At 48.6% G+C, this 57,671-nt stretch carries 39 protein-coding genes and 1 pseudogene (2 of these 40 running past the window's edge); 15 read left to right on the top strand and 25 right to left on the bottom strand.

The annotated features are described in order from the left end of the window. From BLU97_RS13465 to BLU97_RS13450, 4 genes and pseudogenes are all read right to left on the bottom strand, one after another. On the bottom strand, nt 1–671 hold the beginning of the coding sequence (locus BLU97_RS13465; protein ID WP_074762003.1) for a type ISP restriction/modification enzyme. 2,503 nt of this gene lie to the left of the window's left edge; only the first 671 of its 3,174 coding nucleotides appear in the window; its start codon is at nt 669–671; its stop codon lies beyond the left edge, outside the window. A 602-nt stretch (nt 672–1,273) separates the two neighbouring features. Next, nucleotides 1,274–1,720: a hypothetical protein gene (locus BLU97_RS13460; RefSeq protein ID WP_074762002.1), complete on the bottom strand. Its 447-nt coding sequence runs from the start codon at nt 1,718–1,720 to the stop codon at nt 1,274–1,276. A 73-nt stretch (nt 1,721–1,793) separates the two neighbouring features. Beyond that, nucleotides 1,794–1,949: pseudogene (locus BLU97_RS16295) on the bottom strand (nucleotidyl transferase AbiEii/AbiGii toxin family protein); the annotation flags it as partial. Nucleotides 1,950–1,983: 34 nt separating this feature from the next. Further along, nucleotides 1,984–2,559: a type IV toxin-antitoxin system AbiEi family antitoxin domain-containing protein gene (locus BLU97_RS13450; RefSeq protein WP_139209036.1), complete on the bottom strand. Its 576-nt coding sequence runs from the start codon at nt 2,557–2,559 to the stop codon at nt 1,984–1,986. Between the two features lie 490 nt (nt 2,560–3,049). Here BLU97_RS13450 and BLU97_RS13445 point away from each other — a divergent pair, with 490 nt between their 5' ends. From BLU97_RS13445 to BLU97_RS13435, 4 genes are all read left to right on the top strand, one after another. After that, nucleotides 3,050–3,598, top strand: a complete 549-nt coding sequence (locus BLU97_RS13445) for a DNA-binding protein (protein WP_074761999.1) — start codon at nt 3,050–3,052, stop codon at nt 3,596–3,598. Nucleotides 3,599–3,742: 144 nt separating this feature from the next. Further along, entirely contained in the window at nt 3,743–3,844 is a 102-nt protein-coding gene (locus BLU97_RS16130) for a smalltalk protein (protein WP_157054454.1), read from the top strand. A gap of 630 nt (nt 3,845–4,474) precedes the next feature. Then, nucleotides 4,475–5,221: an MBL fold metallo-hydrolase gene (locus BLU97_RS13440; protein WP_074761998.1), complete on the top strand. Its 747-nt coding sequence runs from the start codon at nt 4,475–4,477 to the stop codon at nt 5,219–5,221. Nucleotides 5,222–5,323: 102 nt separating this feature from the next. Next, nucleotides 5,324–6,163: a transporter substrate-binding domain-containing protein gene (locus BLU97_RS13435; protein ID WP_254771728.1), complete on the top strand. Its 840-nt coding sequence runs from the start codon at nt 5,324–5,326 to the stop codon at nt 6,161–6,163. Between the two features lie 12 nt (nt 6,164–6,175). Here the strand turns inward: BLU97_RS13435 and BLU97_RS13430 are convergent, their stop codons facing one another. Continuing rightward, nucleotides 6,176–6,787: a class I SAM-dependent methyltransferase gene (locus BLU97_RS13430; protein WP_074761997.1), complete on the bottom strand. Its 612-nt coding sequence runs from the start codon at nt 6,785–6,787 to the stop codon at nt 6,176–6,178. Nucleotides 6,788–6,968: 181 nt separating this feature from the next. On the opposite strand from BLU97_RS13430, the gene BLU97_RS13425 reads away from it, so the two are divergent. Beyond that, nucleotides 6,969–7,307, top strand: a complete 339-nt coding sequence (locus BLU97_RS13425) for a hypothetical protein (RefSeq protein ID WP_074761996.1) — start codon at nt 6,969–6,971, stop codon at nt 7,305–7,307. A gap of 74 nt (nt 7,308–7,381) precedes the next feature. Beyond that, on the top strand, nt 7,382–8,164 hold the full coding sequence (locus BLU97_RS13420) for a ZIP family metal transporter (protein ID WP_074761995.1): 783 nt from the start codon (nt 7,382–7,384) through the stop codon (nt 8,162–8,164). Here the strand turns inward: BLU97_RS13420 and BLU97_RS13415 are convergent, their stop codons facing one another. From BLU97_RS13415 to BLU97_RS13380, 9 genes are read right to left on the bottom strand one after another with little or no spacing between them, the layout of a single operon-like run. Beyond that, nucleotides 8,165–12,073, bottom strand: a complete 3,909-nt coding sequence (locus tag BLU97_RS13415) for a hybrid sensor histidine kinase/response regulator transcription factor (protein WP_074761994.1) — start codon at nt 12,071–12,073, stop codon at nt 8,165–8,167. After that, nucleotides 12,070–13,320, bottom strand: a complete 1,251-nt coding sequence (locus BLU97_RS13410; protein ID WP_074761993.1) for a DUF6055 domain-containing protein — start codon at nt 13,318–13,320, stop codon at nt 12,070–12,072. Before BLU97_RS13410 ends, BLU97_RS13415 begins: the two co-directional genes overlap by 4 nt. 1 nt (nt 13,321) lies before the next feature. Continuing rightward, entirely contained in the window at nt 13,322–14,683 is a 1,362-nt protein-coding gene (locus BLU97_RS13405) for a CotH kinase family protein (protein ID WP_074761992.1), read from the bottom strand. 18 nt (nt 14,684–14,701) lie between these two features. Continuing rightward, entirely contained in the window at nt 14,702–17,020 is a 2,319-nt protein-coding gene (locus BLU97_RS13400) for a DUF6055 domain-containing protein (protein ID WP_074761991.1), read from the bottom strand. A gap of 6 nt (nt 17,021–17,026) precedes the next feature. Continuing rightward, nucleotides 17,027–17,437, bottom strand: a complete 411-nt coding sequence (locus tag BLU97_RS15870) for a hypothetical protein (protein WP_139209035.1) — start codon at nt 17,435–17,437, stop codon at nt 17,027–17,029. Between the two features lie 51 nt (nt 17,438–17,488). Further along, nucleotides 17,489–18,481 carry a DUF4859 domain-containing protein gene (locus BLU97_RS13395; RefSeq protein WP_074761990.1) on the bottom strand — a complete coding sequence of 331 codons (993 nt, stop codon included), beginning with the start codon at nt 18,479–18,481 and terminating at the stop codon, nt 17,489–17,491. 41 nt (nt 18,482–18,522) lie between these two features. Further along, nucleotides 18,523–20,193 (bottom strand): RagB/SusD family nutrient uptake outer membrane protein, encoded by a 1,671-nt coding sequence (locus BLU97_RS13390; protein ID WP_074761989.1) that lies wholly within the window; start codon nt 20,191–20,193, stop codon nt 18,523–18,525. A gap of 13 nt (nt 20,194–20,206) precedes the next feature. Next, nucleotides 20,207–23,215, bottom strand: coding sequence for a SusC/RagA family TonB-linked outer membrane protein (locus tag BLU97_RS13385; protein ID WP_081353037.1), 3,009 nt, complete (start codon nt 23,213–23,215; stop codon nt 20,207–20,209). 40 nt (nt 23,216–23,255) lie between these two features. Further along, the gene (locus tag BLU97_RS13380; protein WP_074761988.1) at nt 23,256–25,661 is read right to left on the bottom strand and encodes a glycoside hydrolase family 127 protein; all 2,406 of its coding nucleotides are present in this window, start codon (nt 25,659–25,661) and stop codon (nt 23,256–23,258) included. Nucleotides 25,662–25,886: 225 nt separating this feature from the next. Between BLU97_RS13380 and BLU97_RS13375 the strand changes: the two genes are divergently transcribed. The 3 genes from BLU97_RS13375 to BLU97_RS13365 are packed head-to-tail and all read left to right on the top strand — an operon-like array spanning nt 25,887 to nt 32,595. After that, the gene (locus BLU97_RS13375) at nt 25,887–27,824 is read left to right on the top strand and encodes a glycoside hydrolase family 97 protein (RefSeq protein ID WP_254771727.1); all 1,938 of its coding nucleotides are present in this window, start codon (nt 25,887–25,889) and stop codon (nt 27,822–27,824) included. A 57-nt stretch (nt 27,825–27,881) separates the two neighbouring features. After that, nucleotides 27,882–30,146 carry a family 43 glycosylhydrolase gene (locus BLU97_RS13370; protein WP_074761987.1) on the top strand — a complete coding sequence of 755 codons (2,265 nt, stop codon included), beginning with the start codon at nt 27,882–27,884 and terminating at the stop codon, nt 30,144–30,146. Nucleotides 30,147–30,159: 13 nt separating this feature from the next. Next, nucleotides 30,160–32,595, top strand: a complete 2,436-nt coding sequence (locus BLU97_RS13365) for a glycoside hydrolase family 127 protein (protein ID WP_074761986.1) — start codon at nt 30,160–30,162, stop codon at nt 32,593–32,595. 52 nt (nt 32,596–32,647) lie between these two features. Here BLU97_RS13365 and BLU97_RS13360 read toward each other — a convergent pair whose 3' ends face one another. The 3 genes from BLU97_RS13360 to BLU97_RS13350 form a co-directional block, all read right to left on the bottom strand. Beyond that, on the bottom strand, nt 32,648–34,033 hold the full coding sequence (locus BLU97_RS13360; RefSeq protein ID WP_074761985.1) for a TolC family protein: 1,386 nt from the start codon (nt 34,031–34,033) through the stop codon (nt 32,648–32,650). 72 nt (nt 34,034–34,105) lie between these two features. Beyond that, nucleotides 34,106–37,216 (bottom strand): efflux RND transporter permease subunit, encoded by a 3,111-nt coding sequence (locus tag BLU97_RS13355; protein ID WP_074761984.1) that lies wholly within the window; start codon nt 37,214–37,216, stop codon nt 34,106–34,108. A 26-nt stretch (nt 37,217–37,242) separates the two neighbouring features. After that, nucleotides 37,243–38,262: an efflux RND transporter periplasmic adaptor subunit gene (locus BLU97_RS13350; protein WP_081353035.1), complete on the bottom strand. Its 1,020-nt coding sequence runs from the start codon at nt 38,260–38,262 to the stop codon at nt 37,243–37,245. A 159-nt stretch (nt 38,263–38,421) separates the two neighbouring features. Here BLU97_RS13350 and BLU97_RS13345 point away from each other — a divergent pair, with 159 nt between their 5' ends. The 5 genes from BLU97_RS13345 (at nt 38,422) to BLU97_RS13325 (ending at nt 42,756) form a co-directional block, all read left to right on the top strand. Beyond that, nucleotides 38,422–39,330 (top strand): helix-turn-helix domain-containing protein, encoded by a 909-nt coding sequence (locus tag BLU97_RS13345; RefSeq protein WP_074761983.1) that lies wholly within the window; start codon nt 38,422–38,424, stop codon nt 39,328–39,330. A gap of 219 nt (nt 39,331–39,549) precedes the next feature. Further along, nucleotides 39,550–40,521: a Gfo/Idh/MocA family protein gene (locus BLU97_RS13340; RefSeq protein ID WP_074761982.1), complete on the top strand. Its 972-nt coding sequence runs from the start codon at nt 39,550–39,552 to the stop codon at nt 40,519–40,521. An 88-nt stretch (nt 40,522–40,609) separates the two neighbouring features. Then, nucleotides 40,610–41,365, top strand: a complete 756-nt coding sequence (locus BLU97_RS13335; RefSeq protein ID WP_013064521.1) for a polyphosphate polymerase domain-containing protein — start codon at nt 40,610–40,612, stop codon at nt 41,363–41,365. A 1-nt stretch (nt 41,366) separates the two neighbouring features. Beyond that, nucleotides 41,367–42,044 (top strand): DUF4956 domain-containing protein, encoded by a 678-nt coding sequence (locus BLU97_RS13330; protein ID WP_074761981.1) that lies wholly within the window; start codon nt 41,367–41,369, stop codon nt 42,042–42,044. Next, entirely contained in the window at nt 42,037–42,756 is a 720-nt protein-coding gene (locus tag BLU97_RS13325; protein ID WP_175456388.1) for a DUF2490 domain-containing protein, read from the top strand. The genes BLU97_RS13330 and BLU97_RS13325 overlap by 8 nt, the downstream gene beginning before the upstream one ends. Here BLU97_RS13325 and BLU97_RS13320 read toward each other — a convergent pair. The 4 genes from BLU97_RS13320 to BLU97_RS13305 all read right to left on the bottom strand — a co-directional run bounded on the left by BLU97_RS13320 (nt 42,753) and on the right by BLU97_RS13305 (nt 49,153). Continuing rightward, complete coding sequence (locus BLU97_RS13320) at nt 42,753–44,717, bottom strand: heavy metal translocating P-type ATPase (RefSeq protein WP_254771726.1); 1,965 nt, start codon at nt 44,715–44,717, stop codon at nt 42,753–42,755. The genes BLU97_RS13325 and BLU97_RS13320 overlap by 4 nt on opposite strands. Nucleotides 44,718–44,823: 106 nt before the next feature. Beyond that, nucleotides 44,824–46,212, bottom strand: coding sequence for a PepSY domain-containing protein (locus BLU97_RS13315; protein WP_074761979.1), 1,389 nt, complete (start codon nt 46,210–46,212; stop codon nt 44,824–44,826). 3 nt (nt 46,213–46,215) lie between these two features. Further along, nucleotides 46,216–48,306, bottom strand: coding sequence for a TonB-dependent receptor plug domain-containing protein (locus tag BLU97_RS13310; protein WP_074761978.1), 2,091 nt, complete (start codon nt 48,304–48,306; stop codon nt 46,216–46,218). 28 nt (nt 48,307–48,334) lie between these two features. Continuing rightward, on the bottom strand, nt 48,335–49,153 hold the full coding sequence (locus BLU97_RS13305; protein WP_074761977.1) for a sirohydrochlorin cobaltochelatase: 819 nt from the start codon (nt 49,151–49,153) through the stop codon (nt 48,335–48,337). Nucleotides 49,154–49,459: 306 nt separating this feature from the next. Between BLU97_RS13305 and pepT the strand changes: the two genes are divergently transcribed. Further along, nucleotides 49,460–50,683: a peptidase T gene (gene pepT / locus BLU97_RS13300; protein ID WP_074761976.1), complete on the top strand. Its 1,224-nt coding sequence runs from the start codon at nt 49,460–49,462 to the stop codon at nt 50,681–50,683. 3 nt (nt 50,684–50,686) lie between these two features. On the opposite strand, the gene BLU97_RS13295 is transcribed toward pepT, so the two are convergent. The 4 genes from BLU97_RS13295 to BLU97_RS13280 all read right to left on the bottom strand — a co-directional run. Further along, nucleotides 50,687–52,951: a cation:proton antiporter gene (locus BLU97_RS13295; RefSeq protein WP_074761975.1), complete on the bottom strand. Its 2,265-nt coding sequence runs from the start codon at nt 52,949–52,951 to the stop codon at nt 50,687–50,689. Nucleotides 52,952–52,990: 39 nt separating this feature from the next. Then, nucleotides 52,991–55,858, bottom strand: a complete 2,868-nt coding sequence (locus BLU97_RS13290; RefSeq protein ID WP_074761974.1) for a putative LPS assembly protein LptD — start codon at nt 55,856–55,858, stop codon at nt 52,991–52,993. Nucleotides 55,859–55,928: 70 nt separating this feature from the next. Then, on the bottom strand, nt 55,929–56,468 hold the full coding sequence (locus tag BLU97_RS13285; RefSeq protein WP_074761973.1) for an HD domain-containing protein: 540 nt from the start codon (nt 56,466–56,468) through the stop codon (nt 55,929–55,931). Continuing rightward, nucleotides 56,468–57,671, bottom strand: partial view of an oxaloacetate decarboxylase gene (locus BLU97_RS13280; RefSeq protein ID WP_074761972.1) — the 3' portion only. Its footprint extends 578 nt past the window's final position; 1,204 of the gene's 1,782 nt are visible here — the last part of the coding sequence; its start codon lies off the right edge, out of view; the stop codon is at nt 56,468–56,470. The genes BLU97_RS13285 and BLU97_RS13280 overlap by 1 nt, the downstream gene beginning before the upstream one ends.

Below are 57,671 nucleotides of genomic sequence, written 5' to 3'. Positions count from 1 at the left end.
ACGGTCTGAGAATATATCTTTGCAAAACCTTTTATATCTATCCCCTGTATCAGCCCATCCTTTATCTCATTATATGTGCTAATCAACAAGCCTTTGGCATCGTCATTGATTGTGTTGTCATTCAACACTTGGGTTATAGTCTCACACATCAGTTTGGCCTTTCTCGCCATAAGATCAGCAAGCAGTTTCGTGGAACGTATTTCCGGAGCGCCATTAGGAACAAACTTACGTATAGAAGCTATGAGTTCTTCTATTTTAATCTGATCAAATTCAATTTTATCCTTTTTCTGGCTGCCTATACAAATAGTCTCCTTAAGTTCTCCATTCTCATAGAAATGAAAGTCGATGTAGTCTGTGAAAACAATATGATTAATGGCCTGTTTATATCTATCGAATTGTTCCTGATTTTTTCCTTTGCCATCAAGGTCTCCCTTACCGATATCCTTGGTTTCAAACACCGCAATGGTAACCCTATCTTTAACAATAGCAATGTCCGGTTTACCACATAGCATCAACTTCTTCTCACCCATGATGTCATATTTGCCATCAAAGATGTCATAGAGAAAATTCTCCAGTGGAGTTCTATAGGTCAGCTCGCTGGCTTCACCAGACGAATACTTCTTGTTAACAGCTTTCGTGTATGACTTTATTATCTCTTCGTCAGACTTCATATCGGTTAGTGACCAAATTCCCCAACTGATACCCTGAAGTCAGGATGATTTCTCTTATATCCAGCAACATACAAAAAGCGGGGTATCCTCATCTGCCGTTCCCCGTTTCGGCCTACCACAGCCTTCCCAATAGAACGAACAGAGTCTGAATACCCACGCCGAAGTATATGTACACCCGAAAAGTGTGCGTGAGGGCATAATACGCCCTCTGCACACTCCGGGTAGTATATACTACACCCGTAGCATTCACCTCCGCATTTGTCTTTGATTGGGATTTGATTGTGGTAGTTCAAACGGTCAAAAACAAAGCATCAATGACGCTTCTCAATATGTCGTTGTCCTCACCCATTTGCACGAGGGCAAAGGTGTGGACGTTGCAAAAGTACAAATAAAAAGTGAAATCGGTAAGGTTTTTCGGCATTTTATTTAAAAAATGTACAAAATAGTTTGGATTATCAGAAAAAGTTCTTATCTTTGCGGCGTGAAAGGAACCTATTTAGGATGAGAGCCCCGTTTGGATCGGCAAGCGACTCATGAAAATAGAAGCACTTTTAAACTCCGCTTAAGATGGATAGCCCCGGTTGGTCCGGCAAGCAAGGCCATTAAAGCGGAGTTCCTTTTTTTAATACACCAACATTATTCTCAAAGGTATACTGGTCAATAATCGCGTATGGTTTGTATGGACCGCCATTTTTCATCTTGCGCATAGCAAGAATTGTTTTAATTCCTATCTCGCGATCAAAATAAGTAAAGTAAGCACTCTCTTCATGTTTACCTTCAACCACCCTACGCCAACCAAGATATTTTCCTTTCTTCAAATATGACGGTATATCCTTAGCCAATGCGTTCTTGATGGCATTAAACTTATTGTCACGTGAGGCCTTACTAACAATAGTTTTGAGATCAGATTTTGTAATCTCAACATCCATCGTTATGCCATTGGTGATAGTAAAACGCAAGGGTTCTGTTTTTAAGGCTTCGGCCATAGTCAATACCTCGTTTCGTATCCTCTTGCTTTCTATATAATAATCGTCTTTAGTTCTTACCATAATTGCTTGCAAAGATACAAAAACTTTCGCAAAAAAAGTAACATCAAGGCTAAAAAATCAATTTGCTGCAAAAAAAATTCTCAGCCACTACAGTTTCTAGCGAATAAGCCTTGATGTGTATCGCAGGGATATCGTCAAGCAATAGCGGAAAGTCAACCAATGCTGGCTTTGGCGTAACCACATCGCCAAAACCTATATCAACCGACATCTGATAAATAATTGTGCCCATTTTACAGACTCAGCGTGATTCTTAATCTCTTTATTCATTCTATGGCTATTTCAATATAGTTTTTCAATACTTTTTCTACTCGCAATTTCTTGGCATATTCCATCAGCCTTCCAAGGCTACGACCATCCTTGCGCAGATAGGTACGCAGAACTTCTGCAAAGATATCCAGACCTATCTTATTACGATATTTAGCTGCATCACAAACACTACGTTCCAAGTCGGTGATACGTACCGAATGTCCCGAAATCTCGCGCTGTTCAATGCCGAAATCCAGATTCTCCTTCTTCCAATAATACAACGTGATAGGTAGTTCGGCAGATATCTTCAGTTTTCTTTTCTCATCAATGGCTATACAGAAAGCAGGTGGCACTGTAGTACATAGCTGATGGTACGCCCACGCATTATACAGACAAACTACACCACCTGGCACCATACGCTCTACATCAATCATGGTGTTGAAAAGTGCTGTAGGTTCAGCATAAACACCACGACGCAACTTTACTACTTCGCCACGCTTTACGGCTCGCTGCAGGCGCTTATACTCTGCGCTATCCAGTTCAGAGGCCATAACCATGCCACCCTGCTGTTTTATTTTCTCGTTAATATCCATAATGATGATATATGAAATACCGCTGCAAAGATAAAAATATTTTTTGAATAACGAGCAAAACTTACGGGGTTTTTAATTTTTTCCCGTAGTTTTTACCCGATTTAACAACCTTAACGTCGTGGTCATTTGGTCAAGGTCATTTTGGTCATTTTCGATTTCGGAAACGCGGTTATTTGCTCACTATATATAAATATAAATATTTATATTATAGTGACGGATTTTGACAGTTGATTTTTCGATTTTGACCATTTTGACCTTGACCATTTTGACCAGCACCAAAAATATCTCGAAAAACACGCGATTTTATTCCGAAAGAATTCGAGGACCGCAACCATAATGCCGTACCTTTGCATTGTCAATTTGAGAGAAGAAATATACGCGCCCACGAGAAAAATTTTACGGGCCCACGGGGGAGGCGGATTTTTCGATTGAAATGCGACAGCGAGAGAGATTAAACATTAAAAGATTAAACATTAAACATTTAAAGATTATGGCATTGAAAGTAAAAGCTAAGGAACAGTTGCAGAACATCGGCAAGTATGCTGGTAAGTATCGTTACGTGATGATGCCGGAGCTCTACACGGCTCTGACTCAGGACAAGGTGATTAAGGAGGCGGCTCTGCGCAGCGGCGTGAGCAAGGGAGTGATGCAGGCGTGTTGGGATGCTGCCGGCGAGGTTATCAAGGCGTGGGCCACCGAAGGTCACTCGGTTGCGCTGCCCGGACTGGGAACCATGCGATTCGGATTGCGCGCCAAGAGTGTGGAGAAGGTTGAAGAGGTTAAGGCCGGACTGATTTCGAGTCGACGCATTATCTTTACCCCCGACACCGATCTGAAGGAGGAGCTCTCGAAGACTGCCGTGCAGATTACCTGCTTTGACCGCGACGGCAAGGAGGTGAAGCGCGTGACCAGTACCGATAGTGGCGACGTGGAGGATAATGAGAATACCCAGCCAAGCACTGGCGGTAATACCGGAGGCGGTGGAAACACTGGCGGTAATACCGGTGGTGGTGACGATGACGAGTCGTACGGCGACTAAGTTTTAGGCACGGATTACACGGCCTTTTTTTTAAAAAAAGAACACGGTTATAGCCAAATAAAAGGCTGCGTTTCTCTAAAAGAGAGCCGTGTTGTCCGTGCCAAAATTAACCCGAAGTATGAACTAAAAAAGCGAAAAGTAACTATGACAAAGAAAGAGACATTGAAGTTTATCGTGCAGATGATTGCCAGTATCGCAACTGCGATAGTAACGGCCCTAGGCACGACATCGTGCATCGGGGCTTAGCCCCGAAGCGCCACGAGTTCTTGGACAAGCCAAGCGGCATAGCCGAGCGGTATGGGCGCCATGTAAAATAGCCAAGGACCTGCACTTGCGCGGCCCGCCACGCATACTGCAGCAGGCTCTATTACCCCCAGGTTTCAAATCGAAGCCTGGGGGAATTTGTAGAAATCTCAAAATGTTTTGCCCCTACTTTTGGATAAAAATGGCAATTTTTTGCCCCTACTTTTGGATTTCGCCATGGCCATCCAGGAGAACGGTCCCAACTGTCGCGATCCCATCCCTCTGCTCCGCGCCTGGCGGATGCTATAACCCAATCAGGCTGGTATCCCTAACCCGGATATCAGCCTGTTTTTTTTTGCATTTTCAGCTGCCACAGAACCGTCCCCTGACAGGTTAGTCACCCCCAGTTAAAAAAGTTAATCGCACACAAATTATCCCAACGGCATCAGGAAATATATTCAGTCAAGCCCCCGATTCATTCATCGAAAAGAGTGATTGGCATGCCATCATAGGAGTGAAAGCATAACAGATTACACAATAATTATTAAATCCCAAAGCATAATAGCACGGCTTTGGGATTTTTTGTTTATATTTGCAAAGATTTATTACTAACCCAACAAAACAAGTACGATTATGGAGATTAAAGCAATTCGCATGTTCGATGGCGGTTTTATGAACCAGCAGTTTGCCTTTGGCGGTGAAGGTAAGGAAGGTACCGACGAGCAGATTATCTACCGCAGCAGTTTGCAGAACTTTTTGATTGACACTGGCAACGAGGTGATTCTGGTCGACACTGGATTCCAGAACGACTTTAAGGCACCTGAGAAGAAACTGGGCGCGCCACTCTATATGGGCGAGAAAGTGAAGGATTATATGGAGGCCTTTGCCGAGTTGGGCTACAAGCCTGAGCAGGTAACAAAGATTCTTATCACGCACAAGCATCCCGACCACTCGGCTGCCATCCAGTATTTCCCCAATGCCAAGGTGTATATTTCGCCCGAGGATGCCGACGCCATGAAACTACCAGAAGGTGGAAACATCATCCGTTCGGAATACAAGGAATCGTTCAAGAACTTCCCACGAGCCGAAAAAGTGGCCGATGGCATTTGGTTTATCGAGGCCAAGGGGCACACCAAGGGCAACAGCATTATCATTGCTGAGAACGATGGACTTTATTTTATGATGCACGGCGACGTGACTTATTGCGATGCAGCCTTGAAAGCCAATAAGCTAAGTATCGTGTTCGAGGATATCCAGGCTGCCCGCCAAACACTCGATCGTGTGCGCAAGTTTATCCAGCAGAATCCCACCGTTTATCTCTCAACCCACTGTCCCGAGGGCTACGAGAATCTGGAGATGAAACGGGTAATGACGCTGTAATTAGAGACAGAATTCAACAAAAGTTAAATCCCAAGGCCAAATGGTATGGCTTTGGGATTTTTTGTTTATATTTGCCGCGCATTATGAAAACATTAATACCTGATGATGAGAATACAAGTACGAAAATTTATCTTTTTATTCCTTAGCACCGTATTGTTAGGTAGTATGGTATCGTTTGCCTCGTGTACGGTAAGCAAGGATAATACTATCATAGTAAACCAGCCCACCATCAACCGTATTCAGGAGCGTGGCACCATCCTGATTGGCACTACGGGCGATTATCGTCCGTTAACCTTCCGCGAGGCCGACGGCACCTACTGGGGATTCGGTATCGAGGTGGCTGGTCAGATTGCCAAGCGCCTGGGCGTAAACATACAGTTTGTGCCAACCTCGTGGCCTACACTTTCTACCGATGTTACGTCCAATCCGCAAGCATTCGATCTGGCCATTGGCGGCATCACCATCACCGATGCCCGCAAACAAACCATGCTGATGAGCGATGGCTATCTGGCTAATGGTAAAACCATTCTGTGCCGGGCATCCGAGGCCGACCGCTACCAGAAACTGGCAGATATCGATAAGCCCGATGTACGTGTGATGGTGAACCCTGGCGGACTGAACGAGAAGTTTGCCAACCAGAATCTTACTCATGCCACCATCATTGTGCATGATAAGAACGAGGAGATACCATCGCTCATAGCCGAGGGCCAAGCCGATGTGATGATAACCGAGATTACCGAGGCACCTTATTATATACAGACCGATACCCGACTGGCAGCCCCGCTATTGAATGCCCCCTTTACCCATGGCGAGATAGGTGTACTGATGCGGCAGGGACAGGACGACCTGCTGCAACTGGTAAACGACGTCATCAGTCAGATGAAGGCCGACGGCACCCTGCGCCAACTACACGAGAAATACGGACTGGTGTATGCTTATTAATCGATACGCCGATTATGCTTTTAAGCCCATAATTGTAGCATAAGTCGGCTTTTTGCGATGGATTTCGGTTTGGATGAATCCTGCATCATCAAGCAATGTTTTCAGTTGCTCAGGTGTATAGGCAGTCATGCCCTCCACAATGCTGGTCCACTTCGAGTCGCTATCCACCACCTCAACCATGATGGCAAACTTTCCCCCAGGTTTCAGTACGCGGCGCACCTCCTGCAAACAGTCAGGTAGGTTGGGCCAGAAATACACCGTTTCAACAGCTGTCACAAGGTCGAACATCTCGTCGCTATAAGGTAACTGTTCGGCTGAGCCCTGAGTTACATACACCTGCTTGTCAAGCACGTCGGCATTTACTTTTCTGGCTTTGGTTACGCTTTCCTCCGAGATGTCGATACCATACACCTGCGCATCCTTACTCCTGCTAAGCAATCTGCGGATAGTAAAACCTCCGCCGCAACCCACATCAAGCATAGTCCATCCGTCTTGTACATGCACAAGCTTCAGTCCCCAGTTGGTAAGTGGAGCATGCGTATAGTTCATGAAACACAACATTGCACGTCCCAGAGTTCCTTCAGGTCGTGCACACTGACTGAAAAATGACTTTAATAATCCCATTGTTGTTTATATTTGATTACTGAGTGCAAAGGTACGCCAAATAAATAAGGTGCGCAATACCTAAAACTCGGTAATCAATCACTCAGTTCGCTGAATGAATCGGACGCTTAACTGAATAAATTTCTGAATGTCACGGTGATACACTATTTTTGCAACACGAAAATTATAAAAGCTTATAGATATGAAACAGATGAGACAAATAATGATGACCGTTGCCTTGATGCTGACAGCAGGGGCAATGGCACAGAGTGTAGACGAGACTCAGCCAAAAGACGGTATGCCCGAAATGGCTATGAGGCCACAGCGAATGAAGCGAATAACTCAGGAACAGATGACCAGAAGGATGGTGAGAGAACTGATGTTAGACGAGAAGCAAACGAAATATGATAAGAAGTTACGCAAGTTGCTATCCGACGATCAGTACGAAGGCTATCTCCGACTGAAGCCACAGTTCTACTCGCAGCGCCGAATCCGTGAGTTTCTGTTGGGCGGCGAGATGAATATGCCGAATTTTCAGTAATCATTTCAACAAAAGTTAAATCCCAAAGCATAATAGCACTGCTTTGGGATTTTTTGTTTATATTTGCCGGCGTTATGACTACAACATTAATCATAGGATTGCTTATTCCGCTACTGGGCACCATGCTCGGTTCGGCTTTTGTGTTCTTTATGAAGGGCGAAATGTCGGACAGACTGCAGAAATCCTTGTTGGGATTTGCTTCGGGTGTGATGGTAGCGGCATCGGTATGGTCGCTGCTGATTCCGGCGATGGAGATGGGAGCCGATAGTGGCAAGTGGAGTGTGATGCCTGCAGCTGTAGGATTCCTGTTGGGTATGGGATTCCTGCTGCTTATCGACGAACTGACGCCACACCTGCACATAGGCACCGACAAGCCTGAGGGTATGCGCTCACATCTGTCGAAGACGGCCATGCTGGCCCTGGCAGTAACCATCCACAACCTGCCTGAGGGAATGGCTGTGGGCGTGGTGTTTGCTGGAGCCGATAGTGGCACCACCAGTATCTCGCTGGCCAGTGCTGTAGCCATATCATTGGGTATCGCAATCCAGAATGTGCCCGAAGGTGCCATCATCTCTATGCCTATGCGTGCAGCAGGCAACAGTAAGTGGCGCTCATTCCTGATAGGCTCGTTGAGTGGAGCCGTTGAGCCCATCGGTGCCATTGCCGTATTGTTGCTGGCATCGCTACTCATGCCCATGATGCCCTATATGCTGGCCTTTGCCGCAGGCGCCATGTTCTATGTGGTAATTGAGGAGCTTATCCCCGAAGCCTCAAGCGGTCAGCACTCCAACCTCAGCACCATCGGCTTTGCCATCGGTTTTGTGCTGATGATGGTGCTCGACGTGGTGATGGGATAATCAGTTTTTACCGTTTGATTTCATGTATTCGGCAGGACGGATGCCGAATTGCTTTTGGAAGCATTTGGAGAAATATGAGGGATTTGTGAATCCTACCATATACCCCACTTCGCTAACCATGTGGCCACCCTCATGCAATAGCTGGGCGGCACGTTTCAGACGCACAATCTGTATCATCTCGTTGGGCGTTACATCGGCCAGGGTCCTAATCTTAGCAAACAATCCGCTACGACTGATATTAAGGCGCTCGGCCAGGAAATCAACATTTAGTTCGGAGTTGGAGAAGTTCTCCTCGATAATCTGATTCATCTTCTTAAGGAACTCGTTATCGGTGGAGTTCTGAGCAATCTCTGTTACAGGCTCAAGCGGCTGTGTAGAGAATTTCTCCATCAACTGGCGACGTATCTGAAGGATATTGCGGATACAGGCTTCGAGATACTGCACAGAGAAGGGTTTTTCGATGTAGGCGTCGGCACCAACATCCATACCCTTCACCTTCGAGTTGTCGTCGGTCTTGGCAGTAAGCATCACAAACGGGATATGACTAGTGAGCGGATTCTGACGCACACGACGGCAGAATTCGGCACCATCCATACGGGGCATCATCCAGTCGCTGATGATAATGCTTACCTGGTGTTGCTGTAACAAGTGGAGCGCCTCGATACCGTCGCCAGCAGTAATAATATGGTACTTATCCTTGAAATTATTCTCGAGGAACTGGCGCATATCTTCGGAATCATCGACGATGAGCATAGACTGTTGATTGTTGACAGTTGACAGTTGATAGTTGATAGTTGTGTTGGACGATTGAGCAGGAGCGGTGTGATCGTCGATCGCCTTTGGCTCCGACGGATTTGCAGGCTCGATGGGCTCGGTAACGGTCTGGATTAAGGGCAGAATGATGGTAAAGGTACTACCCTTGCCTATCTCTGAATCAACACTGATGGTGCCGTGGTGCTGGGTAACGATATTCTTAACGATATTCAGTCCGATACCTGTGCCGGGCTGGTTGCCCTCGGCCTGAAAGAAAGGCTGGAAGATGCGCTCCTGATCGACCTGCCGGATGCCCACACCATTATCGCTCACACTGATACGTAAGTGCTCGCCATCGGGGTCTTCGCTACATGATAGGCGTACCTGGTCCTTCGTATATTTGTTGGCATTAGTCAGCAGATTACTGATGGTCTTGATGATGGCCTCCTTATCAACAATAGCAGTGAAGTGCTCGCTGGGGTACTCCACGGTGAAGTGTTTACCATTCTGCTCGAAGGTGGGAGCAAAGCGCTCGCTCACCGACACCATCAACTGGTAGATATTATGTGTAGCAAAATGCATCACCAGACTTTGCTGTTCGACCTTACGGAAGTCGAGCAACTGGTTGACCAGCTCCAGCAGGCGATGGGCATTGCGGTCGATCACCTTCAAGTCGTCGGATGGTGTGCCGTGTTTCAGCATCTTCTCCAACGGTCCGATAATCAGCGAAACGGGCGTACGTATCTCGTGGGCTATCATCGTAAAAAAGTTCAGTCGGGCCTCGCGTACCTCTTTCTCTTTCTGTTCGTTCAGCAACTGCAGTTCGCGCTGGTGCTGTCGTCCGGCACGTTTCAATCGCAGCTGTACATAATAGTAAACCGCCATAACCATCAGCACCAGATATAGCAGTTTGGCATACCAACTCCACCAGAACGGAGGATGCACAATGATTTTAAGTTCGGCCTCGTTGTCGCTCCAGATGCCGTCATTGTTGGTGGCCTTTACACGGAAGGTGTAAGTGCCTGCGGGCAGGTTGGTATAGGTGGCGCGGTTCTGGTTGCCCACGTAGTTCCAATCACGGTCGAAGCCTTCGAGCATATAGGCATACTGTATCTTCTCGGGCGAACAATAGCTGAGCGAGGCAAACGAGAGGGTGACCATCTTCGAGTCGCTATAGCCGAAGGTAATCTCCTTGGTTAGCGTCAGATCGATGGGTTGACCCTCGGCATTACGTTCCTCGCGGTTCAGTATCTCGAGTGATGTGACGTACACTGGAGGCATTACGCTATTAGCTTTAATCTGGAAGGGATAGAAACTATTGAATCCGCTTGTGGTGCCTAGATAAACACGTCCGTCGGTAGCTTTCATTCCGCTGTTGGGTTGGAACTGCTCGCTAACCAGACCGTCGTGTAGCGTAAACCGCTGTACGCCCTCTTCAGGCACATATTTCACAATGCCTCTGTCGGTTGCAATCCACAAAGCTCCGTTATCCTCAATCACACTGAGAATATTCTGGCTAGGCACATCTAGCGTGATACGACGGAAATTATCGTGCTGCTTATCGTACACACATAGACCGGCAAATGTACCTATCCACATTTTGCCACTCTGATCAATCATACAGCAGTTAACCTGATTATCGGACAAGGTTGTATCATCGCCATCAGCGGCACGATAGTTCTTAAGTTTACGGCTTTTACTGTTGTATAGCCACAGGCCTTCGCCCTGCGAAGCAAGCCACAGGTTACCCTCCTTATCCTCATCGATATCGATGGTGATGGCGTGGGTTTTACCGATACGCACAAAGGCATCGTGCAGTTTGTCATAGAGATTCAAACCCTCCATCGTAGCTACCCATATACGGCCATGCCTATCGAGATAAATGGCATAGGAGCTGGAGTTATCCAAACTATTAACAGACGATGTCGGCATGTATTGTCGCAGTTGACCAGTAGCCAGGTTTAATACCATTACACCATCGGTATATGTGCCTATCCACAGGTTATTATCGCTATCAAGAGTAAGAGCATGCACATTGCGTTTTGACAACACATCCTGATGAGGATAGCCTACAAATCGTTGCTCCTTAGGCGAGTAGCACATCAGTCCCCCATCGTCGCTACCAACCCACACACGCCCCTGACGGTCCTCGCAAAAGCGAGAAATGACATTGCCGGTAAGTCCATCGGCCATCGAGAAGCCATCGAAGCGCTTGCCTACAGGCGAGATATATCTCACACCGTTATAGAATGTACCTATCCACATGCCACCCTCGGTATCGGTAGTGATGGCATACACAAATCGATCGCCGTACTTTTGCCACTCTCGCGTTTTGGTATTCAGTATTATCATACCATCGTCGCAACCTATACAAATGTTTCCATCAGTCTGTTCATACAGGGTATGTATGTGCCAGCCTACCTTCGACGATTGCGGATTAAGCACCTGCTCTAATCTGCCGTCGCTATGCATCAGCAAAAGTCCCTGCTCCCACGATCCAAGCCACATCCTACCATCTTTGGTTTGTAGCATGCGGAGCGAGTTATACATGGAAGGAAAACTAAGACTAACTGGTTCGAAACGATTATGCAAACGGTTAAGGCGATAAACGGATGGCGTTGCCCAGTTGGTTACAGCCCAAATCTGGTTACTGTTGTCGACCAACACCTGAGCCACAGCATTTTCTATATCCTTAATTTCATAGTGCTTAGTCTGGCTGGTTTTTACCATATACTGCCAAACCCCTTGCCCCATTACAGACACCCACAATGCGCCCTCCTTATCGAACGAGAGATAAGTCACCGTGGAATGAATATCCAAAGGTAGCCTTTCGTACTTTTGAAGTTCGAAATCGATAAAGAAAACGCCTTTATCAGTGCCTACATATAAACCTTTTTCGGATGACAGCAGGGCCGAGATATACTGATTGATGCCGAGTTCTGCAATACGGAACGGTACCATCTGCCTACCGTTATAACGACATAAGCCATTGTCGGTACCAAACCAAATGTAACCATTCTTATCTTGAACTATATTGCGTACTGCGTTAGCCGTTAAACCATCGTTCATGGTCAAATTGCGGAAACTATAGTCGGCTTTGGCTTCTGAATTCAGAATACCAAGCAAACACACCATCAGTAGCAATATCTTTCTCATCGGGTGGCAAAAATACGAAAACTATATGGAAACTCCAAAAGTTTTTGTGGATTTTTATAATTTTCGTCTGTAGGCATCGGTATGTGATAGTGCTGCAAAGGAGCTCCCATCACAATGAGATAGAGGTGAGAAAGGCGTTTTGATTTTGGTACGACGAACTCTGTGGCATTCACATCGCTATAAACCGACTGGCCATCGGTAGTTATGCCTACAAAACCATAACGCAGGTTATCGCCCTGTATATTCAGTCTGAACTTTCTGGCATTAAGGTTTACCTTATCATCTAGTTTGATGGCGTTGAATCCGTATTCCTCAGGATAGTTCTTGGGGCGCAGCCACTTTCCGCCTTCTGTCTCGGTATCGAATGTGCAGGCATATTGGCGGGTTTCTTTACGGGCATGATTGAAATCGAAGTTTACCAGATGCTGATAGCCGCGGAACATCTCGTCGCAGAACTGCTTTTGACTCATATTGTACATGCGCTTATAGGTCATCACAGGATCCTCGCCTATCCTACCCTGGCGATACAGTTCGGCTATCGACTTGCGCCCGTGCAAATCGCTCCACCACTGGATAACAAAGGGCGAGTGATAGATATTATCGAGATGCAGATAGGCCTTGTGGGTGAGCTGCTTGAATGCCTCGAAGTGGTAGTTCTCATCGGTTAACCAACCAGGATTAACCTGCCACAGCATCCACTGCGATGTCATCTCGAAAAAGCCAGATCCTCCCCATGCGTCACCTACACTATCGGCGGGTATCTGCAACTGGAACGAGTGTCCCAGTTCGTGCGCCATGCAGTTCATCTTGGCATCCTGTATACGGTTGGGGGCCACCCATAGGGCGCCAATAAAATTGTCGTAGGTGCCACCATAGGCCGTACCGTCGAGCGAGTAATTTACCATCACCATCATCTTATACTTATCGGCCTTAGACCCAGGCAACGAGAAAGCCAGCGTATCGCGGAAGAAGTGATAAAACTCCTGCACACGGTCGCGCAGATTAGTGAGGTTGAAACTCATAGGTTTGCCCTCAAGCATCGGCGGATTGCTTGTATCGCTGCCAAAACCTCGCTCCCACATCAGTATCAGATCGTCGGTCTCGATACTACGCTTAAACGACCACTGCGAGGTATCAGCCTGCAAATCCATCTTTCGCAGGTCCTCAGGGATGTATATCTTCTTCTGGGCGTGCAATGCTGTATAGCTTGCAAATACGCACGATGCCAATAGTATTATTCGTTTCATATCAGTTTCCACTTGGATAGTTGCTTACAATATTGTCCATATAAACAGCTCTTGAGTTGAGCCATTTCTCCATTCGATTGATTTCTGTAGTGTATTTCTTGTCGATGGGCCAGCGCTTAGCATCGCGCTCCATCGCCTCGGCAGCAGCGTCGGCATAGCGCTTGGTCTCTGCCCAGAACTCAGCGATAATACGCGGTTTTATTTCCTTCCAACGCGCCTTTACATCGCTGACGAATGCCTTGTTCTTCCACATGTCAGTAAAGAAACTCGGCACATAATCGTAATTGCTGACATGACGGGCAGGATCGGTACCAAGAACCGTCTCGCGATAATCAGCGAAATAGCCGTGTCCATCGTACATATGTCCCCAGTCGAAATCAAAACCGGCATCAAAGTCCCATAGCGGTCCGAAAGTCCAGAGTGCATCACCTTTATCTTTGTGGATGTAGATGCTACGCGGTGCAGACACTTCGACATTGTAAACGTACTCCTGAATCAGCAGATAGTCAATCATCGACTGAACATTCAGCACCTTCTTAAGTGCTTCGTAGTCGTGACTATGTATTACGTTTTCAAGGTCGCCAAGTGCCTTTTTTGCATCATCTAATAGGGTTTCGGGGGTAGCATAATCCTCAGCTTCAGGACTCTTTACACATACTGGCATACGGTATACCTGCGACCAGAAATTGTCGCCTGCGGTAGGAGCCTCAGCAGGGCCGTCGTCGACATCAAGTGATAGTAGCCATCCTTTCTTCTTACCAATATCCACACGACTCTTTCCTACTTCTATCTGCTCCGTCAACTGATACAGACCGATATAATCGCCATTAAGCGTAACCTCTACATAGCGTGTATGATTGGTAAAAGGCATATTCAACCCATACCCCATCTCGAACACAAAGGTGTTCATCAGATGGGTTGGGTCGCGATAGTTGGCCAGCAGCACCCAGTCTTTATTAGCATCAAGACCAAGTACTGATGCCTTTTCGTCGAGTTTAATACGGTATGGTTTCTTGGGATACCAGATCCATGTTGAGTTACCTCTGCCGCGAATACGTCCACGGCCCTCGTAGTTCCATGCTGCCGTATCACTCTCTATTTTAATCGTACAATTGCGATAATCAGCTTTCTCTTTCGAGTCGACAGCCTGCTGTCCATCCGTTGTAATCTGCATCTTTGCCACTCGATACTTGGCAGCAAACTTCACCGCAACAGGATTCTGATCGGTTTTTGAAGTATCTACCTTAGTTGTATCAACTGTCGACGGCGTAGGTACAACGGGGCTTGGCTCCGGCACATCGCTTCCCGACGAACAGGCAACCATCAACAGAACCGCCAAACTCGAAAGAAAAAACTTCTTCATCTTAGAATATCGAAAAAATTAGAATTGCATATTCAGTGTGAACGTGGCTTTATACTGCTTGCCACCCTTGGTGTAAACCCAAGTGGGCTTCATGGTGTAAGTCTTACCAGCCTCAACGGTGCCGGGCTTAAAGCCGACGGGGAAGTTGTAAGAAGAACCATCATACTCGTAGTAGAGCTGACCCTCGCCCCATGTAGCGGCATAACCGTCGGCATTGATCCATGTACCAATGGCGTTAGTAGAGCAAGCGAAGCTGATGGTTCCGTCGGGCTGTGTCAGACCAATGGCAATCTTACCTTCGGCAGGTGCCACAGCGTCGCCCTCACGTGCTACCAGGTTCGACAGGATCTCGGCAGGCTGCAGCTTGAAGGCCTTCGCCATCTTCTCCATATAACCCTCGCCCAGCAGGTCGATAGCACCAACCTGATAACCTTCGTAAGCGGCATCCAGTCCATTCAGATTATGGGTGAAAGCCACATCGGTAGGATCGCCGGCAGGGATATCGATAAAGCCCTTAACACCAGTGCCACTGAACTTCACGTTGTAAGGCCACTGCTGGTCGTTGGTCTCGTCATCGTCCCAAGCCTGGCGCTGATAATCAGTAGGTGTGGCTACTACCACGAGGTAGAGCTTATCGGTTCCAGCAGGCACCTTCATCTCGGCTACAGCATTCTTACCTTTAGCCATATCGCCATAGGTAGCCTTATCGCCGCTAATGGCTACAAAACCAATGCGGTAAGCCGATGTGGTGTTCGACTGCTGGTTGTAGGTGCTGACATTGCCCTTGGCATTACCATCGCCATCAACCACCTTGCCGGCATCGCCGCTAACTAGGGCGCTACCTGGCGTTACAGCTTTCAGGTCGGCCTTAACAGTTGTACCAGCAGCAGGAATATTCAGCTCGATGGCATTAAAGCCTGTGGTACCAGGACAGTTGTCGTAGGTAGGCTGGAATCCGCCATTGTTGGGCAGCATATTGGTGCTGTAGTTGGCGGCTGAAGTGTTAAGACTAAGATACTGGTGAACAGCATCGAAATCGTAGTTGACGGCACGGGCAGCATAGTCGTAATACTCGTCGTAGAACTTCTCCATATCGTTGCCACAGAACAGGCGGGCATAGGTCTGGATAGGATCCTCGGGATAAGTGCTCTCCTGCCAGATGCGACCGTAAGCCTCGATGCCATGCTTCTGGGTAAGGTAGTAAGGCAACCAGTAAGAGGCATAGCGCATAAACTCGTGGTTAAAGTGGCGGTGATGGTTCTTAAGCCATACGGTGGGGTGAGCATCCTGGGTGAAGCACTCCTCAGGATAATCCTGGAACGACTGCCACTGAGCGCACTGCTCCCAGTAAGCACAGCCACCGGCACCGTTCTCGCCAAAGCCATAACGGAAACCGCCGCTCATACCATAGCTGGTTTCTTCGGCCTGTCCATTCAGCAGCTTATCGCAACCAGCCTGATACTGGAATGAGTGACCTATCTCGTGAGCGATGGTAGAGCCTACGGGCTGACAGGTTGATGGGTTTACCCAGAGGGCACCGATGGTGTTGTCGTAGCCCGAACCGGTAGCGAGCCAATCCTGCTGGTAGAGCAGATAAATCTGCATTTTGTACTTATCGAGCTGACTCTTGCCCTGCCCTACAGTCACCATCTTCAGTTTCTCGACATTGGTGGTATAGAACTGCTCGGCCTTGGCCAGCAGGTCGTCGATATTCACACGCAGGGCGGCTGGCACGTCGCTTCCATTGGGATCGTAGCCGAAGCCTGGCTCCCAGAACACGAAGAAATGCTCGCTCTGCTTCATGCGCCAGAAGCTCCACTTGGCATCGTCGCGCAGCATATTATCCACACCTTTCTCGAAACCTTCGTTCCAAGAGCCTGGGCAGATGTACTTGTCGAAGTTCTCAACCTGCGACTTATCCATGGTGTGTACCGCATCGGGGTTCTGATTCTGATGTACGTTGATGATCGAGGTCTTATCGCCACAATGGATGGCAATCTGAGCATCGCGATAGAACTCTGAATCGTTCTTCGAGAGGCAGAAAGGCATCTTCACCTCGCCGGCATCGCCACTGTTCACAGTCAGCGTCAGCCACTCAATCTTGGTGTTAAGGGCTCGGGTGGTGACATCACTCACACTGGCTGTCCACTTATCGTTAGCAGTAAAGGTGATAGAGCTCTCCACCTCGTCCCACTCTACAGTCTTATTCAATTCGGTCTCGGCAATGGTGATGTTACCAACAATCACCTCGTCGTCGCTGGTGCAACTCATGAGACCGAGAGCAAAGAGCGCAACCAAGGCGCTCTTGCTCATCAATTTACTGATATGTAATAACATAAAACCTTACTTTACCGAAATGTATACCATTGGGGCTGTTTTCCCTGATGGAATAGGAATAAAGGCTTGAATATTTGCTTGACCATTTTCAAGAGAGTATGACTCTCTGAAACCATTTATGGTACAAACAATTTCCACCTTTTCAGCAGATGAGTTATTCGGAACAGATACTGTAAAATACAGGAGGCAGCCACCAATATTAGTATAAGAAACTTCTTGCATAGATGAAGATGAACCTACAGTCATCTGAATATCAGATGGTTGTACAAAATCTAACACTGTACCTGTCGGAGCAATTACACATAATCTTACTGTAGAAGTACAACTTTGAGCATTCATGTTTTCTGCCTTTGCATTCATTACATTTGCCATTGTCATGACAAAAATCAAAACAAATAAGCTAAAAATTTTTTTCATAATTGTTAGGTTTTAAATGTGCAGGGCAGAGCCCTGCGCATGAGTTAATAATTAATCTATAAGAACTGCTTTAAATACAAATTGGATAAATTTAGAATTATCAGACTTAAGCGTATATACGAAGCGGACTCTAAATTCCGTACCAGCCTCTTGGCCAGGATATGCACCGATATATATAGCTCCTTCATCTCCATGACTTTCAACAAAATAGTTAGGTTTATCTGCCCACTTCATGATATTGCCATCAGCATCACACCAATAGCCCATGCCGCTTGCAGTGTATGCCTGATCTGTAATCCAATTTCCATCTTTATCAAGCATATAAAGAACCATATCACCATCTGTACTTTGAATAGCTTCACAAAACTCTTTGAGAGTCATACCAAATGCATCCTTGATATTATCCTCATAATCATTAAGATCAACAACATAAGGTGTATAGTCCGTATTTGGCACATTAATCGTTACGATATTTGATGAAGGATCACTAACCTTATATGAGATAGAGAATCGCACATACATATCGTAGTCTTTCTTATTATCAACGGCAAAACCTACATTAACAGTACCGTTCATACCATCTTCAACCGTCTCAGGTACAGATACCACGATTTGCTTATTTGCTTTATCAAGTTCTACTGCAACCTGAGCATTACTTTCTGTGGTCACACCGCCTGCAGAATTATAATACCAACCAGTACTTCCTTTAGTAGGAGCTGTTTTGTCCCAAGCACCACGCGAAGTATTGATATTATAAAACACAATATCACCATTCTCTAAACCTACAAAAACATCGTCAACAGTCATCTTCAGTTTTGTCTGAATCTGCTCAGCATAATTTTTTAGGTTTATTGTTTGAACAGCTAAATGTCCAATCTTAAACTCCAACGAATTACTAATCGTGGCATTGGCGTCGGAACGCAGATAGGGAGCCTCGTCGGGACCATACACGTGCTTGGTTACGGCATCGTTGGGATCGTCGCTACAGGCAGTAAAGCCCAGCGCAAAGCATGCCATTGCTATATATAATATATTCTTTCTCATAATTTTTGCATTATTTCATTATTACATTTTTGCATTTTCCCTTAGTTTGCCGCTGTATATCCAGGGTTCTGCTTCAGCTTAGGGTTACCGTCGAGAGCATCCTGTGGGATGGGGAATATGTCGGTATGGCGGTCGGCCTCGGGATCCTTACAGAACCACGATTTACCGCAGTACACGTTCATATTCGTTCCTTTAATCGTAAAGCGGATGATATCATCGCGACGATGGGCCTCGCAAACAAACTCACGAGCCAGCTCGTCGAGCAGTCCACCCAGTTCTATGTCGTCGCCACCCTGGTAGTTCTCTACCCAGTTGTCGGCACCACCCAGTTCACCAGTATTCTCGCGATGTCCGTAGTTGTACTTACTGCCACCCTTCAGCTGGGCTGCGGTAACCTTGGCCTTCGATGGGTCGGCCTTGAAGTTACGGGCACGTACCTGAGTAACCAATGCAGCGGCATCGTCCTCAGTCTCACCATTATAACCACCTAAGCGCAGCAGGCACTCAGCCTTCATCAGCAGGGCATCGGCATAGCGATAGTAAGGCACATCGTCGTAGCTGGTACCATAGTCGCCACTCTTGATCTCATACTTAATCAGGCGCCAGCTCTCCATGGGATAGCAGCCAGGATTGTCGATGCTATGCAGTTCGCGGGTGTAGTCGAGGGGCTCGCCATCCAGCAGGATAGGACTACCATCCATCGCATACTGTGGGCCGCCTGCCCAGGTGTTCTCCAAACGGGTGTCGCCATCCTCGTAGATATCCAGGAACTGTGGGAACACGATACCACCGCCTGTAGCCCAACCTGAGAAGTTCCAGCGGGCACGGCCTGCATTGTGGATCCAGAGGTTAGCCATGAAGTTACCACCGGCATACTTATTTTCGAACACGATACCGAAGATGATCTCAGGCGAAGCCGAGATATCCTCCAAGAAGTTGTCGCTGTAGTTGGTGGCCAGAGCAAACTTGCCCGAGTTGATGATGACGTTCAGGCAGTCGATACACTTCTGATAGTAACTATTATCCTTATTGTTAGGGAACCAGGCGTCGTGGTTCAGATAGAGCTTGGCCAACTGCATGTAGGCAGCATACTTACTGAGCTTGCCCAACGAGATGTCGTCGCCGCACTGGTCGGCCACTTCCTTCAGCTCACTCTCAATCCACTTATAAGTCACCTCGGGAGCTGCCTGCTCAGGTGTCCATCCATCAGGGTGAACGAAAGTGGTATCCAGAGGGATGTTACGGAACAGGTCGAACAGATTATAGTAGTACATGGCACGATAAGCGCGCACCTGAGCCTTGATGAGTTCGCTACTGGCAACCTGCTCGTTGGCTAAAATCTGGTTGCAGGCATTCACACCGGCATAGTTGTTGGACCAGTTGACAGAGAAATGGCCGATACCTGCGTTAAACTCGTGCTTGTGCATAGAGATATAAAGGTCGCCCCAGCCGATACCGATACGGTTAGGAACACCCCATACGTCGGAACTCTCATCCATGATGTCGGCCATACCGAACCATCCCCAATACACGTCGCGCAGACTGCTGTAAACAGGTGCAATGGTAGCTTCGAGGTCGGCATCAGTAAACTCGTACTTCTCAGAGGCCAGACGTGAGTAGATGGTCTCGTCGAGATCAGTACATCCTCCGATGGTAAGGCCTGCGGCACCCACCATAGCGGAAACGATGATTTTGTTGTATATTGCTTTCATTGTAGTAACAGTTTTAGAATGTAACATTTAATCCAAATGTGTAAGTGCGGATAGTGGGATACTTGTCGCGGCTGTCGATACCAGAGTACTGGGGATCGCCATTCGAGAGCTCAGGATCCAGACCGTTGTATGAGGTGATGGTGAACACGTTGTCGGCAGAGAGATAAGCACGTACGTTCTTCACATACTTGTTGGCCTTCAACGGTACATTGTAACCCAATGTCAGGTTCGAGAGTTTCAGGTAGTTACCATTGCTCAGGTAGTAGCTGACGAAGGTCTGCTTCTGGGCAGGCTTCAGCACGTTACCATCGGCATAAGGAGCCACAGCAGCATCCTTCAGGCGGTTATAGGTCACGGCATTGTTCTGATAGTAGGCACGGGCCTCGTTCAGGATCTTGAAGCCGAACTGACCAGTGAACTGCATGTTCAGATCGAAATCCTTATACTTGAAGGTGTTGCTCCAGCCTACATTGATCTTAGGAATGGCATTACCCAGGTTCTGATAGTAAGTCTCCTTATCGGTCAGCATGTTATCGTTGAATTCCTCGATGGCACCTGTGGTAGGATTCTCAATCAGCCAGAGACCGTTCTCGCTGACACCTACTGACTTCAGACCATACCACTGTCCGAGAGGCTTACCTACCTCCATAATCTGTGTAGAGAGTGAGATAGGCTCACCAAGATAGGCGATATAGTGCTTATTGGCAGTCTCGTAGAGGTCGTTGCTCAGGCTGAGCAGCTTGGTAGCGTTGTGAGCAAAGGTAGCAGTGGTCTTCCACTCAAAATCCTTGGTACGAACGGGAATGGCATTGATAGCCACCTCGATACCCTGGTTACGCATCTCACCTACGTTGGCCAGTGTCTGGTTGTAGAGGTTTGGTGGAACAGGCACGTCGTACCACCAGAGCATATCAACGGTCTTCTTGCGGTAAACATCGATGTTACCCCAGATGCGATCGCCGAGTACGGCAAAGTCGAGACCGACATTATACTCGGTTGATTTCTCCCACTTCAGGTCGGGGTTAGGGTTCTGGTCAACCTTCAAGCCCTGCTTCCAGGTACCATTGTCGTAATAGTAAGGCGAACCTAATGCCCAGGTGGTAAGCGACAGATAGCGACCACTGGGGACAACACCAGTAACACCGAAACCAGCACGCAGCTTCAGATTGTCGAGCCACGACTTAGTACCCTGCATAAACTTCTCGTTAGAGATGGTCCATCCGAGCGAGGCTGAGGGGAACGAACCCCACTTGTGGTTCTCACCGAACTTAGAAGACCCCTCACGGCGCATAGACAGCAGCACGTTGTACTTATCGGCAAAACCGTAGCTTACACGACCGAAGAAACCAACCAGTTTGTCATCGCTCTTACCACTACCCATACCAGCCTTACCATCCTTCAGATACTGACCTACACCCAGATTGTTATACTGGAAGAAGTCGTTGAGGAAGTTGGTATTGTTGGCATAGAAGCTCTCGTCAACCTGATACTGGTAGCTATAACCTACCAGAGCCTCGAAACGATGGTTGCCCCACTGGTGCTTATAGGTTGAGGTAAGCTCAAGATTGTTGGTTTTATTGTAAGCATAGCTATGGTAGGCATAACCCGTACGATACTCAGAACGCTGACCATAGTAGTTCGACGACTGGTAACCCTCATCATGGGCATTGTAGCGCTCGGTAGAGAGCATCAGGTTGGTCTGCCAACCACGGATAGGCTCTAAGGTGATATTACCTGTCAGACGGGTGGTCTCTGTCTTGTACTCACCAGTCTGCTCGTTCAGGATGCTCACTGGGTTATAATAGTAGTTGATACCGAAGTTCTCGTACCAGTTGCCATCCTCGGCATAGATAGGCTCTGTAGGGTTACGCATCAGGGCCTGACGATATACCATCTGACCAGCAGCGTCCACAGGACCATTCTCGTGCCAGCGCTTCAGGATATTGAACTGCAACTTCAGCATATCGTTGAACATCCAGTGGCTCAGACCACCATTGAAGTGCATCTCCTTGCTATAGGTATTGATGAACACACCCTGCTGGTCGCGATAGGTAAAGTCGGCATTATAAGATGTGCTCTTATTACCACCGCTGATGTTGACGTTGTGATTATGAGTGAGGGCTGTACGCGATACGGCATCAAGCCAATCGGTATCATAACCGCGGTCGGTATAGTTGGTTTTTCCTGCACGGATATCATCGCCGTCCATCATATCGAGTTTCTTGCCGAACGAGGCCAGTGATACGTAGCCGCTATAGTTGGCTGTGGTCTTAGCCTCACGCTTACCAGCTTTGGTGGTGATGAGGATCACACCAGCAGCACCACGTGTACCATAGATAGCGGCAGCCGATGCATCCTTCAGCACATCGATACTCTCGATGTTCTCAGGTGCTACAGAGCTCAGGCTGCCCTCCAGACCATCAACCAGTACGAGTGGAGAGTTGCCACCATAGAGCGAGATGATACCACGCAGACGGATGCTTGATGCAGAGCTGGGGTCGCCAGAGCCATTCGAGATGGTGAGACCTGCCACCTTTCCCTTAATCAGAGCACCGGCATCGCGGATATTTCCTTGTGCGAAATCCTCGGCCTTCACACTGGTAATGGCTGAGGTGACGTCGCCCTTACGCTGAGTGCCATAACCGATGACAACAACCTCGTTCAGCAGAGCGTTGTCCTCCTCGAGAGTTACGTCGCTACCGGCTTTCACCTCCTGAGTGTTGTAGCCGATGTAAGTTACTACGAGCACGGCATTGCGGCTCGATACGTTAAGAGAGTAGTTACCGTCGAAATCGGTAACGGTTGCGTTCTTGGTGCCCTTTTCGGTTACTGTGGCGCCGATAATCGGCTCGCCTTTAGCGTCCTTGACTGCACCTTTTACTGTCACACCTTGCTGAGGATTCGAAACTTGTTTCGCTTGGCTTTGTCCAAGAATGGCAGCAACGGCTGGTGATGTGCTTTCGGAGGCGTAACCACAGAGTGTACCGCCCATCAAAAGCAAGCATAGAAGATTTCTATTCATACCAATTTTACTTTTTAGGTTTATTAATGTTATACAATAGTTATTTGTTCACTTTCCACTCCAGTACGCCACCTGAGTTACCAGGCTGCAACTTAGCGATAATCTTCAGTCCAGTAGTTTTTACGGGTTTGAAATCCACGCTGTTATAGCAGTCCTTCAGCACCGTGTAAGGGCTATGGTTCTCAACTTCCTGCCACTCATCGTTGGCATCCTTGTAATAGAGAGCCCACGAGGCAGGCATACGGAAATTACCATCGTAATGGTCGAACTCCAACCAATAAACCTGTACGTTGCTCACCTCGTAGGCTTGATCGAACTGGTAGCTGATAGCTTCGTTGGTTCCCTGCTTCAGCCACCAGTAATGGTAAGGTTTTGATATATCCGACGAACGCTTGGGCTCCCACTGATCGTTCACACCACTGGCCCAGGTATCAACAGGAGCTGTCTCGGGCGCATCGTTCTGGATAGGGCCACGATTAGAAAACGTTTGGGCCTTGCTGGCGATAGAAGGCTGCGGTGTGGCTACAGCCTTGGTGGGAGAATTGGCCACCCATATCTCCATCTGCTGCGCTCCGCGGTTGTTCCAGGTAGAATAAGGGATGGCACGGAACGTTACATCCTTGATGGTACCATCGGGCTGCAACTGCTTAGCATCGCCACTAAGTGTAACAACACCATTCAGAAGGTCAGCATCGTACTGAGCTGTAATGGCTGCCGAATTCAGGATATACTTATTAAACACCTGACCATCAAGTTGGTCGGAACCCTCCAGACAGTAAACGATAGGTCCACGCTCCAGTGCCACTTTGCCGCGATCGTCCTCAGCATTATCGTTAGCCACGATACGGCGCACACTCATAGGGAAGTCGATATCAATCACATCACCCTTTTTCCAGTTGCGGTTAATGGTGGCGTAATCGGTGTTTTCTACTGCCACCTGCTTGCCATTTACAGTAATGGCAAAGGCAGGGGCAGCATCGTTATAATAATAGAGAGTGTTGTTGGTTGGTGATGATTTGAGCCAGCTGGGGATACGCAGTTTGATGGCGAACTTACCACTACCCTTAGTCACCTTAATACGGATTTTGCCTTCCCAGGGATAGTTGGTGGTCTGCTCCAGTTCTACCTTGCCAATCTTGGCTTTGCCCTGTGCATACAGGTTTACGTAGATGTCCCTACCCTGCTGGGCGTACATATAACCAGGCACCGAAGCCACAAAACGAGTAATGTTACCAGGACAGCAGGCACAACCGAACCACTTCTGGCGCTCGTGTTCGCCATCGCTCTCCAGCACATTGTCGTAGAAGAACTTATCGCCGCTCAGCGATACACCACTCAACACATTATTATATAGTGCACGCTCGCAAACGTCGATATACTTGCTCTCACCTGTAGCTAAGAACATGCGGTAGTTCCAGTAAACATTGGCAATGGCAGCACAGGTCTCGCAATAAGCGGTGTGGTTAAACAGCTCGTAGTTAGGACCAAAGCCCTCGCCCTGCGGACGACTGCCTATACCGCCTGTGATGAAAAGCTTTTTCGAAGACATATTCTCCCAAATGCGCTTAAGGGCCTCAAAATAAGCCTTGTCGCCAGTGAGTGCTGCCACATCGGCCACACCACTGTACAGATAGCCTGCACGCACGGCATGACCTACTATCTCCTGTTGCTGCAAGATAGGCATATGGTCCTGCGAATACTCCGAAGGATGATGACCATCGGTACAACGACCTGTCTCATCCACGAAATACTTGGCACCTTCCAGATATTTCTTGTTGCCAGTTACCTTATACAGCTTGCAGAGCGCCATCTCGATGATAGGATGACCGCCCGGACGATGAATCTGACCCTCGTTAGGTCCGAAGGTCTTGCAAACCAGGTCGGCATTTTTGATAGCCACATTCAGGAATGTCTTCTTGCCTGTAGCACGATAGTGGGCAACGGCACTCTCGATGAGGTGACCAGAGTTGTAGAGTTCGTGCGAGTTAATCTTCTCCCACTTGTGTGTGCCCCACCATCCGCTCAGGCGCGTACATTTATTAGTAACACACGTAGTAAGATAGCCATCGGGCTCCTGAGCCTTGGCGATGATGTTAATCACTGAGTCGAGATAATGATCGAGTTTGGCATCGTAATGTACGGCGAGTGAGTAGCTGGCACCTTCGATAACCTTGTAAGGATCGGTATCATCGAACGAGAAGTCGCCCCTGTGCTCACCTTTCATCAAACCTGCAGCGATGGCAAAGTTGTCGAAACGACCATTCACCTCGCACTCATGGAAGGCCGAGGGGATGCTGACGGTACGATTGATCTCGATACGTGGCGACCAGAATCCGTCGTTGAGGTGAACCTGAGTAAAGGGCACCTCCTGAATTTGTATCTGGGCTGCTGCCGAAAGGCTGATACTTGCAACCCCGATAGCTGATAACAATAGTCTATTCATTATTATACTTGTTATTGTTAGTAATCGTTAGAGTTTTGATTTCGACCGCAAAATAACAAAAAATCAGCGGAAACGGATGAAAGAATAGTCCAAGATACTAACAAAATAGTCTAAATACAGATAAAATAAGGCTTTTTAGACGATTTTACCATCGAGATTAGACGATATTTTTATTCCATTTAGCCGAAAGTTACTATCTTTGCACCAGAAATCAAAACTCTAACAAAAATGATGATTAATCGAATCTTATCATTCGCCACCTTATTAATAATGTGTGGTTCGCTTCAAGCCAAGGATCACATCGTAACTTCGCCCAACGGAAAGAATGTGGCGACGGTAGATGATGCACTTAACATCCGTGTTGCACACAACGGCAAACAGGTGGTAACGGTAAAGGCAAGCCTTCGCGATGGATTAAGAATTGCTTCTGTTAAATCCAAAAACATCAACGAAACGATTCAGGCACCGTTTTACAGGCAAAAGGAGATTCGTATCGCAGGCAATCAGTTGGATGTTAAACTTAACGATGGATTTAGTCTGCAGATAAGAGCCTACGACGAAGGTGTGGCCTATCGATTCAGCACTACCAATAAGAAACAAACGATTATTTACAACGAGACGGCCGATTTCTGCTTCCCCGAAGACAGCAAAGCCTGGCTAGCCTACTCTACCAACGACGAAAAACCCTTCGCAATGGCCTTTCAGAACTTCTACGACGAGACGAAGCTGAGCAAGGCCAAGGATAAATACATATTTCTGCCAGCCACCATCGAGAGTGGCGGAGTGAAAGTAACAATCCTCGAGAGCGACCTGCGCGCCTATCCGGGCATGTTCCTGAAGGCTGACGGACTGAAGCTGAAAGCCGACTTTGCCAAATATCCCAAGAAGATGGATTATTACAAATGGCGCGGCATGAGCTATGTGGCAGAAACAGAGGATTTTATCGCAAAGTCGACTGGCGCCCGTAGTTACCCTTGGCGCGTGATGGCTATCACCGAGAACGATACAGAAATGCCTGTTAACAACCTGGTATATGCCCTTGCCAAACCCAATCAGATAGGCGATACCAGTTGGATACGTCCAGGCAAAGTGGCTTGGGACTGGTGGAACGACTGGAACCTGAAAGGTGTCGACTTCGAGGCAGGCATCAACACGCGTTCCTATCTATACTATATCGATTTTGCCGCCAAAAATCACATCCCATACGTAGTTCTAGACGAAGGTTGGTACGACTCAAGCAAAGCCGATATTATGAATCCCATTGCCGCCATCGACCTGCAGAAGCTGATAGATTACGGAAAGAAAAAAAGCGTAAACATAGTGCTTTGGACGGTATTTAATGTGCTCGACGAACATCTGCGCGAAGCCTGCGAGAAGTATACAAAGATGGGCATCGCTGGTTGGAAGATAGACTTCCTGGATCGCAACGACCAGACGGCGGTAGAAATGGCAGAACGACTGGCAAAGACCTGCGCAGAATACCATCTGTTTGTGGATTATCACGGATTCTACACCCCAACAGGTATGAACCGCACCTATCCCAACATACTGAACTACGAAGGCGTGTTTGGCATGGAGGAGGCCCGCTGGGCTAAGAAAGAGACGGATATGCCTAGATACGACGTCACCTTCCCATTTATCCGCATGATGGCTGGCAATGTAGACTTTACTCCAGGCGCCATGCGCAATGGTACCAAACACAACTGGGTGGAGTGCTATCAGAACCCTGTATCGATGGGTACACGATGCCATCAACTGGCATGCTACGTCATGCACGACTCGCCATTCACCATGCTTTGCGATGCGCCAACCAACTATGAGCGCGAACAGGAATGTGTAGACATCATCACGTCGATTCCTGACACTTGGGACGAAACAAAAATTCTTTCAGGATATATTAGTAGTTATATGGTAACAGCCCGCCGCAACGGTAGCGACTGGTATGTAGGCGGACAAACGAACTGGGACGAAAGGAAAGTCGATATAGCTCTCGACTTTCTACGTCCTGGCGAGTCATATCAGGCAACAATCGTAACTGATGGAATCAATGCCAACCATAATGCCGAAGACTACCGCATAGAATCAAGAACACTCTCTGCCAACGACATACTGCACATCAAAATGGCCAGCGGCGGAGGATTTGTTGTGAAACTGATAAAAAAGTAAAACATAGATATGAAGAAACTACTGACTATAGGGGTACTTGTCTGTTGTTCGCTTGGCATGAGCGCACAACAGAAAGCCTATGACGCCCCATCAACTGGCAATCCCATATTGCCAGGATACTTTGCCGACCCTACCATCAAGAAGTTCGGCGATACCTATTATATTTATGCAACCACCGATGGTAGCGGCGCAGGATTCGGGCCTGCACAGGTATGGATGAGTAAGGATTTAGGCAACTGGACACTGATGCCGATGAACTGGCCCGATACCCACTGGATTTGGGCGCCAGATGTGATGCAGAATGCTAAAGACGGCAAGTATTACATGGTGTATTGTCAGCCCTGCCAACTCCACATGGGCGTGAGCGAGACACCTCGCGGCCCATGGAAGAACATTCTGGGCAAAAGCGATGCCGTACTGGTGCCAGACCGCTTTGTAACCAACGCCATCACCCTAGACGGACAGACCTTTGTGGACGACGATGGCAGAGTGTATATGTATTGGGGCACCTGGGGCATTTACAAAGGCTTTGGCTGTGGTGCAGGCATACTGAACGACGATAAGAAAACCTTCTCTGAGACACGATTGATACCTAATACCGAGGTAACCGATTTCTTTGAAGCACCCTTTGTATTAAAGCGCAACGGCATCTATTACTTCATGTATTCATCGGGTTCCTGCCACGATCATACTTATCGTGTGCAGTATGCCACCAGCAACAAGCCGCTGGGGCCGTACAAATACCAAGGATGCATACTCGAGACTAATGCCGATGGTACCATTCATGGTCCAGGTCATCATAGCGTATTGCAGGAGGGCGATAACTACTACATTGTTTATCACCGCCACGACAACCCGCACTCCAATCGCGGTTTTCATCGTCAGGTATGCATCGATAAGATGGAATTCCTGCCCGACGGACGCATCAAAACAATTACCCCTACTCACGAGGGCATTGGCTTGTTGGCACCATCAGTTATACGTTCAAGAAATCTGGCCTTAGATTGCAAGGTCGAGGCTTCATCGTATTACGATGATGACTTTAAGCCATCCTATGCTGTGGATGACAATAACGGCACACTCTGGCGCCCCAAAGGCACAGGTAGCGAATGGCTGAAGATTGATTTGGGCAAGACGCAGAAAATCAAAACCATCATGACGCAGTTTGAATATGGTACACAATTCTACCAGTATCTGATAGAAACATCTACCGACGGACATAACTGGAAGGTGTTTGCTGATAAGAGTCAGAACCGCTTGGCGGGCAGTCCGATGGTAGATTTTGGTAACGCTAAGGCCCGCTATGTGCGACTGACCTATCTTGGCGGACAGAAGAACGGCTTTGGTGGTGCCATCTGGAACATCAAGGTTTATCCTGAGATTGAAGATGCCTTACCCCAGCAATGGCTCGGCCTGACGCCTGCCGACTGGAACGGGCGCGAGTGGCTGAATAACGAAGGTATGCTTGGAGGTAGTTTTAAGTTAAAAACGGGCTCCGTATTCCGTCAGCATCAGGAGGACAAGGATATATTGGTACTACAGCCTGGCACCGAACTGGAATTTAAGAGTGCTGTTTACTGTCAAACCATCAAGGCCGATAAAGAGCCACTCACCCTCACCAATCTGCGCCACTACAGCTGGCAGCAGGCCGAGGCCGAGAAAGCATACGATGCCCAAAACGACATCGTACGCCTGCCAGTGGCCGATAATCAGAAGAAAGGTCTGATTGTTAGCATCACAGCCGATGATTTCCTGACAGGCGACACCATTTCCTATATTGAGAATCATGGCGTGGATGGCTATTTTGAAACGCTGACAGCACCTTGTATTGTTGAAGAAATCAAGGGCAAGAAAGCCCTACGATTCGACTCGCTACAGGTGTATCAGTCGTCGTTTGCCCTGCCTGCCACTATGCGCGATAATGCACCTTATACCCTTGAGGCTTGGGTGCTGAATCCCCAAATGGCCATGAACGAGTGTGTTGCTGATTTTACCACCACTCACGACGAACTAGAGAAGATTATGCTGATTAGCGGCACAGAGCCTCGTTGCGGCGTAGTGAACCACTATGGATGGTACGAGGATGCTGGCTACAAAGATATCAAACAGCTGGAAGGCGAATGGCAACACATCATCGTGACCTTCGACGGACGTATCGAAACTGTCAGCATTAATGGAAAAGTTATCAGCCGTAAAGACATCCAACTGCTACTGAAGCCTTCGCAGTATGTTACTCTAGGCCGAAACGCCGAACGTGAATGGCTGTTTAGCGGCTATCTGCACAGTCTGAAACTTTGGGACAACGTGATAATTGATAATTGACAATTGATAATTTATGAAGAAACTTATGACTATTGCGCTGGGTGTAGCCATCATGCTCCCCATTAGCGCACAGAAAAAACAGACAGCGACTCATGGTTATCCCATCAGTCCTGTACCCTTTACCGCAGTAAAAGTAACACCTGGCACCTTCTGGGGACAACGATTGGAAGCCAGTCGTAAAGTAACCATCCCCTTGGCCTTCGCGAAATGCGAGGAGACTGGACGTTACACCAACTTCTCGAATGCAGCCCTGCACCTGAAAGACCCATCAAAGGTATTCAAGGTGAACGGTGTGGGCTACTCGTTCGACGATACCGACCCCTATAAGACTATTGAGGGTGCCAGTTACATCTTGCAGACCTATCCTGACAATAAACTGAAACAGTACATTGATTCGGTACTCGATGTCATCGCCTCGGCACAGGAGCCTGACGGCTATCTCTATACTGCCCGCACACAGAATCCTGCCGACCCGCACCACTGGGCTGGCGACAAGCGCTGGGTGAAGGAAGAGGACCTGAGCCACGAGCTTTATAACCTCGGCCACATGGTTGAGGGGGCAATCGCTCACTATCAGGCCACAGGTTCAAGAAAGTTCCTTGATATAGCTATCCGTTATGCCGATGTGGTATGCAAGGAGGTGGGACCCAACCCTGGTCAGGCTTGTGTAGTACCTGGTCATCAGATAGCAGAGATGGCACTGGCAAAGCTTTATCTTGTTACTGGCAACAAAAAATATCTCGACGAGGCCAAATTCTTCCTCGACTATCGCGGCAAGACCACTATCGTACATGATTACTCTCAGGCTCATAAACCTGTGATCGAACAGGACGAGGCCGTAGGTCATGCCGTTCGTGCAGCCTATATGTATGCAGGTATGGCCGATGTAGCAGCGCTGACTGGCGATAAAGATTACATCAAGGCCATCGATGCCATCTGGGACAACATCGTTACCAAGAAACTCTACATTACTGGTGGCATCGGTGCCACTAATAATGGCGAGGCCTTTGGCAAGAACTACGAACTGCCCAACATGAGTGCCTACTGCGAGACTTGCGCTGCCATCGGCAATGTGTATGTGAACTATCGTCTGTTCCTGTTGCATGGCGAATCCAAGTACTACGATGTATTGGAGCGTACACTCTACAATGGACTCATCAGCGGCGTATCGCTCGAAGGCAATGGTTTCTTCTACCCCAACCCACTGGAGTCGATGGGACAGCACCAGCGTCAGGCTTGGTTCGGCTGCGCCTGCTGCCCCAGCAACATCTGTCGCTTCATCCCCTCGCTGCCCGGTTATATCTATGCCGTTAAGGATCGCAATGTATATGTCAACCTGTTCCTCTCTAACAAGAGCAACCTGACTGTTGCAGGCAAGAAGGTTGGTTTGAGTCAGACAACTGCATACCCTTGGAATGGTGATATCACTGTAAATGTTGACCAGAATGCGGCAGGCCAGTTTGCCATGAAAATCCGTATTCCAGGTTGGGTGCGCAGCCAGGTGGTGCCCTCTAATCTCTATCAATATACTGATGGCAAGCGTCTGGGCTATACCATCACCGTGAATGGCCAGACTGCAGCAGCAAAGGTAACAGAGGATGGCTATTATACCATCAATCGCAAGTGGAAGAAAGGCGACAAGGTGCAGATTCACTTCGATATGGAGACTCGCACTGTACGTGCCAACAACAAGGTAGAGGCCGATCGTGGTAAGATTAGCGTAGAGCGCGGCCCGCTGGTTTATTGTGCCGAGCACCCTGACAACACCTTTGATATCATGGGCGCCCTGATGAATCAGAATCCAGAGTTCAGTCTGGGTAAGACCGAGATTGCAGGAACTACCGTACAGACCATCGTCACCGATGCTCAGACGCTAAGTTTCGATAAGAAGGGGAAACTGCAGACTACCGACCACAAACTGACACTCATCCCCTACTATGCCTGGTGTCATCGTGGTAGTGGAAAAATGCGTGTTTGGTTGCCTCAGGACCTGAATGCTACTAATCCATCGCAGCCAGCCACACTGGCCAGTGAGAGTAAGATCAGTAGCTCTACCGAAAAAATGCCAGCCCTTACAGCCATCAACGACCGCCTGGTGCCAAAGGATGAGAACGACCGTAGCGTACCCTATACCCACTGGTGGCCTAAGAATGGCAGTACCGAATGGTTAGGTTACGAATTCCCCGAAGTAGCTACCGTACAGAGTGCCACCGTTTATTGGTTCGACGATGGTCCTTGGGGCGGATGCCGCGTACCGCAGTCGTGGCGCATTCTGTATCAAGATGCCCAAGGCAACTGGAATCCTGTAACTGGCGCAGATGGATACCCCACCGATAAAGGTACAGCATGCACAGTAAACTTTGAGCCTGTTACAACCAAAGCACTTCGACTTGAGGTTGTATTACCTAACGATAATTCAGCAGGAGTGTTTGAATGGATAGTTAAGTAAAAGAATCATATAATCCCAAAGCTTTTTTGTTTTGCTTTGGGATTTTTTATATCTACTGACCTGTAGCTTGTTTGTACTCCAGAAGTTTGTTCTGATAGTCGGCGAAGGCATCGGTATGCTTGTCGAGTGCTTGCTGATAAAGCAATTGGGCTTCGAGCAAATCGCTCATCTTTGAGGTGCCGGCACGATAGTAGTTGCGGTTCAAGCGCAGGTTCTCGTCGGCCTGTTCGATGCTGCGTTTGGCCAGTTGCAACTGCTGATAGCTCTCCTCTACCCCATTCCAGGCATTCTGCATGCGGATTTTCAGCAGTTGGGCATTGTCCTCCAACTGCTCAACGGCTTTCTGATGTTCAATCTTCTTACGCTTGATGGCGTGCGAACCGCCCCACCAATCGCTGATGGGCACACTAACGGTGGCAAACACCATCGCAAACGAATGGTTATTATCTAACAAATTGTGATAGTTATAACCGGCACCAACAGCCAACGTTGGCAGGTTCTGACCAACAGCCATCTGCTTTTGCAACTTAGCGGCCTCAACCTGCTTATCCAGGAGTTGATACTCGGGCAAACATTGAACATTCTTGCCTTGCAAGCCAGCAGAGCTGGAGCGGAACATTGACAATTGACCATTATTAGCCTTCTCCATTTGCGTAGCAGAATGGTCAATGGTCAATGAAGAATGGTCAATGGCAAACGACGTGTCGCGGAGGCCGCAGTATTGCGACAGTAGCAAACGGACGATAGAGATGCCATTCTGCAACTTCAGGCGCTGACTCTGAATATCGTTCTGGCGCAGTTGAACCTGCAACAGATCGTTACGCATGGCCACACCTGCACGCACGGCCACATCCACATCTTTATGGATATCGCGCAGCAACGTATCTACTGCATTAATGGTGTTCATCTTCTCCTGCAACGAGGCTAACTGCCAGAAGTACTGTTCGGCTGTCTTCTCCACCTCGTTTTCCGACAGTTGTAACTGCAGCTTACTCACCTCCTCGCCTACTTTAGCCAGTTTGTTGCCGTTGATAATCTGTCCGCCAGCAAATACGGGCTGCACCGCCATCAACGAGCCAATGGTACCATTCTTCATCATCGAGATGCTGATGGGATTAGCTAAGGCAGCCAATGCCTCTTGAGGCAGCGACTGAGCCAAAGCAGCACCCAGCTCGGGTGATATACTAGCCGAAGGGTTGATGGTGGTCTGCGCCATACCCTTGTTGGCATTAAACCACACGCCTGTACCACTCACACTAGGGAAATACTTGGTAAACGCCTCTTTGCGCTGCTGTTGGGCAGCCTCAACGCCATATTTGGCGCTGCGGATGGCAAAGTTGTTTTGTAAAGCAGAATCCTTAATCTGCTCTAAGGTATAAGTCTGAGCCGAGGCTGACATTACGCAGCCTAAGGCTATCAGTGATAATATCTTTTTCATAATTACTTAGTACTTACTTTAACTACGTTGAGCTTTCTCACGTTCGGAAGTGAGAGCAAGCTCTTACTTCTCTCACTTAGTCGAAACCTTCCAATAAATAACGGGTAGCATGGTGACTACCATGATGAGCGAGCCGATACCACCTGCAAAGATGGTTACACCCACGGGCATCCAGAACGAACTCTGGGCGATAATCATCGGCACCACACCAACGGCAGTGGTTGCCGTAGTGAGGAAAATGGGCACCATACGACGCTTACCGGCATCGTAGGCTGCCTGGCGCACAGCGGCGTTATAAGCCTGGCGATCTGTTTTCCAGTCGCCATGTTCGGCCACATGCTTCTTAATCAAGTCAATCGCGTGCTCGAAAATCAGGATTTCGTTACGCATAATCATTCCCATCAGCGTGATGAGTCCGAAGATAGAGGTCAGACCAAGGGCGCGATTCATCAGTCCGAGACCAATGAGCGCTCCAGGAATCATCAATCCCAAAGCTGCCATACAAACGGTGGTAACACCATACTTCTTGAAGTTGAACAACAGGAAGAAGTACACGATGATCAGTGCAATGGTGATGCCACCAATAATCTGCGGCATGGCCTCGTCGCCATATTCTATCTCGCCGCCCACCTCGGCACGGACGCCCTGTGGCAGTTTTATCTCCTCGTTCATCATACGGGCAATCTCCTTCTCTACTGGTGCGGTATATACGCCTTGTGCAAACTGGGCAGTAACGGTGATACAACGTTCGCCACCACGATGCATGATGCGACTCTCGCTCCACTTGGGTTGCACCTTGGCTATCTGGCGCAACGGAACGGTGGAATTGGTACTGCGCAGACCTCCCGACACCATTGATGCGGGCGATGCGATACCCAGGTTCGCGATGTCTGAGAAGGTCATATCAGCATCGTCCTTCACCACAATGGGTAGTTCATAATCTTTCTCCCAAATCTGTCCCACACGCAGGTCGGAAGATGTGGCACTCAAAGCCAGCTGGGCGGTGGTACGGGTGATGCCTAACTGGGCCGATGTAACAGGATCGAGTTCGACATTGATAATGGGGTACGGCTGCAGATAGTCGGTATGTACCCACTCCAGTTCGGGCATCTTCCGCATGCGTTCCATCAGTCGCTCGGCTACCACATGCAGCGAGTCGAGGTTGTCGCCATAGAAGCGATACTCCAGTTCGGATACTTCGAGATAGTCCAAACGTTTGAACTTGACGTAAGCGTTGGGGAACGCCTCGCTCAATTGGGGCTGATATTGCGCCAAGAGGTCGAGCGTAGCCTTATTGCTCTTGGTATTCACGATAAACTGCGCATAGTTATTACCAGCCATCTGGGGTGCATAGGCATCCATGAATCGTGGCGACGAACAGCCGATAAAGCCCGTGATGCCTGTGATACGTTCGTCCTTTGCCAACACATGCTGCACAGAATCGGCAATCACCTCGGTCTCGGCCATGCCCTTACCCTCGGGTAAAAATATCTCTACGGCAAACTGGTCGCGATCGGCATATGGGAACAGACGTATCTTCAGCGTAGGAGCAATCAACGTCGACAGCAGAATAACGCCAATACCACCACCAATGGTTAACCAAGGGTGTGCAAAGGTAAAATCAAGCACCTTATTGTAGGTTTTCTGCACCCATTTTGTTATCGCATTACCATCGGTGCTCACCTTGCCGGGCTTGATGATACGTGTTTCGAGGAACGGAATCACCGTTACGGCCAGCACCAGCGACACCATGAGGTTGATGGTAATGGTAACGGGGAAGTCCTCCAAACAATCGTGGAACATACCCTTCATGGTGATGAGGAACGGATAGAAGATGGCACAGATACAGATGGTGGCCAGCAGCATAGGCATGAAGTACTGTCGGGCCGACTCGATGGCGGCATCGAAAGGCTTGAAACCTTTACCCAGATATTCCAGATAACCATCAATCACCACAATCGAATTATCAACAATCATTCCTAACACCACAATGAGCGCTGCCAACGTCACGATGTTCAGTTCGATGCCCATCATATACATGATTGCCACACTCACAAAGGTACTCAAGGGAATGGTGATGGCCGACACGATAGCCGAACGCAGAGGGAACAGTACCATCATCACCAGGATGATGATAGCCATCGATATCAGCAGATCGCGCAAGAAATCGCTCACACTCATCGCTACCACTTTGGGCTTATCGGCAATGCGGGTAACCTTTACGTCCTCGGGCAGTTCGTTCAGACTGAACTCCTTCAGTACTTTATCCACCTGCTCGCCATACTGCACCACATTGTTACCAGGCGTCATCTCCATCGAGAGCAGCACGCAAGGGTGTCCGTCCTGCTCAATACGACTGGCGTTTGGCTCATACTCGCGCACCACACGGGCCACATCGCGAACACGTGCCACCTTACCTGTCACTGGGTCGGAGAAGATAATTTGGTTGGCTATCTCCTCCTCGGAGTTTTCCTGAGCCTCAACGTGGATGGGTATCTGCTGGTCGTCGTCGCTGATAGCGCCACTCATGGTGGTGATGCCCTGTGCCTGTAGGCGCGAGAAAAGCATCTGCTGACCAATACCATAGGCCTGCATGCGCTGGCGATCGATATAGAGCGAGATCTGCTCCTTCTGTTCGCCAAACAGTTTCACGTTGGCTACCGAGGGGATGCGACGCAGACGATCGCTCAGGTCGTCGCTATACTGTTTCAACTCACGATAGCTGCGCTGGTCGCTCTCGATGGCGATGAGCAGGGCCGAGGTGTTGCCAAAGTCATCGTTCACCACGATGGCCAGCACACCACTTGGCAACTGCGCCTTAAAACCATTCAGTCCATGTTTGATTTTGCTCCACACCTCGTCCTTATTGTTCACGTCGTCGTTCAGTTTCACCATCACGATACACATGCCATTCTGACTCTGTGTGGTGGTTTTTACACGGTTCACCTCACCATAGGTAAAGAGGTAACGCTCAAGCGGACGGGCCACTTGCTGTTCCACCTCCTCGCTGGTGGCACCAGGATATACAGCCACTACCACACCCTGACGGATGGTGGCGTGGGGGAATTCGTCCTTAGGCATAATATACATGCCGTAGATGCCCATCACAAACAATATGCCGATGATGAGCAATGTTATCGAGTAATGCTCCAAAGGCCATCGGAGCCAATTCACATTTTTCATAATCTTCAATGTTCAATGGTCAATGTTCAATAAACCACCTTGGTGTTTTCACTAAGTTTCTGATAACCCTCGGTAACTACACGAGCACCTTCGGTCATGCCATCAGTAATGGCAATGCGGTTGCCCATCGTTTCGCCCGTGCGTACGATGGCACGGTGGGCGGTGCTATCGTTAGCAATCGTCCATACAAACAGGCTTCCGTCGGCCTTACGCTGTACAGCTGTTACAGGCAGGGTTAAATCCTTGCTTGGCTTTTCAATATTACCAAACTGCACGCTGGCCACCATACCTGGCAGCAATTGGCGCTGACCATTAGCCACATGTATGCGTATATCATAGGTATGCGTGAGCGCATCGGCCTGCACACCTTTTTCAATCCGTCCACCAGTAAAACTGCCATTCACGGCCTCGACCTTAATAGTCGACGAGGTGTTAGCACCAATACCACTGATTTCGGCCTCGGGGATGGCCACTTTTACCTTAACTGTTGAGATATCGAGAATGCTCACTACCGCCTGCGAGGGCATAGCCGTTTCGCCAGCACCAACCAAGCGTTTGCCTACGATACCACTCACGGGGGCTACCAGTCGGCAATCGGCCAGATTCTTCTTAGCCACCTCCAGTTGCGACTTGGCCTGAGCCACCTTGCTCTGTATCTCAACCCACTGCACCTCAGGGAGCGATCCGTTATCGTGCAGCATCTTGTAGCGTGTCAGGGCATCATTGGCCTGCGTCATCTGAGCCTCGGCACCACTTAATAGGTTACGCGCCTGCGTGTCGTCCATCTCGGCTATCAGTTGTCCGCGACTCACTGCCTGTCCCTCGTTAACCAGCATACGCTTTACAACACCCATGCCTGTAAAGCTTACAGCAGTAGCCTCACACTCCTCAACAATACCTACATACGTCTGACCATTGGCATTCATAGCAGTAGATACCACTTCTGTTTCAACTCTCGTAGGAGCCTTTGTGTTCTGCTCCTTCTTACTTGTACAGCTGCTTATCAGCATCACACCCAGCAGCATCAAAATACTCTTTTTCATCATTACATGTAAAATTTTGGGGACAAAGGTAGTGCAAAATCAGCCATTATTAATGTTCAATTTCACTACTTTTATTACTGAATTCGCCATATATTCCCAAATAGGACATAAATAACACCACATAAAACAGCGAATTAGCGAAAAAATGATTAATTTTGCCACATGAAACAGCAAGAAGAGATTACAATTCAGTCATTAGCTAACAACGAGGATGTTCAGATTGGCTATTCGGACAACGAAATAGTGGTTGTGGACAGTATCCAGCAGTTTACGGAGATAAGCAGCGCTCATGTGGCCATGAACGCTATTGTGATTTGTACCAGCGGAAAAGCGCAGGCACAGATGAACGGCATACAGATGGAACTGCATAGAAATCAGGTTGCCATTATCCCACAGAACGTAACGGTGACTGATGTGATGGTAAGTCCCGACTTCGACGCAAAAGGCATGTTCCTTACCAACCGTATTCTGCGTAGTTTCCTGAACGAGAAAATCAGCGTTTGGAACGACATGATGTATATCCATCGCCAGCATATCGTAACGATGGACGAAGACGAGATTCTATTCTACACCCACTTCTACGACATGCTCACACTGAGCATTGAAAAAGGCAAGGAGAATCCTTATCACACTGAGATTATCCAGTCGTTGCTCCGCTCGGCCATCCTTGGTCTTTGTGGCACCATGAAGTGGATGCTGTTAGCTGACAATTCTCCGCTCGGCTCCGCCGCTTGGCAACGCCAAGAATTATCAACTAGCAAAAGTCACTTCCAGCGTTTTCTGGATTTGCTGCACTCTACCGAGGTGAAGCACCGTACTGTAGAGGCGTACGCCAACGATCTGTGCATATCGCCCAAATACCTGACTACCATCTGCAAAAAGAATTCGGGTAAAACGGCCAACGAGTGGATTACCGAGCATGTTTTAGAGGACATACGTTACTATCTGAAACAGACCGACCTGAGTATGAAGCAGATTTGCGACCAGTTGGGATTCCCCAACCCATCGTTCTTTGGTAAGTACGTAAAGGACCACTTCGGCATGACACCGATGGAATTCAGGAAAGGCTAAAACAACCACAATGCGGCTTTGCCTCTTGCGCCATCGGCAACAAACTCACCACAGCCGAACAATGGGCCAAGCTACGTTTGGTAAAGGAGATTGCCGACGAGGTATGGGGCACAAGCAAATAAAAAACATCCAAAAAACTATAAATCCCAAGGTACAATCATCGTGCTTTGGGATTTTTTGCGTATATTTGTCGGCATAAAAACCAAACTAAAGGATAAGATGAAAGTAGGTATTATCGGAACAGGATGGATTGCTGAGAAGGCAGCCATCACCTTAAACGGACTGGACAACTGTGAGGCCTATGCGGTAGGCTCACGCCAACAGGAAACGGCAGACGCTTTTGCTGCCAAGTGGAACATCCCCAAAGCTTACGGCAGTTATACTGAGTTGATAGCCGATAAGGATATCGACCTGGTGTATATCGGCACCCCGCACTCGCACCATTACGATGTAACACGCCAGGCCATCATGGCTGGCAAGCCCTGCTTGGTTGAGAAGGCGTTCATGGCCAATGCCACCCAGGCACAGGATATCATCCAACTGGCACACGAAAAGCAGGTGTTTTTAGCCGAAGCCATCTGGACGCGTTACCAGCCTGCCGTGGGCATCGTGAGGAAACTGATGGCCGACGGACGTATCGGACAGCCCCGAATGGTGACAGCCACCCTGGGCTATTCGATGGGTAACAAGCCTCGCATCATGCGCCCCGACCTTTGCGGCGGCGCCCTACTCGACCTGGGCGTGTATGCCCTTAACTTTGTACGTATGTTCTGCGATGCCGATATCGAAAGTGTCGACGGCCACTGCGTGAAGAGCGATACAGGGATGGATCTGACAAATGCCATCACCATCATTCTCAAGGATGGCATCCTGGCCAATGTGCAGTCGTCGGCCCAATGCGTGGGCGACAATATCGGCGTGATAGCAGGCACCGAGGGCAACATCATCATCGACAACATCAACAATCCCCAAACGATAACCCTCAATGGTCCCGACCGTACGTTTGTTGAAACCATCCACGTGCCACAACAGATAACAGGCTACGAATACCAGTTCCTGGCTTGCCGACAGGCACTCATCGACGGATTGACTGAACCCCGCGAGATGCCCCATGCTGAAACACTTTACGTGATGCAACTGATGGACGAGCTGCGCCACAAATGGGGCGTACGCTACCCGATGGATAACTGATAGCATTCCCGGGTTCGCTGAAAAACTTAAGCGCTTGGTTGATTAAATTAGGCGGATAAGGGCAAATGCATTACTTTTGCCACCGCTTATGACAACAATCAACAACATACTGGGCACCTTTGCCCCTATCACACTCGAGCAGATGAGCAGCGTAAAGCTCATGAATCGCACCGACACCAAGTTTGTTACAAACATGGCTAAGCTGCGCTTGCTGCTACAGATGGCACAAGCCGATTATGATGTGCAGGAGATAGATGGCGAACGTAATCCGGAGTACGACACCACGTACTTTGATACCTACAACTTCGACATGTACAACCAGCACCAGTGGAACCATACCAACCGACAGAAGATACGGTTCCGCACCTACTGCGTAAGTGGTTTGCAGTTTATGGAGGTTAAGACCAAAAACAACCACGGGCGCACCAAGAAAAAACGTATAGAGGTAAGCCATATGGATGTTACCGAGCAACAGTGCCGCCTGTTTCTCGGTCGACATCTGCGCTACGATGTCGATACCTTGCAACCGGCACTCAACAATCATTTCCGTCGCATCACTCTCGTCAACAAAGCCAAGACCGAACGCCTTACCATCGACCAGCAGCTGTGCTTTCACAACCTCATCAGCGGCGTTAACAAACAGATGGACAACCTGGTGATTATCGAACTGAAACGCGACGGACTCATCTACTCGCCTATTCTCCACATGCTGCGCCAGCTGCGCATCCATCCACACGGGTTCTCTAAATACAGCATCGGGTCGGCACTCACCAATCCGCAACTGCAGGTAAACCGCTTTAAGTGCAAACTCATCGAAATAGGAAAACTAGTAAACAATTCATAATATGCAAGACATTTTTTCGAACGGCTTCGGCGACACACTTCTCAGGTTCGCCATCTGTATTTTAGTTAACTGGGCTATCGTACACTTCCTGTACTTCAAGAAAAGCAAACGACAGGATTTTTACTTCACCTTCATGGTCATCTCGGTAGCCATCTTTTTCTTAGTGTACCTCATGATGGGTATGGATCGCGGTAAGGCTACCATGGGCGTAGGGTTAGGCCTTTTTGGTATCTTTTCCATTATGCGCTACCGCACCGACTCCATGCCTGTACGCGAAATGACGTATCTGTTTGTGGTCATCTGCCTGTCGGTAGTTCATGCCATGGCCGACTCGCTGGGTATCGATGTCAACGGGCGACTGATTGGCACCCCCGTGATGGAGCTGGTGGTGATAGATGTGATTACCCTGCTGGCCATCATCCTGTTAGAGCGCACGCTGAAGATGGAAACCTCCAAGTTGGTGCAGTACGACCGCATCGAACTCATTAAGCCCGAGAAACGAAAGGAACTGATAGCCGATCTGGAACTGCGCCTGGGCATCGCCGTAACCGATGTAAAGGTGGGTGCCATCGACTTTCTGCGCGATATGGCCGTGCTGCGTGTGTACTACCAGGGCGATGGCGATAAGGAGATAGATAACAAACTAAAGATTAAAAACTCAGAGTATGCAAATGTGTAAGTATTATGTGGCAGCGCTGCTGTTAATGGGTAGCATGCCAACTATGGCCCAGAGCGACGATTTTGGTCTGTGGAGCGAAGTAAACCTGGAGAAGAAACTGAGTAAGAAGTGGAGCCTGGATGCAGGTGTGGAGTATCGTAATCGTGACAACATGAAGACTGCCGACCGCTGGAGCTTTGGTGCGAATGCTAACTACAAACTCACTGATTGGCTCAAGCTTTCGGCAGGCTACTCATTATTAAACGATCATTATTACAAGCTGAATGATAGCGGCAAGAAATATGCCGATTACTGGGGGCTGCGCCACCGTTTCAACGTATCGGCCACAGCCAGCCAGTCGTTTGGCAACCTTACCCTGTCGCTACGCGAGCGCTGGCAGTACACCTATACCCCCGAAACCACCGTGCAACGCTATTACACCAGCGATGGTACCGAGGCCGACGAGCATACCTACAGCGGTAAAGGCAAGAACGTGTGGCGTAACCGCCTGCAGGCTAAATATAAGCTTGGCAACCTGTTCCGCCCCTATGCCAATGTAGAGACCTACATGTCGAACGGTTGGGATAAGATACGCTATGCCGTAGGTACCGAACTGCGCTTAAACAAGCAACACGCATTCGATATCAAATACATGTACCAGCATCCCTTCGGCCAGGATGATACCGACGGCAACCGTCACATCCTGGTTCTGGGATACACGTATAAGTTCTAAGCGCGCAGGGTACGCATCGCATTCAGCACGGCCAGCACCGTTACGCCCACATCGGCAAACACAGCCATCCACATGGTTGCCACACCAAAGGCAGCCAGAACCAGCACAGCCAACTTAATACCGATGGCCAGCCATACATTCTGTCGGGCGATGGCCAGTGTTCTGCGGGCTATACGGATGGCCGTTGCTATCTTCGATGGCTTATCGTCCATCAGCACCACGTCGGCTGCCTCAATGGCCGCATCGCTACCCAGTCCGCCCATGGCTATACCAATATCGGCACGCGCCAATACAGGGGCATCGTTAATGCCGTCGCCTACAAAGGCCAGCCCATCCCCCATCAGCTGCTCAACATGAGCGACCTTATCAGCAGGCATTAACTCAGCGTGATATTCGGTCAGTCCTAACTGCTTGGCCACGTTATCGGCCACCTCCTGGCGGTCGCCTGTCAGCATCACCGTACGGTTCACGCCCAGCGCATGCAGGGCAGCAATCGCCTCGGCACTATCGGCCTTTATCTGGTCGTTAATCACAATATGTCCGGCATAGGTACCGTTTATGGCCACGTGGATAATCGTACCCGTATGGTGACAGTCGTGCCACTTGGCGCCGATGGCATCCATCAGTTTGGTGTTACCTACAGCCACCTCACGATCGCCCACCTTGGCTATGATGCCCTGTCCGGCCATCTCGCGCACATCGCTCACCTCGCAGCCATCCGTAGCCTCGTCGGGGAACGCATCGCGCAGGGCCGCACCAATGGGATGAGTAGAAAAGTGCTCCACATGAGCCGCCAGGTGCAGCAGCTGGTGATCGTCGATAGCATCCGGATGCACGGCCGTTACGGCAAATTTGCCGTGAGTGAGCGTACCCGTCTTGTCAAACACCACCGTACGCACCTTCGCCAACACATCCATGTAGTTCGCACCCTTTATCAGGATACCACGGCGCGAGGCACCGCCGATACCACCGAAGAATGTCAGCGGCACGCTGATTACCAGCGCACAGGGGCACGACACAACCAGGAACATCAGCGCTCTGTACAGCCAGGTGCTGAAGGCCCCACCCAGCAGTGTAGGCACAACGGCCAGGGCGATGGCGGCAAACACCACGATAGGCGTATAGATACGGGCAAAGCGGGTAATAAACGTTTCGCTTTGCGACTTATGTTCGCCGGCATCCTCAACCAGCTTGATGATTTTCGATACCGTACTCTCACCGTAGGGCTTGGTCACGCGTACACGCAACACACCACTCAGGTTTACGCAGCCCGATATCACCTCGTCGTCCTCGGCCACATCGCGGGGCAACGATTCGCCCGTCAGCGCCACCGTATTCAGCGCACTCGCACCGTCGATGATCACACCATCCAAAGGCACTCTCTCGCCCGGCTTAATAATAATCGTATCGCCCACCTTCACCTCGTCGGGCGCTACTGTCATCTCCTTACTCCTTCCTCCTTCGTCCTTACTCCACAGTGTGGCATAGTCGGGTTTAATCTCCATCAGGTGCGCAATGCTGTCGCGGCTCTTTCCCTCGGCATAGCCCTCAAACAGCTCACCCACCTGGAAGAACAGCATCACAAACACCGCCTCGGGGAACTGTGTTTCGGCCCCTGGCAGGAAACCTATACACAAGGCACCGATGGTGGCAATACTCATCAGGAAGTGCTCGTTAAACGGCTCGCCCTCCAGCAAACCCTCAGCCGCCTCCTTCAAGGTATCATGCCCTATTATTAAGTAAGGTATCAGATAAACCAACAGCAGCTGCCAGGTAGGCAATGCCATTTGGTGTTCTACTATTACCGCCCCAACCAGCAGCACGGCTGTGATAATAATCAGCCTCAACTGTTCACGAGTGTTATGCTCCTCGTGGTGGTGCTCATGCTCATGATGATGCTCGTGCTCATGATGCTCATCATGATGTGCATGTACACCGCAATAATCGCAATTCTTTTCCATATGCTTAATCCTTTTTATTGTTTCTGGGTGCAAAGATACGCAGTATTTCCTGCAACTTGGTTGCAAACATACAAAAAGGGTGTGCCATTTTTTGACACACCCTCATTTAATTCTTACGTTTACGCATTAATTTAGGATGAAGTAGTAAGCCTGTCACCAATACCAAAAGGATAATAATGCCTGTACAATAAACATAAAACGCAGAAGATAGCGCTGGGATAAAACTGATAAAAAAGCGACCAACATGGATTTCTAAGGCGACATTCCACAAAGGCATGCCTTGCTTCTGGAGTACCATGGGCGTGGCGCTGATTTGCTTTTTAAGGGTTTTACCCTTACTATCAACAGCGCCTTTACGCTTATCAAACAACACAAAGCCTGCATGCCCCATGTTGTTAGAATAGCCAACAACGGCCAGTTTCTTGCCGATGGGGGTTACCGTCGAGTCCTCCGGGCAAAAAAGACAAGCGCCTCGCAACGAGCCAATTAACCATGTTACACTATCTACAGACTGAAACACATTAACGCCCATACCCGTAAGTTTAGGATGATGCTTCATCTTTTCAGGTTTGCCACCTAACGTATCGAGCCAGTACATGGAGCGTTTGGTAACCAGCATCCATTTACAAGCATGGGCATTCCATCGAATGGCACGTAAATCGCGCAGATACTGCTGATGCGAGGCAAAGGTAACCTTGCGCACTAAGCCAGATAATGGATCGCGAAGACAAATGCCTGTGATGGTAATGCCTATCGTAAACACAATTAGCCAAAGACCTAAGGCATTGTGCCAACGCAACACAGGGCGCTTAAGCTTTTTACTACCAAAAGTAAAGCACCAACCTGTAACTACAAGTACTATCAGTACTACAGCTATACCATCAACAAAAAACACACCAGGCAACCCGAACAGCTGGCCTGAATGCAATTGCATAATCATGGAAAACAGATTACCTCTTCCCCGCTTATGAGTGCCCTTGATGTGATGAGCCACAAAGCTACGATAGGGATAGGGGCTGGTTATCACAGCGGTATCAGTAACTATTACTAAGGTATCGGCTCTCATCGTCATATCGTGTATAGGCGCTTCGTACAGCCTCACCCACCTGCCATCCCAACAATATACAGCCCACGAAGAGGCGGCCATCAGCTGCCCGTGCGAAGTACGAACAACCGCAAGGATATCACGATTGTCTGCGCCATCAGGGAAACCTTCATTCATCGATTTAAAATAGGTAAAATGCGAGTCGGTTTGCCACATGCCCGCATTACCCCAAACAATAAGTTGCCGATTATCCTTAGCCAAGGTGCCACGTACGATACCATTATTATAATTACGTATCTGGTAACTCTTAGGTAGTGATGCGCGGCTGATATCAATACCCGACACAGATTGGCGATGGTTTAGGATAATACCAGTAACACTAAATAATAAGATGATGATACCGATACCTATCCCTAACCATCGATGCGCCTTTCTGTAAAATTTTCGCATATATTAATTGAACTTTACCTTTACACCAAACACTACCGATGTACCAGGGTTATAGTTGGCATATCGACGATTTGTCCAATCAATACGATTATCTATCTTGTTAAAGATATTATCGATACCCACACTTGGCTCAATCTGCAGATACTTACTGAGCACAAAATTATGGGTGGTGTTCAGGTTCCATACGCCGTAACCTGGGGCATCCTCGTAACCTGGATAATAGGTTTTACTTTGCATGCGACCATTCAGGTTCACATTCAGCGTATAGGTTTTGCCCCAGGTGTGATTGTAGTTGGCTGCCAGAGTAACGGCATTTTTTACGGTACGCTCTAATGGTATCCATTCACCACCTGTTTTGGTAGTAGCATACGTATAAGCGTAGTTGGCCGATAAGGTTAAGCCATTATAAGGATACACGCACACATTGGCATTAACGCCACGAATAATACCTTTATCGCTGTTAAGATAGCGGTTATAGGTAGTCATCTTGGTAAACGATGCCTCAGTAAGGTCGTCGGGGAACGAAGCCAACAGCATTTGCTTGGCAGCCTCATCGATTTCTACCACATCCTTGATAATCATGTTGTTTACGTAATTCAGATAGCCAGTAACATCAATTGAGAAAAGCGAATTGCCATAGCCAGCCGAAAGACTGACATAGTTACTGGTTTCGGGGTTCAGGCCCTTATTACCAAAAGTAACCACGGGTTTGCCACGCATGTTGCTTTTATAATAATGATAGTAAAGCTCGTCCATGCCTGGAGCACGGAAACCTAAGGCATAATTAGCACGGAAGCTGAATGCACCTGGACGATAAAGCAAGGCCACCTTAGGACTAACATGATTGCCAAAGGCTTCGTTATAATCGTAACGAACACCTGCTGTAACACTCATATTATCCAGCAGTTTGGTATCGTGCTGGGCATAGGCCGACAGATTGTAAACATGATTATCAACATCGCCCGAGGTGGCATTGAGGAAGTCGTTTTTCCACTCACCACCAAAAATAGTTGTGCTCCCCTCGTAGAAGTGGTTGATATTCTTAACCTCCAAATCGTACAGGCTCTGCTTCTTGCTCTGTGTGTAATCGCCCACATAATTGGTAATAACGCCCTTCGACTCAACATCGGTCATATACTCATTACCATAACGAAAGGTGTGGCTTAAGAAGTCGACCTGCAAAGAGTGATTATCGTTAAACTCGTACTTAGCGCCTGCAGCCCATCGCTGGGTTTTAAAACGCATATCATAATCGTAACCACTCTCCCAGCCTTCCTGCTTACGAGGACGATCGGTCATCTTATAGTTGTAACTACCCTCGGCATACATCAGCAAACGACTGATGGGATGCAACTCGAAACGCTGGCGAATCAGATTCTGATGATAGCCCACAACCAATGGCTGTAAACTGAGGGCTGTTTCGCCTTCGGGCTCGCTACCTGTATATTCCTGGTTGTTATGGCGCCAACTGTCCACCTCGTTGTGCGAGAATGAAGTATAGCTACTCAGCCACTTAGTGTGGATATTAAGATTGGCATTCTGTGTAAATGCGCCTTTAGCACCAACTCGCGTATCACTCACTGCGCTAATCAGTTTATCTTTAGGCTGATTGGTGATAATATTTACAACACCGCCAATGGCATCGCTACCATAGAGTGCCGAAGCAGCACCATTAAGCACCTCTATACGCTTAATCTGTGCCATATCAATCTGGTTCAAATCTACATTGCCCGAGATATCGCCAACAACCTTCTGACCATTAATGAGAATCAGGATATATTTATTGCCCAGACCATTTAAACGGATATAACTACCCATCGACGAGGGGGCAAACTGCACATTAGGCATCATGCGTGTAAGTGCAGCCTGAAAATCGGTAATACCAGCCTTGGCTATATCGGTGGCCGTCAGCACATGAACGGGAGTGGTTGAGTTCTTCATCAACTCGTGATGGCCATTACCTGTTACTACCACCTGCTGCAAGTTGTAAATACCTGCGTAGCCCGTGGTATCCTGGCTGTTATCCTGAACAGCAAAAACATTGGTGGCATTAGCACATAATACCAATGCTAATACATAATAAAACTTTTTCATTTTTTTCATTAATCATTTATGTTTGTTATTAATAAAGCTCGTTACTGATTTTATCAATGATACGCTGCTGCACTTCGGGTATTTCGAGCAATCCCTCACAGATAACCCTAACAGAATACCCAGCTTTTTCAAACTTATCTTTCCAATCGGCCTGTATATCTTGTAACGCATGATTACCTGCTATCAAGAGCAATGGATAAAGTACCACTTTGCGTGCCTGCTTTGCGTGCAGTATCTTTATAACCATATCCAAATCGGGATAGTTCTCGATGGTACCCACATGATAACGATCATCTACCTCGTGCTGCATCACGTAGTCAATGAGTGCATACATGGCATTAGCCGAATCGTTACTTCCGTGGCCTACTAGAACAACCTCCTCATCAGAATTAGCCTTAATGTGTTTTGCAAGCGTGCGCGCCAACCAACGCGCATCATCGCTATTATAAAGTAAAGGTGACGTGTAGCGTATGCTATCGGCCGACATGCCTGTCGAACTAATATCTGCCTGTAGTTTATCGGTCATAACGCCATCCAAGAGCTGCACGTTAACCACCAGTACAGGGGTCTTTACCTGGCGCAGATTAGCGAAAGCCTCGCTTACTGTATATTTTTCAATACCACGTTTTCGCAAGGCTCTCACCACCATGTCCGACGTATAGGCCTCGGCGATAACCGACTTTGAAAACGTCTGCGACACTTTTGCATTCAACGGTTCCATCGTCTTAGCTCTAGCCGCATCGTTGGCTGTGCCATAATACGTCATCATAATAGATGTTTCCTGAGCATGTACCGAAACAGATGTTAACCAAAACAATCCTAATAAAGAAACTAAATACTTATTCATATATTTTTGGCTGCAAAGGTACTGCGAATCTATCAGCCCTACAATACCTAAAAATAGTGAAAATAATTAAAGACACGATTGATATACTAAGATAGTAATTTATAAACACTATTAATAATATTTGTTTATTAAGAAAGAAACAAATCATATTTATTGTACAGATGAGGATATGATAGCTACAGCGTCACCTGGCACAACCAGCTACACAAGCATATAAACGAGCCTGTATTTTTTTCGTATATAAGTGCTTTCTGTTGCAAAGATACAATTTTTTTTGTATCTTTGCAGCCGAATAATAAAAAACGTATGGACATTACAGAGAGATTTATAAACTATACCCAGTTTGACACACAGTCGGCTGAGGATAGTGACACCGTACCGAGTACGGCGAAACAACTGGTGTTTGCCGAGTACTTGAAGAAAGAACTGGAACATGAGGGACTGAGTGATGTGGAGATGGACGAGAAGGGTTACATCTACGCTACACTGAAGGCCAATACGAAAGATGAGATTCCTACCATCGGATTTATTTCGCACTACGATACCAGCCCCGACTGCTCGGGTGCTGACATCAAGCCACACATTGTACGCAACTACGACGGCAGCGATATTCTGCTTTCGGAGGGCATTATGATGAGTCCCACCAAATTCCCCGAGTTGCTACAGCACACAGGCGAGGACCTGATTGTGACGGATGGTACCACACTATTAGGTGCCGACGACAAGGCGGGCATAGCCGAGATAGTAGAGGCGATGTGCTACCTGCGCGACCACAAGGAGATAAAGCACGGCGATATTCGCGTGGCGTTTAATCCTGACGAGGAGATTGGTATGGGTGCGCACCACTTTGATGTAGAGAAATTCGGTTGCGAATGGGGCTACACGATGGATGGCGGCGATGTGGGCGAACTGGAGTTTGAGAACTTTAATGCTGCCAGCGCCAAGATATATATAAAAGGTGTAAGTGTGCATCCGGGCTATGCCAAGGACAAGATGGTGAATGCCAACCTGCTGGCGATGGAACTGGCTGCGATGCTGCCTGCCGACGAGCGCCCGGAGACTACCGAGGGCTATCAGGGATTCTATCACCTGCTAGGTGTACAGGGATCGGTTGAGAAGGCGAGCATGCACTACATTATACGCGACCACGATCGCGACCGTTTTGAGGAGCGCAAGCGCACACTGGCCAGCGTGGTGGCAGCGATGAACGAGAAATACGGCGAGGGTACTGTAACACTTGAAACAAAGGACCAGTACTACAATATGAAGGAGAAGATTGACCCGCAGATGCACGTGATAGACTTGGTGCTGCGCGCCATGCAGGACTGCGGTGTGGCTCCGAAAGTAAAGCCTATCCGTGGTGGTACGGATGGTGCACAGCTGAGTTTTAAAGGTCTGCCCTGCCCCAACATTTTTGCAGGCGGCGTGAACTTTCATGGACCTTACGAGTTTGTAAGCATCCAATCAATGAACAAAGCAAAAGAAGTGATCATCAAGATATGCGAGCTTACCGCTGGCTTTAATCTTTAATGTTTAATCTTTAATATTAAACAGGGCGTCGAGCGAGTCTTGCTCGCCTACCACCCAGATGATATCACCTGCACGGAACTTACGATTAGGACTATAGGGGGAGAGGCTTTCCTTTCCCTCTTCTAATCCTACCACCATACAACTGAAACGATCACGGATACGACTCTCGATGAGGGTCTGACCCACAAACGGACTATCGGTACCGATAATGAGTTGGCGCAGCTTCATCTCGCGCATCTCCACATCTACATCGGCACCCAGCACCTCGTTCTCGATGGCATCGCGGAAAGCAGTGAACTGCTGGTCGCTACCGATGACCTGAAGTACATCGCCTGGGAACAGGATGTTATAACCATCGGGGATGTTTATACGACGGCCACCACGCAGAATACTACTAACATGCACACCATACTTGGTACCCAACTTGAGCTGTGCCAACGACAGTCCCATCCAAGTGGAGTTGAACGGCACCGTGAAATCGGCAATATGAATATCGCGATCGAGCAACTTGCCCTCGTAGAGCGGACGTTTCTTGCCATGCACCTGGGCCTCGATATCGCGCGAACGCAGGTTCTGGATAAACAGGCGCTCGAGTGTGATGCTACGATGCTTGGTACGACGTGAGAGGATGATGAGCACGATGACTACAAAACCGATGGTAATCATCAAGGCATTGGTGAATCGGCTCAGGAAATTGCAGATGTAGAAGATAAAGCTGACGGCAATGAGGAAACGCACGAGGATGGTGAACAACAATGGCAAACGGTTGCGATTGCTCTCGGCCCACAGGGCTTTCCACTCCTCGCTGTGATTCTTCTTCATCACCATGGCACGCAGGAAAGGTGCGATGAGTGCCACCGTGAGCACACCGGTAATGGCGTTGGCATACCAATGGAGCTCCCAACCGGGCAGCATCTTGCGGGTGACGGGCAGCACAAAGGCAAACATCATGGCAATGGATGCCGACGAAAGGATGGAGTAAACGATGGTGTTGATGGCCATCTGCGTGAGCAGGCGTTTCCACTTGCTCTCCTCCTGACTATGCGTATTGCCCATGGCCAACTGGTTAAGCGACTTGATAAGCTTACCAGGCAGACGCTTCTCAAGGTTATTATAGGCTGGCGTGGCCAGACGAATCATGTAAGGAGTCAAGAAGGTAGTGATGACTGATACGGCTACCACCACGGGATAAAGGAAATCGCCAATAACGCCAAGCGACAAACCTAACGAGGCGATGATGAACGAGAACTCACCAATCTGTGCCATCGAGAAGCCACAACGCATGGCCGACTTGAGCGACTGGCCACCTAACATAAACGAGATGGTGCCGAACACGCTCTGCCCTACAATAATGGTGAGTACCAGGCAGAGGATAGGTATGGCATATTCGACCAGAATCTTTGGATCGACCAGCATACCTACCGACACGAAGAATACGGCACCGAAGAGGTTCTTAACAGGCTCGACGAGTTTCTCGATACGCTCGGCCTCGATGGTCTCAGCCAGGATGCTACCCATGATAAATGCACCGAAAGCTGAGCTGAAGCCTACCTTGGTAGAGAACACCGCCATGGCACAACACAAGCCCAAGGCTACTATCAGCAGCACCTCGTTATTAATGAGTCGGCGCACACGGCGCAGGTACAGCGGGATGGCAAAGATACCCACCACCAGCCATAGGATAAGGAAGAAAACGATACGCATGACCGACTGCAAAAGCTGTCCGCCGCCCATATCAGAACCACTGGCCATGGCACTCAGCATCACCATCATCACAATAGCCAGAATATCCTCGAGTATGAGCACACTCATCACCATGCCCGCAAACTGCTGCTGGCGCAATCCGAGATCGTCGAAAGCCTTATAGATAATGGTGGTACTCGACATGGCGAGCATACCTCCAAGGAAGATGCAGTCCATCTTACCCCAGCCGAACACATGGCCCACCACGATACCGAGCATCATCATACAGAAGATGATGGTGATGGCGGATATGACGGGCGAGGCACCCATCTTAAGAATCTTCTTGAACGAGAAATCCAATCCCAACGAGAACAATAGGAACATCACACCGATATCGGCCCACAGGTGTACGTTGGCCATATCAACAGCCGATGGCGTGTAGGTCATGTTAGGACTAACCAGGAAACCTGCCACGATGTAGCCCAGCACAAGGGGCTGCTTTAAGCGTTTAAATATGAGCGTAACCACACCTGCCACCATCAGGATGAGTGCCAGGTCGGCTATCATTGGGGGTAATTCAGCCATCAGTAAAGATCAATGTTCAATGTTCAACATTCAATGTTACTAGTACCACTGCACAGCGTTTGAGTAACTTGAGCGCTTGTCGTACTTAAGCGCATCGGTAAGAGTTGACGCGTTACAGCGGAATGAGAAGTTATAACTAGTGTAGGGTGCCAACACTACCGAGCACGACATATTGAAGCAATGGAGGTCGCGATTAAGTGAGGCCGTTGTCATAGATATCTTCTTATTATCGAAATCGTAACCAGATGAGAACGAGATGTTCCATCCGTCGCTGATGCGCAGGTTACCACTTACATTGAGATTCTGTGTAAACTTATAAGGATAGCGCATGGTGTTGTAGTTGAACTTTGAGAGGGTCTGGTCCTCACGCATGGTAACACCATAACCGATACTCAGACTCCAAGGCATCTGGAAGGCCATATAGCCATCCTCGTCGGTCTCAGCCTTCGAACCGCTACCTTTACGCTGGGCACCATGCTTGGCTTTCTCCATATCCTTATCCACGTTCGACTCGAGGTTTTCGTCCCACTCGTCATCGTCGTTCTGATTTTTCTTCTTGCCTTTCTTATCATCAACCTTCTCGCCACGCAAACGCTTAAAGAAGTTAGCTATCTTCTCGTTGCTGAGGGTATAAGAGAGGTTCTGCGAGATGCCCTGGAATCGGCCAAGCTTACCCATACCCCAATAGGTGGTGTGCTCTGACACGCGAGGTGTGGCACCAACGCTGTCGGCCTCGTAAACATACGATGCGAACACAGCGTTGAGGTTCAGGGTGTAGCTCTTAGAGAGCTTGAGTCGCAAGCTGGTTGAGAGATCGCTCCAAGGACGGATATCGGCAGCAAAGTTATACGACATCGACATGCGGAACTCGTCGATGAGCGAAATCTTCTTAAAGCCGGTAGAATCATCGTCGCTCTTTACCTTCATTTCGAGGTTCTGCGAGAGGTCCATCGAGAGGCTACCGGTTTTACCCTTGCCTGGCACGCCGTAAGGACCAATCTGGTAAGGCGAGTACTCAACCATTGTCACCTTGCCATCAGCATCGGTTTTCTGATAGTAATCGTAATAGCCATAGCGCGACGCACTGAAGTCGGGGGCGTAGCTGAAGCTAACGGTTGGCGTGATCACGTGGCGGATAGCATTAATCTTATCGCCGAATATCTTACGGTTGGGCACCCACATACCGTAAAGCTTGGTAGAGGCGCCAACACTGAAGTTCCAGTTGTAAACGTTATAGAAACCGCTCAGGGTATCTACTACCTCGCGCTGAGCAGCGGCATCCCACGACTTGTGTACCTTGCTGAAATAGGTACGGTCGGTAAAGTTGAACGAGGGGTTGAGGTTGAGATAGCCGAACAGGGTAAAGTTACCGCTGATAGGTATAGAGTGCTGCATGCCGTTCTTCCAGTCCTTCGACAGCGACGAGTGCAGCAGTTTATCTTCTTTAGTGGTTATCTCGTTCTTGATCTGACCGGTGTACTGCATCGAGATTTTCTCGTACCAGCGCTCATCGCCTACTCTCTTTTTACGCTTAAAGGGATAGAAACGGGCGATAGAGATATTCAGGTCGGGCAGCGTAAGCGAGATAGTACTGTCGCGCATATTCTGGTTTAAGTTGGTGGTTGAGCTCAATGTCATACCAATGCTCGAGAATGTGGTGCTCCACGATACCGACGAGGTACGTGTTGACTGGGTGAGCGTCTGGGGATTGTACATCGAGGTAAGGTTATTGCGCTCGTAGCTGCTGGTGGCAAAGTTTACGTTTGCCGAGAGCTGCGAGTATGGGTTGGCCTTGGCATCCTGACGATGACTCCAAACTACCTTAAAGCTGGTTTGCTTAGAGTAGTCGGGCATATTCTTTTCGCCGTTGATGGTGTTCTGATAGCTGGCCAGGAACGAACCGCTGTAACGGTAACGCTTGCGATAGTTAGAGGCTGCCGAGAGGCCCCATGATCCTTTGGTATAGATCTCGCCAATCAGCTTCAGGTCCATCTTATCGTTGATGGCAAAATAGTAACCACCATCGCGCAGATAGAAACCACGCTCGGTCTCATCACCATAGGTTGGCATGATGAGTCCGCTTGAGTAGCTCTTGGTGAAGGGGAAGAATCCGTAAGGGATGGCCAATGGCAGAGGAACATCAGCAACTACCAGATAGGTAGGACCGAACACCACATCCTTACCTGGGCGCACCTTGGCACGCGACATGGCAAGGTAAAAATCGGGATGAGGATCGTCGCAAGTGGTGTAACGACCGTGCTGCAGGAACATCTCGCCATCAGCACCGCGCTTCGACAACTCACTGGTTAAGAAACCTTCCTGCTGCTGCGTATATACGCTAGAAATCAAACCTTTCTTGGTTTTGAAGTTAAAGGCCATGGTATCGCTCTGGTACTCATCATTACCCATCTTGAAAACGGGGGTACCTTTGAGTTCGTTGGCTGTAGAATCGAAACTACCCGTGGCATGTACCAAGCTACTGTCAAGACTCATGTAAATCTTGTCGCTCTGCAGGTCCATATTCTGATACTTCACCTTCGAGTCGCCATACAGATGGGCCAGACCCGAAGCAGCTTCGTAAGTAAGCGAATCCTCAGCCGAATACTCTACTGGCGAATCGATACCATTTTTACGACGCTTATTGATACTATCCTGCGCCAACGAATCATCGATGGCCTTGTTATGGCGATAGATGGCAAGCTGGATAGAGTCCATCTGAGTGGTATCGGCGGTAGCCTTGATGGTATCCAAGGCTGCTTTAAAGGTATCCTCGACGATACTGTCGGCCGGGATACTATCATTGTTACCAGAGCCTTGCTGAACTCTGGAAACCATCTTCATTGGCACTTCCGCCATCACCAACAGGATAACGAAAGCGAACACAATCAATACCGATTTTCTTTTCACGGGTGCAAAATTACAAATAATTCTGCGATTTTCGCCATAGATTAACAGAGATTATCACAAAAATTTTACTTTATTCGAACATATCAACCCATTTCAGGAACTTCTGTACACCTTCGGCACCGAATTTCTCCAGACTCTGCGCTGTTTCTACTACCGAACGCTCATGGGCGATATGTGACTTTGAATAGAACTTATCGGCATAGCACACCACCTGCTCTTCGAGTGTCTCGGGCTCATAACAACGATCGAGTGGCAATGGCAGTTGCTGGCGCTCGATCTGTGCACGGGTAAGACCAGTACCGGTATGGCGCTCGCATACCAGCGCATGCCGCAAAAAGCCCTCGTTGCGCAGTATCTCGCCACCTAAATAACCATGACAGATGTAAGGTTCGGTGCCTACGCACTCGATACTGGGGGCGTTACAACGAAAAATGCCGATATCATGCAGCATAGCTGCCTCTTCTAAGAACTCGGTATCCAGACGTAGTTCGGGGTGCTGCTTGGCAATCTTCAAGCATCTATCCGCCACCTGACGACTATGTACCAAAAGTATCCGCCGGAGTTCATTCTCCGACGGATAATACTTGTCTATAATAGATTGATAATCCATTATGCTTCGCGCTCAATCCAGGCGATGGTGTCGCCCTGACGAATGTTCTGACCAGGCTTAACGCTGATATCAACCAGCTTACCACCCATAGCGGCAGGGATTGATACAATCTCGCCCCACTTGGTCTGCAGATAGCAGAAGGTGTCGCCCTCCTTGTACTTCTGACCGATGAATGGCTCAACACATGGTGCCAGTACACCTTCGCCACCGAAGCCCCACAACAGCTGACCAGCCAGAGGAGCCTTTACAGCGTCGGCCTTAGCATGCTTGATAGCGTCGATCTCTTCCTGCGAAATCTTCTGACCACCACCCAGCTTGGCATCCTTAGCCTTCTGGATATCAGCCAGCAGCTGCTTCTTTGCCTGACCGCTCTTGAATGGACGGTACTGCTCAGGGTGCATAGCCAGCTCGAACAGCTCCTCGTCGTCCTGTCCGTAATCCCAACCGTTCTCGTCCATCTCCTTGCGGAAGGTATCGAGTGAGTTCTGCAACAGCGTGTGAGGATCGGCATCAGTGAACTTAAGCCCCTTCTTCTCGGCCAGCTCAACCAGCTCGGGAGCGATTGTTCCGGGCACCTTACCGCTCTTACCAAGAATCATACCCCAGATGGCATCGTCCATCATCACGTAACGACCCTTGCCCTGCTCCATGGTGAGGAGGTTCATCAGAGCGATATTCTTAGTGTACTGAGAGAATGGTGTTACCAATGGGGGATAACCAACCTTTGGCCATACGTACTCTACCTCGTTGAACAGCTTAACCAGCATATCGTCCATAGTGAGTGCGTTCTCACCCTTCTTCTCGCGTTCCTTATTAATCATCTTCTGGATAGGACCAAGATCGGCCATCATAGATCCCATCATACCACCAGGCAGACCGCAACCAAGCAACAGTGATGACATGTGCTTGTTAGCAGGGTTGATGAAGCAACCCAACCAGTCGTCGATAAACTCCTGAGTGAGCGTACGTGCCTGCATATAAGCGTTCATATCCAGATCGGCCACCTCGAAGCCCTCGTTCTTCAGCATCGAACGAACCGAGATGATATCTGGGTGAACCTTACCCCATGACAGAGGCTCGATAGCAGTATCGATCACGTCGGCACCATTGTTACAAACCTCGAGGATAGATGCCATCGACAATCCAGGACCTGAATGTCCGTGGTACTGAATGATGATATCGGGGTGCTTGGTCTTGATAGCC

Origin of the sequence: Xylanibacter ruminicola, from assembly GCF_900107775.1 — a bacterium.
Taxonomy (GTDB): Bacteria; Bacteroidota; Bacteroidia; order Bacteroidales; family Bacteroidaceae; genus Prevotella; species Prevotella ruminicola_C.
Note: the sequence above shows the minus strand (reverse complement) of the source record. Positions and strands in the feature narration are given on the sequence as shown.

Excerpts from the sequence above, each read along its gene's own strand:
- BLU97_RS13460 (WP_074762002.1), bottom strand. The coding sequence starts at position 1,720 with ATGGTAAGAACTAAAGACGATTATTATATAGAAAGCAAGAGGATACGA.
- BLU97_RS13450 (WP_139209036.1), bottom strand. The coding sequence starts at position 2,559 with ATGGATATTAACGAGAAAATAAAACAGCAGGGTGGCATGGTTATGGCC.
- BLU97_RS13445 (WP_074761999.1), top strand. The coding sequence starts at position 3,050 with ATGGCATTGAAAGTAAAAGCTAAGGAACAGTTGCAGAACATCGGCAAG.
- BLU97_RS16130 (WP_157054454.1), top strand. The coding sequence starts at position 3,743 with ATGACAAAGAAAGAGACATTGAAGTTTATCGTGCAGATGATTGCCAGT.
- BLU97_RS13440 (WP_074761998.1), top strand. The coding sequence starts at position 4,475 with ATGGAGATTAAAGCAATTCGCATGTTCGATGGCGGTTTTATGAACCAG.
- BLU97_RS13435 (WP_254771728.1), top strand. The coding sequence starts at position 5,324 with ATGATGAGAATACAAGTACGAAAATTTATCTTTTTATTCCTTAGCACC.
- BLU97_RS13430 (WP_074761997.1), bottom strand. The coding sequence starts at position 6,787 with ATGGGATTATTAAAGTCATTTTTCAGTCAGTGTGCACGACCTGAAGGA.
- BLU97_RS13425 (WP_074761996.1), top strand. The coding sequence starts at position 6,969 with ATGAAACAGATGAGACAAATAATGATGACCGTTGCCTTGATGCTGACA.
- BLU97_RS13420 (WP_074761995.1), top strand. The coding sequence starts at position 7,382 with ATGACTACAACATTAATCATAGGATTGCTTATTCCGCTACTGGGCACC.
- BLU97_RS13415 (WP_074761994.1), bottom strand. The coding sequence starts at position 12,073 with ATGAGAAAGATATTGCTACTGATGGTGTGTTTGCTTGGTATTCTGAAT.
- BLU97_RS13410 (WP_074761993.1), bottom strand. The coding sequence starts at position 13,320 with ATGAAACGAATAATACTATTGGCATCGTGCGTATTTGCAAGCTATACA.
- BLU97_RS13405 (WP_074761992.1), bottom strand. The coding sequence starts at position 14,683 with ATGAAGAAGTTTTTTCTTTCGAGTTTGGCGGTTCTGTTGATGGTTGCC.
- BLU97_RS13400 (WP_074761991.1), bottom strand. The coding sequence starts at position 17,020 with ATGTTATTACATATCAGTAAATTGATGAGCAAGAGCGCCTTGGTTGCG.
- BLU97_RS15870 (WP_139209035.1), bottom strand. The coding sequence starts at position 17,437 with ATGAAAAAAATTTTTAGCTTATTTGTTTTGATTTTTGTCATGACAATG.
- BLU97_RS13395 (WP_074761990.1), bottom strand. The coding sequence starts at position 18,481 with ATGAGAAAGAATATATTATATATAGCAATGGCATGCTTTGCGCTGGGC.
- BLU97_RS13390 (WP_074761989.1), bottom strand. The coding sequence starts at position 20,193 with ATGAAAGCAATATACAACAAAATCATCGTTTCCGCTATGGTGGGTGCC.
- BLU97_RS13385 (WP_081353037.1), bottom strand. The coding sequence starts at position 23,215 with ATGAATAGAAATCTTCTATGCTTGCTTTTGATGGGCGGTACACTCTGT.
- BLU97_RS13375 (WP_254771727.1), top strand. The coding sequence starts at position 25,887 with ATGATGATTAATCGAATCTTATCATTCGCCACCTTATTAATAATGTGT.
- BLU97_RS13370 (WP_074761987.1), top strand. The coding sequence starts at position 27,882 with ATGAGCGCACAACAGAAAGCCTATGACGCCCCATCAACTGGCAATCCC.
- BLU97_RS13365 (WP_074761986.1), top strand. The coding sequence starts at position 30,160 with ATGAAGAAACTTATGACTATTGCGCTGGGTGTAGCCATCATGCTCCCC.
- BLU97_RS13360 (WP_074761985.1), bottom strand. The coding sequence starts at position 34,033 with ATGAAAAAGATATTATCACTGATAGCCTTAGGCTGCGTAATGTCAGCC.
- BLU97_RS13355 (WP_074761984.1), bottom strand. The coding sequence starts at position 37,216 with ATGAAAAATGTGAATTGGCTCCGATGGCCTTTGGAGCATTACTCGATA.
- BLU97_RS13350 (WP_081353035.1), bottom strand. The coding sequence starts at position 38,262 with ATGATGAAAAAGAGTATTTTGATGCTGCTGGGTGTGATGCTGATAAGC.
- BLU97_RS13345 (WP_074761983.1), top strand. The coding sequence starts at position 38,422 with ATGAAACAGCAAGAAGAGATTACAATTCAGTCATTAGCTAACAACGAG.
- BLU97_RS13340 (WP_074761982.1), top strand. The coding sequence starts at position 39,550 with ATGAAAGTAGGTATTATCGGAACAGGATGGATTGCTGAGAAGGCAGCC.
- BLU97_RS13335 (WP_013064521.1), top strand. The coding sequence starts at position 40,610 with ATGACAACAATCAACAACATACTGGGCACCTTTGCCCCTATCACACTC.
- BLU97_RS13330 (WP_074761981.1), top strand. The coding sequence starts at position 41,367 with ATGCAAGACATTTTTTCGAACGGCTTCGGCGACACACTTCTCAGGTTC.
- BLU97_RS13325 (WP_175456388.1), top strand. The coding sequence starts at position 42,037 with ATGTGTAAGTATTATGTGGCAGCGCTGCTGTTAATGGGTAGCATGCCA.
- BLU97_RS13320 (WP_254771726.1), bottom strand. The coding sequence starts at position 44,717 with ATGGAAAAGAATTGCGATTATTGCGGTGTACATGCACATCATGATGAG.
- BLU97_RS13315 (WP_074761979.1), bottom strand. The coding sequence starts at position 46,212 with ATGCGAAAATTTTACAGAAAGGCGCATCGATGGTTAGGGATAGGTATC.
- BLU97_RS13310 (WP_074761978.1), bottom strand. The coding sequence starts at position 48,306 with ATGAAAAAGTTTTATTATGTATTAGCATTGGTATTATGTGCTAATGCC.
- BLU97_RS13305 (WP_074761977.1), bottom strand. The coding sequence starts at position 49,153 with ATGAATAAGTATTTAGTTTCTTTATTAGGATTGTTTTGGTTAACATCT.
- pepT (WP_074761976.1), top strand. The coding sequence starts at position 49,460 with ATGGACATTACAGAGAGATTTATAAACTATACCCAGTTTGACACACAG.
- BLU97_RS13295 (WP_074761975.1), bottom strand. The coding sequence starts at position 52,951 with ATGGCTGAATTACCCCCAATGATAGCCGACCTGGCACTCATCCTGATG.
- BLU97_RS13285 (WP_074761973.1), bottom strand. The coding sequence starts at position 56,468 with ATGGATTATCAATCTATTATAGACAAGTATTATCCGTCGGAGAATGAA.